The organism is Mediterraneibacter sp. 210702-DFI.5.30, assembly GCF_020560115.1.
GTDB lineage: Bacteria > Bacillota > Clostridia > Lachnospirales > Lachnospiraceae > Mediterraneibacter > Mediterraneibacter faecis.
The window spans coordinates 57672-113253 of the sequence record NZ_JAJCME010000009.1 but is presented as its reverse complement, the minus strand read 5'-3'; the positions used below and the strand labels follow the sequence as shown (position 1 = coordinate 113253).

Here is a 55582-nt window from a genome sequence, read left to right as displayed (position 1 = left end):
GACTAAGGATCTTGTGATCAATGCGATCGTGTGGGTTCAAGTCCCATCTTCCGCATCATTTTCAAAAAAATATTTTAGAAATGCGGAAGTGTCGGAACTGGCAGACGAGCAAGACTAAGGATCTTGTGATCAATGCGATCGTGTGGGTTCAAGTCCCATCTTCCGCAGTAAGATAAGACCAAGAGTACAGAACAAAGTATTCTTGGTTTTTTTTATATATAAAACCGTTCTGCTTGGAAAATAATATTGGAAAAGAAAAAAAGAAGAAAATTAAAAAAATAAAAAGGAAAGAGAAGAGTTTTGTCGAATATATATAATAGAGTATTCTTTAAACATTAAGCGGAGGCATTCATGTACTACTCAGAAGAACTGATAGAAGAAGTAAGATCAAGGAATGATATTGTAGATGTGATTTCCGGATATGTCCGGCTGCAGAAGAAAGGCAGCTCTTATTTTGGATTATGTCCGTTTCATAATGAGAAATCACCGTCTTTTTCTGTGAGCAGACAGAAGCAGATGTATTACTGCTTTGGATGTGGGGCGGGAGGAAATGTTTTTACATTTCTTATGGAATATGAGAATTTTTCTTTTGTAGAAGCAGTGAAGTTTCTTGCGGACAGAGCAGGAATCGAACTTCCGGAGATGGAATACTCGAAAGAAGCGAAGGAAAAAGCAGATTTAAAGTCTACGATTCTTGAGATGAATAAGCTGGCTGCAAAGTATTTCTACGTACAGCTGAAATCAGAGCGTGGAAGTCAGGCCTACAGTTATCTTAAGAACCGTGAACTCTCAGATGAGACGATCACAGCGTTTGGATTGGGATTTTCGAACAAATACAGTGATGATCTGTATAAGTATCTGAGAGAGAAGGGATACAGTGAAGACCTGATTCGACAGGCCGGACTGATCAACACGGATGAACGTCAGGGTGTGTACGACAAGTTTTGGAATCGTGTGATGTTTCCAATTATGGATGTCAATAACCGTGTGATCGGATTTGGTGGCCGTGTGATGGGAGATGGGAAACCGAAATATCTGAATTCACCGGAGACAGTTGTTTTTGATAAGAGCCGGAATCTTTATGGTCTGAACCGTGCCAGAACATCAAGAAAACCATACTTTCTTCTTTGCGAAGGATATATGGACGTGATCTCTCTCCATCAGTCCGGATTTACGAATGCGGTAGCTTCATTGGGGACTGCATTGACAGCAGGGCATGCAGCTCTGATCAAGCGTTATGTCCAGGAAGTTTATCTGACTTATGACAGTGATGAAGCCGGTACAAGAGCAGCACTTCGCGCAGTGCCGATCTTGCGGGAGGCCGGGATTTCTGCTAAAGTTGTAAGGATGGATCCATATAAAGATCCGGATGAATTTATTAAGAACCTTGGAGCAGAAGAATATGAGAAGCGGATCCATGCGGCGCGTAATGGATTCATGTTCAGTCTGGAGATGCTGGAGAAACAATATGATATGAATTCTCCGGAGGGCAAGACAGATTTCTTCAGGGAAGTGTCGAGGAGACTGCTTGAATTCGAAGATGAGCTGGAGCGTAACAACTATATCGAAGCTGTTGCAACAGCATACCGGATCAGCCGGGAAAGCCTGGAGAAGATGGTCGCAAAGATGGCTGTGAATGCCGGAATGGCGAGACCGGTCGCAAGACCGAAACGGGCAGAGGGATCTGAAAAGAAGCAAAAGGAAGACGGAATCCTTACTTCACAGAAAGCATTGTTGACCTGGATGATCGATGATGACAGGCTCTTTGATCAGATCAGTCAGTACATAAGCCCGGGTGATTTTACAGAAAGTCTGTATCGGACGGTTGCAGAACTTTTATATGAGCAGAGAAAGCAGGGAGCCTTGAATCCTGCGAAGATACTGAATCATTTCACAGAGGAAGAAGATCATAGAGAAGCAGCCTCTTTGTTTAACACAAGAATCAAAGAGCTGAAGACAAAGGAAGAGAGAGAACAGGCTTTACAGGAGACGATCCTGCGGGTGAAGAGTTATAGCATTGAGCATCAGACAATGAATCTCGACCCGACAGATATGCGGGGGTTACAGCATTTGATGGAAGAAAAACGGAAGCTGGAGAACCTGAAGAATTTGAATATTACAATTCAATAAGGATAAAATAAAACAAGACAGGCTGCGGATGCGCGCAGCGAAGGAAGGAAGAACACATGGACGATATTACACAGAAATTTCTTGAGAGATTGAAAGACCTGGTTGCACTTGGTAAAAAGAAAAAGAGCATACTGGATGTTCAGGAGATCAATGATTTTTTCAATGATATGGAACTCAATACAGAGCAGATGGAGAAAGTATTTGATTACCTTGAGGCAAATAACATTGATGTGCTGCGCATTAGCGGAGATACACCGGACGAGGTGGACGTAGATCTGGATGACATTATCATATCTGAGGAAGATGAAGTGGATATGGAGAATATCGACCTGTCAGTTCCGGAAGGTGTGAGCATCGAAGATCCGGTCCGTATGTACTTAAAGGAGATCGGTAAGGTACCTCTTCTGAGTGCGGAACGTGAGATCGAGCTTGCACAGAGAATGGAAGAAGGCGATGAGGAAGCCAAGAAAGAGCTTGCAGAAGCGAACTTAAGACTTGTAGTCAGCATCGCAAAGAGATATGTTGGAAGAGGTATGTTATTCCTTGATCTGATCCAGGAGGGTAACCTCGGTCTGATCAAAGCAGTTGAAAAGTTTGATTATCACAAGGGATATAAGTTCAGTACTTATGCTACATGGTGGATCCGTCAGGCAATCACAAGAGCAATCGCGGATCAGGCAAGAACAATTCGTATCCCGGTTCATATGGTTGAGACGATCAACAAGCTGATCCGTGTATCCAGACAGCTTCTTCAGGAACTGGGAAGAGAACCGCTTCCGGAAGAGATTGCCAAGGAGATGGATATGCCGGTAGAACGTGTACGTGAGATCCTGAAGATTTCACAGGAACCGGTTTCTCTTGAGACACCGATCGGTGAAGAGGAAGACAGCCACCTTGGAGACTTTATCCAGGATGATAATGTACCGGTTCCGGCAGAGGCAGCTGCACAGACACTTCTGAAAGAGCAGCTGGATGAAGTACTGGATACATTGACAGAGAGAGAGCAGAAAGTCCTCCGTCTTCGTTTCGGAATGAATGACGGAAGAGCACGTACACTTGAAGAGGTTGGACGAGAGTTTGATGTAACAAGAGAGCGTATCCGTCAGATTGAGGCGAAAGCACTCCGTAAGCTCCGTCACCCAAGCAGAAGCAGAAAACTGAGGGATTATCTGGATTAATGATGGAATTATCGAAAAGATTACAGGCGGTCGCAGATCTTGTGACCGCCCATTATAAATTAGCGGACATTGGAACGGATCATGCATATATTCCGATTTATCTGACACAGCAGAAGAAGATTACAGAAGCAGTTGCACTTGATGTCAATGAAGGACCACTGCAGCGAGCAGAGGAACATATCCGCGAGAATGGACTTGAAGCAGAGATAGAGACGAGACTTTCCAATGGATTTCAGGCATTACAGCCGGGAGAAGTCCAGTCTGCGGTCATCGCAGGAATGGGCGGCGGACTTGTGATCCGGATCCTGACAGAAGGAGAGGAAGTGGTGCGAAAGCTCGAGGAGTGTATCCTTCAGCCACAGTCAGAGATTGAGAAAGTGCGGGCATTTCTTCTTGAGAAGGGATATGAATTTCTGGAAGAAGATATGGTCTGTGAAGATGGAAAATATTATCCTATGATGAAGGTAAGACCACCGGTAGCTGATACAGCAGGCGAAGATACAGAAGTAAAGTGCTGGGATACGGTTCAGTTAAAATATGGAAAGCTTTTGCTGGAGAAACAACATCCGGTACTCAGAGAGTATCTGGAAAGAGAGATACGCATTTATCAAAGTATTTTAGAAGGATTGAAAGCGAAAGATTCTGACCGGATCCGTCAGAGAAAAGAAGAATTGGAACAGGAACTTGTAGAAGCAGAGAAAGGGATGAAATATTATGCAGTGTAAAGAGATTATACAGGTAATAGAGGCAACATTCCCGCGAACAGCAGCTTTGGGATTTGACAATGTAGGACTGCTTGCAGGACGTTCAGAGAAAGAGGTGTCCAGAATTTATCTGGCACTGGATGCAACAGATGTTGTGATCGACCGTGCGATCAAGGAAGGCGCGGACATGCTGATCACACATCACCCACTTTTATTCTCAGCAGTAAAGAAAGTGACGGATGAAGATTTTATTACAAGAAGAATTGTGAAACTGATTCAGAATGACATTTCCTATTATGCAATGCATACGAATTATGATGTGCTTGGTATGGCAGAACTGTCCGGAAAGATCATGGATCTTCAGAATGGGGAAGTGTTAGATGTTACCTATACAGATGAAGAAGGGAATCCGGAAGGAATCGGAAGAATCGGTAATCTGGAGAAAGATATGACATTGGAAGAGTGCTGTGTCTATGTGAAACACAGACTTGAACTTGGAAGTCTGAAAGTATTTGGAGATATGCAGAAGAAAGTACACCGTCTTGCAATTTCTCCGGGATCAGGAAAGAGCTCGATTGCAGTTGCTCTCGAGAAGGGGGCAGATGTTCTTGTAACAGGAGATATCGGTCATCATGATGGAATTGATGCAGTAGAGCAGGGGCTTGCAGTAATTGATGCAGGACATTATGGCACAGAATATATTTTTATTGAAGATATGAAGCAGTTCTTTGAGAAGAAGCTTCCGGTGCTGGATGTACTTACAGATCCAATCGAGCATCCGTTCCAGATCATATAATCAGAAGTGAACGCATAATAATGTTCAGCAGGGCAGTTGTGAGCGAAAAGCAGTTCACAAAGACAGTGGAGGTGGCTGAGGAGTTGGAAAGTCAGAAATGTAAGGTTACGATAAGCGGAAAAGAGTATCTTTATGAGAAGGGGACGTCTTATCAGGAGATCGCGAAGGATTTTCAGGAAGAGTATAAACATCAGATCGCACTTGTGATGCTGGATGGACATCGTCTGCAAGAACTTAGAAAACAGGTTTCCGGAGACTGTACGCTGCAATTTATTACAACACAGGATACGGCGGGGTATGACACGTATCGGAGAAGTGTCTGCTTTCTTTTTATTAAGGCAGTACACGATGTGATTGGTCATGAGTGTCCGCAGCAGGTGCGGGTAAGGATTCATTTTTCATTAGGTGCAGGATTTTACTGTACGGTGGAAGGAATCGATCATGTGGGAATGGAATTCCAATGGAAAGTTGAAGAACGCATGTATGAACTTGTACAGCAGAGACTTCCGATCACAAAAGAGTTGATCCATACAGAAGAGGCAGTGGAATTATTCCATCGATATGGGATGTTTGATAAAGAACGTCTGTTCCAGTATCGGAGAAGTTCCTACGTGAATCTGTATGCCATGAATGAATTCCGTGACTATTATTATGGTTATATGATGCCGGATACAGGAGATTTGAAGTATTTTGCATTGTATCTGTATCAGGGCGGAATCGTACTTCAGATGCCGCTGAAAGACGAACCGGAGAAAGTGCCTTTATTTGTGCCAAAGGATAAGCTGTTTCGTGTACTCAGTGAGTCTGTGAGATGGGGAGACCAGCAGGGGATTGATACCGTCGGCGCGCTCAATGACATGATCACGCAGGATGATATGCGTGAGATTGTTCTTGTGCAGGAGGCATTCCAGGAGCGCAAGATCGGAGAGATCGCAAAGCAGATCGCAGATCGCCCGGGGGTAAAGTTTGTTCTGATCGCAGGACCTTCTTCTTCCGGCAAGACAACATTTTCACATCGCTTATCCATTCAGCTCAGAGTGAACGGGCTTCATCCACATCCGATTTCTGTAGATAATTATTTCGTAGATCGGGAGAAAACACCGAAAGATGAGGATGGAAATTATAACTTCGAATGCATTGAAGCAATCGATGTGGAAAAGTTCAATGAGGACATGAGCAATCTGCTGGCAGGCGAGGAAGTCTATCTTCCGGTTTTTGACTTTAAGACCGGTAAACGGAATTTTGAAACAAAGCCAAAGAAACTCGGTGAAAATGATATCCTTGTAATCGAAGGAATCCATTGCCTGAATCCGAAGCTGACAGAACAGTTATGTGATGACCGGAAATTCAGGATCTATATCAGTGCATTAACACAGCTGAATATTGATGAGCATAACCGGATTCCGTCTACAGACGGACGTTTGATCCGAAGACTTGTCAGGGATGCAAGAACAAGAGGGGCATCGGCGACGAAGACCATCTCAATGTGGCCGTCAGTGAGAAGAGGAGAAGAGAAGAATATTTTCCCATATCAGGAATATGCAGATGTGATGTTTAACTCTTCCCTGATCTATGAACTGGCAGTGTTGAAACAGTATGTGGAGCCGTTGCTTCTTGGCGTAAGCAAAGACTCTCCGGAATATGTTGAAGCAAAGCGGTTGTTGAAATTCCTGGATTATTTCGTAGGGATCGGAAATGACAATGTGCCAACGAATTCACTTTTGAGAGAATTTATTGGCGGTGGATGTTTCCATGTCTAATGCAATAGAAAGATAGAAGAAAGAGGATACATAGAAAACTTGTATGTGACAAGAATTTCTATGTATCCTCTTTGCATTAAGATACCTCTTTGTTAATCATATCCTGCAATAAGCAGAAATATACAATATCTAATCCTAAAATCGAGAGAATCAGATAGAGAATAGAAGAATTCCCCTGTATTCCTCTGATGCGGTCACAGCGTTCTCCCATCTTATAAGCCCAGTAAATACCATAGATTCCACAGGTGATCAAAGAAAATAGGAATACCATGCCTCCGCTTGTTGCCTGTGGCTCTCCGGCCAGCTGATTCACCTCATCATTCAGCTTGATCATCCAGTAGATACTGTAGATGCCGCAGGTGAGAAAAGAAAAAACAATTGCAAGTACAAGATTACGTGGCATAATGCCTGCAGTTGCCCCGTTCCGGTAATAATTGTTCTGATTATAGTTGTTCTGGTATGCATTCTGGTAATATGCATTCTGCTGGAACTGGCTTTCCTGCTGCTTTTGATTCTCCTGTGTATGAGCATTATCATTAGGAGTGGGAAGCGGAGCACCACATTCCTGACAGAAAGAAGCACTGTCTTCGCAGAGTGAATTACATTTTGGACAGATTTTCATAGAAGATTCTCCTTTGCATGAATTAGTTCGAAAAATGTCAGAAGTTGACAAGATCCTTCTGAAAAGTATCGTAGCATAAAAAGATACAAGTTACAAGAAATGTAGCCAAGTTTTAGGATATCTTAAGATATTCGATAGAAATAAACCTGGAATATGCATAATATTCTTCCTTTTTCTTTCAAAAAGTTTGTGGTAGAATAGTAATGTTTCTGAAAACAAAACATGAGGAGATGAAAGTATGCCAGTATTTGACTTTAACAGTGCACCGGAAGATAAGAAAGAAGTTCAGTGTACTTATACAACATTTTGTTCCAACGAAGACCATGCGACACCGGAGTGTCCGATTCTTGTTCTGGATAACCAGAACCGGAAGTGGAATCATCATTCCTGCGGTGTATTTACCAATCAGAATAAGCAGACCGCATTTGAGTTTGATGAAAAGGACGGAACATGCAGCGCGGATATCCTGAAAGTGGATGCACGTTTTGTCAGTCTTTTAAAATGGCTTGGAGAAAATCACATTAACGTACGTCTTTCCGGAGAAAATAAGCCGGATGGTTATGCCGTTTACAGAATCCGTGAGATCGCATTTGGAGGCGGAACAAAATTATCTGCTGAGGACGGCTTCCTTCAGTTTATGATCGAGCGGCTGTTTGCAAGCGATGCGCCAAAAGAAGAGATCAATGAAGACGAGCAGGAAGAGTCCGGAGATGACATGAAGCTTACAAGTATTCAGAGTATTACAGACTTCATGACATGCGCAGGACGTACACTTCCGGATAACATTCGCCTGTGGGCAAGAAGAAATCTTGCAGTTGCACGCTCTCATGAGGTCTCTCAGGAAGAGCGCCGTCACGCACAGAGAGCACTTTCTATTATGATGAATATTCAGTGGAAGAGCAATTACTTTGAAGCAATCGATCCGGATGAAGCGAGAAGAATTCTGGATGAAGAGCTGTATGGAATGGAGAAAGTAAAGCAGAGAATCATAGAGACGATCATTCAGATCAACCGTACACACACACTTCCGGCGTACGGACTTCTGCTTGTCGGACCGGCAGGAACAGGTAAATCCCAGATTGCTTATGCAGTTGCAAGAATCCTTAAACTTCCTTGGACAACACTGGACATGAGTTCCATTAACGATCCGGAACAGCTGACAGGAAGTTCAAGAATCTATTCGAACGCAAAGCCAGGTATTATCATGGAAGCATTCTCCATGGCAGGGGAATCCAATCTGGTATTCATTATTAATGAGCTGGATAAGGCGGCATCCGGAAAGGGAAACGGAAACCCGGCAGATGTTTTACTTACACTGCTGGACAACCTTGGATTTACAGACAATTACATGGAGTGTATGATCCCTACTGTTGGTGTATATCCAATCGCTACAGCGAATGACAAGGATCAGATCAGTGCACCGCTCATGTCCCGTTTCGCTGTCATTGATATCCCGGATTATACACCGGAAGAGAAGAAAGTAATCTTCTCCAAATTCTCACTTCCGAAGGTGCTGAAACGCATGAGCCTGAAGGCAGAAGAGTGCATTATGACAGAAGAGGCACTCAATGAAGTGATTGAACTGTACTCCAATACATCAGGAATCCGAGATCTGGAACAGGCAGCAGAACACATCGCAGCGAATGCACTGTATCAGATTGAGGTGAACCATGTGGAGAAAGTTGAATTTGATGCAGAGATGGTAAGAGAACTGCTTGGATAAAGTTGGGCTTTGCCCTAAAAAAAATGAGCTCTGGAAAGTTTTGGCTTTCCAAAGCTCATTTTTTCAATTTCTACTGTCTATAATACTGCAGGAACTCCCCAATCTTACCAACCGCCTCTTTCAGCACTTCAATACGCGGCAGATAAACCACGCGGAAATGATCCGGCTGATGCCAGTTAAATCCACTTCCCTGAACGATCAGGATCTTCTTGTCACGAAGCAGATCAAGAGCAAATTTCTCATCATTCACAATATTGAACTTCTTCGTATCAATCTTCGGGAACATATAAAATGCAGCCTGCGGTTTTACTGCGCTGATTCCCGGAATATCCGTCAGAGCCTTGTAAACATATTCACGCTGCTCGTAAATACGTCCACCCGGAACAATATAATCATTTACACTCTGGTGTCCGCCAAGAGCTGTCTGTACAATGGACTGTGCCGGAACGTTAGAGCAAAGACGCATGTTGGAAAGCATCTTGATTCCTTCAATATAGTCTCTTGCAATATTTTTATTTCCACTTAAGATCATCCATCCGATACGGAATCCGGCGATCATATGGGACTTGGACAGTCCGCTGAATGTCACGCAGAACAAATCCGGTGCGAGAGAAGCGATAGAAACATGCTCTTTTCCATCCATAACAAGACGGTCATAAATCTCATCAGAGAAAATGATCAGCTGGTGCTCTCTTGCGAGATCTACAATCTGCTGCAGTACTTCCTTCGGATAAAGAGCACCGGTCGGATTGTTTGGATTGATGATAACGATCGCTTTTGTACGGTCATTGATCTTCTTACGCATATCCTCGATATCCGGATACCAGTCAGACTGCTCATCACAGATATAGTGCACAGGCTTTCCACCGGCAAGTGTAGCACAAGCTGTCCAGAGCGGATAATCCGGAGACGGGATAAGAATCTCATCCCCTGTATCCAAAAGAGCAGACATGGTAAGATTGATCAGTTCACTGACACCATTTCCTGTGTAAATATCGCTCATCGTTACATTCGGCAGATGCTTTAACTGGGCATACTGCATGATCGCTTTTCGCGCAGAGAACAGACCGGCAGAAGCAGAGTAGCCTTCGCAGTCAGAAAGCTGACGGCTCATGTCATAGATCACCTCATCCGGTGTACGGAAGCCGAATGGAGCCGGATTTCCGATATTAAGCTTCAGTACATGAGTTCCCATCTCTTCCATTCTGGCAGCCTCATCAACAACCGGACCTCTCACATCATATAATACATTATTTAACTTGGATGATTTCTTGAATTCTCTCACTTTCATACCTCCTGAATTATCTGCGGATGTCTGTATCTTATCAACATCTGACAGTGTGGAATCATTATCATTATTACTGTTTAACCAGTCAGGATCAACCTGCAGGGCATCTGCCAGAAAATGTAAGATGTCGGTACGCGGGATTGTCTTCCCACTGACATACTGGCTGACATGACTTTTCCCAAGCTTGATCCCTTTCTGCTGGGCAAGACGAACAAGATCAACCTGCTTCAGGCCTTGCTCGTTCATAGCGGCTTTTAATCTGTCTGCAAAGGTTTCCATAAAGCTCCTTTCTGGGGTTATCCTTCCATGGGTCAGACCCCATTAATAAAGTATTAACAAAATATAAAGTTCAATTTAAAATCTGTTTCAATACGAAAATCTCTAAAAAGTTCAATTTAAAAGTTCAAAACTTTAGTCAGAGTATACCACGATAAATGAAAAAGTTCAATAAAAAAATTACTGTTATAGAAAATCCGCAAAATCACGGTATCATTAAGAAAATATGATATACTAAAAGTGTTTATTACAGCAAAATACAAAGTACACAGAACGAAGGGAAACAGGAAAATGATTCTTGAAAATGAAAAAATAAAACAGGCATTGGAATATATAAAGGAAGAAGATCCGGCGACGACTCAGGATACGCTCAATATGTGTCAGATCCCGGCACCTTCTTATAAGGAAGAGAAAAAAGCGGAGTATATCCGGGAGCGGTTCCGGGAGATCAGGCTTAGGGATGTCAGGATTGACGCTGTTGGAAATGTTCTTGGGATCTGGCCGGGAACCGGTGAAGGACCAAGTGTAATGCTTGCAGCACACACAGACACAGTATTCCCGGAAGGGACAGATCTGACGATAAGAAAAGAAGGAAATCGTTATTATTGTCCCGGCATTAACGATGACACACATGCAGTGGCGGAGATGATCGCAGTGGCGAAAGCAATGATCCATGCAGATCTTCACACAAAAGGGGACTTGATCTTCTGTGCAAATGTGTGTGAAGAAGGACTTGGAGATCTAAGGGGCGTGAAGTATTTGTTCGGATACGACAACAAAGCTTCAGAAGAATGTCCAGAGGTAGATGCATTTGTCTCGATTGATAACCAGTATACGGGCGGGGTGATCTATACGGCAACAGGAAGTCACCGTTATGAGGTGACATTTACCGGAAGAGGTGGTCACAGTTTCCAGAACTTTGGCATTCCTAATCCAATCCATGCAATGGGACGAGCCATCGCACAGATCGCAGAATTCCAGGTCCCGGATGAGCCGAAGACGACATTTAACGTAGGCGTGATCCAGGGAGGGACTTCTGTAAATACAATTTCAGGTTCTGCATCCATGCTGGTAGACCTCCGTTCGGACAGCGAAGAAGAATTGAACCGACTGGATGAAGAACTTCATAAAGTGATCGAACTGGCAGTGGAAGAAGAAAATGCAAGATGGGATGTTTCAAAGCCGCAGATCAAAGTGCAGATCGAAGGACGCGGTGTGAGACCGGCGGGGGCACAGCCAAAGGACTGTGCGATCGTGAAAGCAGCATTCCGGGCGGCAGAACTGCTGGGGATTGAACCGGAGTATCGGTATGAGAGTAGTACAGATGCGAATATCCCGATCAGTATGGGAATCCCGGCAATCACTGTTGGAAGAGGTGGAGAAGAAGACGGAATCCATACCCTTCAGGAATGGTACGAGCCAAAAGAAGCATGGCTTGGACCACAGAGAGATTTGCTTCTGATGATTCTGCTTGCCGGAGCAGAAGGAGTCTGTGAGCCGGCTATAGAAAAAAGATAAAAAATCTTAAGAAAATATCAATGTCTTTTTAGGCACATTTCCTGTATACTGATGGTATGAGAGAATATTTTGTGCAGATTGTACCGGATGTCCCGGAGATTTTATCTTTTGCACAAAAAGAAGTAAAAATAAAACAAAGCAGGAGGGCAAAAGATGCGGGGAATCAGAAAGCAGTCATCCGACACACAGAGCTCCAGTCAGCCGAAAGAAAAAAGAAGATTGGATACAAAACAGAAAAAAGGAATGTTGATCGGCGGAGGTATCTTCCTTGTGGCAGTGATCGCCCTGATTCTTGTGAAGAATCTGACAGGTGGAGGTGGAGCAGATGGAGAGAATGTTCTCTATGCGGATTCCGTCGGAATGATCACAGGGACAGGACTTGGGACACAGAACCGGTTTACAGGAGTGGTTGAAGCACAGGATACGTTGAAACTGACACTGGCAGACAATCAGAAGGTAAAACAGATCTTTGTTGAAAAAGGGCAGGAAGTAGAGCCTGGAACAAAGCTGTTTGAATACGATACAGAAGAGCTTGCCATGACATTAGATCAGGGAAAACTGGAGCTTGAGAAGATCACGAACAACATCAGCAGCCTGAATTCACAGATCGCGGCACTTACAACGGAGAAGAAGAGTGCACCGGCCAGCGAACAGCTGTCCTATACGACACAGATCCAGGAACTTCAGATGGAGATCAAGCAGGAAGAGTACAATTATAAAGTAAAAGAGCTGGAAGTAAACCGTACACAGAAGAGCCTGGAACAGTCTACAGTAACTTCTACAGTTGCCGGAATTGTACAGGAGATCAACGAACAGCAGGGAACAGACCCTTCTACAGGAGAGTCCCAACCGTTTATGAGTATCCTTTCTACAGGAAAATACAGAATCAAAGGAAAGATCAGCGAGCAGAACGTCGGAGATCTGACACCGGGCACACAGGTGACAATCCGCTCCAGAGTGAATGAAGATGAGATCTGGACAGGTACAGTAGATAACGTAGACACAGAGAAGCCGGAGAACAGTTCCCAGGATTCTATGAGTTACGGTTCTGAGAACAGCGATAATCAGGCAACAAAGTATCCATTCTATGTCACATTGGATACAATGGATGGATTGATGCTCGGACAGCATGTCTATATCGAGACAAGTACTTCACTGGAAGCAGACAAGATGTGGCTGATGCGTGACTACATTGTAGATGTAGATTCAGATCATCCATATGTATGGGTGGCAGGAGATAATGACAAGCTGGAGAAGCGTTCTGTTACACTCGGAGAGACGAACGAAGATATGGGAACCTGTGAGATCGTAGACGGACTGAAAGCTTCTGATTACATTGTATGGCCAAGTGAGGAGTGCAAAAAAGGTGCAGCTGTTGTGAAGAACGATTCAGGTACATCAGGCAGTACTTCAGATATGTCAGGAGCCGAGGGCGGTTACGAAGAACCTGTAGAAGAAAATGCAATGCAGGAAGGAGTTCCGGGAACGGAGGAGAGTGTGGATGAATAAAAAGAAAATAATCAAGATCGGCATTCCTGTGGCAGCAGGCTGTATCGTTCTTGCACTTGGAATCGGTTTCGCAGTGAAGAACAGCGGAAAGGCTGTTAAAGTAGCTCCTGTCAGCAGTATGAATTCCGGTGGCTGGTACGATGATAGCGGGATTGCAAGTTACGGAACCGTCACAACGAACCAGAAGCAGGACATTTACGTGGATGATACTATGCCGATCACACAGGTTTACGTGAAAGCCGGAGATACGGTGAAAGTCGGTGACCGCCTTGTGGCTTACGATACAACACTTTCTTCTCTGGAGCTTGAGATGAAAGAAATGCAGATTCAGGGGATTGACCTGAACATTCAGAACCTGCAGAAAGAGATCACCCAGCTCAAGGGGACAAAGACCGCGAAGGCAGATACAGGGGTATCCGTCGTGCAGACAAGCACAGATGGAGAACAGCAGCCAACTGTACAGAAGATGAGTGCTGTAAAGACAACCATTCTTAATACATCAAAAGAGGATGAGAATAAAAAACCGGATGGCGATACCTCGAAGGATGATACGACAAAAGACGACAACACAAAAGATGATACCTCAAAAGATGATACTTCAAAAGACGATGCTTCGAAAGATGATAATGCGAAGGATGACACATCCAAAGATGATAATAAAAAAGACGATGTACCGTCTTCCGCAATTGAGCGTCCATTCCCTGAAGCATTAAAGGGAAAAGAGGTTTACAGTGAGATTACATTAGATTCTGTTCCTTATAATAAAGAAGACGCAGACGGAACAATGGAAAAACCGTATCGTTATCTTTGTGCACCGGGGGCAGCCGTAAATGCACCGTTTATGCTTAAAGTATTAAAAGAGGGTCAAGTGTGTGCCTTTGATGTAGTAGATAACGCAGAAGCGCCGACCAAATTCATTTCCTGCTGGATCCTCGATGGAAAAACAGGACAGGTAGTCATACCGGATTCACAACCAACTCCAGACCCGGAGCCGACTCCAAATCCAGAGCCAACTCCGGAACCAGAGCCAACTCCGGAACCAGAGCCAACTCCGGAACCGGATATTTCAGAAGATCCGGTTATCCCAGACACCCCGGACCTCCCGTCAAAGGAAGAAGTGGCGAAGCAAATCAAGGAGAAAGAGCAGAAGATCAAAGATCTGGATCTTTCCAAGAGATCCGCTGAACTGGAACTGAAAAAGCTGAAGAAAAAGGTCGGGGACGGCGTGATCAAAAGTACGGTAGAAGGTGTAGTCAAAGAAGCGACTGACGAAGCATCTGCAAAGAATGAGAACAAACCGGTTGTCAGCGTTGTCGGAGAAGAAGGTTTCTATGTGACCGGAAGAGTCGGAGAGACAATGCTTGATCAGATCAAAGAAGGAATGACTGCGACTGTCATGTCCTGGCAGTCGGGAGAATCCTACGAAGCGACAGTTACAGGTGTTGGCAACTCACCGGTAAGCGATTATTCCACAGGAGAGAACCAGAATCAGTCCTTCTATCCGTTCACGCTCGTGATCCACGGAGACGCAAATCTCTCGAATGGTGAGTCTGTGAATCTGTCGATGAATGGAATTGCAGCAGGTAGTGATGGATCAATCTATCTTGAAAAAATGTTTGTCCGCGAGGAAGGAAACCGCTATTATGTCTACAAGCGGGGCGATAACGGCAGATTAACAAAACAGTATGTAGAGGTTGGCAAAAATATGTACAATTCACTGGAGATCACCTCCGGCCTCACAATGGACGACCTGATCGCGTTCCCTTATGGCAGAGATGTCAAAGAAGGCGCAAAGACACAGGAAGCAGATACCCTGTACGACTATTATTAAGAAGACTGAACAGTATCAAAATGAAAGAGAGTGAGGTGCCATTATGTTAGAAGACATCAGACTGGCGTTTCAGGGAATCTGGAATCATAAATTAAGATCTGCGCTCACAATGCTCGGAATCATCATAGGAATCGGTTCCATTATAGCAATTGTGTCCACGATCAAAGGAACGAATGAACAGATTAAGAAGAATCTGGTCGGTGCAGGAAATGACGCGGTAAATGTACAGCTCTATCAGGGTGACTGGCCGATCGATCTGCAGTATCAGTCACTCCCGGACGGTGTGCCGGAGATCTCAGACGAGACATTGCAGGAAGTCGTTGAACTCCCGGAAGTGGAGACAGCGTCTTTATATCATACAAGAAATGAATACGACGCAGTTTACCGCGGCGCAAAGTCATTAAGTAACAGCGTGATCCTTGGAATTGACAGAAATTACCTGGATGTTTACGGATATCAGGTAACCAAAGGAAGAGGATTAACAGACAAAGATTATTCCGAAGGACGAAAAGTAGCCTTGATAGACAAGACAACAGCGGCAAGTTTATTCGACAATGCAGATGTGATCGGAAGAACGATCGAAATTAAAGGAGAACCTTTTGTTGTCGTTGGAATGGTTGCGAAGAAAGCAGAGTCCCAGCCGGTAATCAACTCAATGGAAGATTACTACCGCTACATGTCAGATGACCAGAGTGGAAAGATCATTATTCCGGATAATGTATGGCCGGTCATCTACCAGTATGACGAACCACAGAACCTTGTCGTGCGTGCAAAAAGTACAGATGATATGACAACGGCAGGAGAGAAAGCAGCAGATATTTTAAATGCTATGCTGACAGTTTCAGATGATACCGTGAAATACAAAGGAGAAGATCTGTTAGAACAGGCAACACAGATCCAGGAGATCAGTAACTCGACAAATCAGCAGCTGATCTGGATCGCCAGCATTTCCCTGTTAGTTGGTGGAATCGGAGTTATGAATATCATGCTCGTGTCGGTTACAGAACGTACCGGCGAGATTGGATTAAAGAAGGCACTCGGAGCGAGAAAGCGCAGAATTCTGACACAGTTCCTGACAGAGGCGGCGGTGCTGACACTGCTTGGAGGAATTATAGGTGTTCTTGGAGGAATCGCACTTGCGTACATTATATCCAAAGTCTCAGCAGTTCCGGTAGCGATCAGCGGAGTTTCGATTGTGATCGCAGTGCTGTTCTCTACATTGATCGGCATTATCTTCGGATTGATCCCGTCCGTGAAAGCAGCGAACATGAATCCAATCGAGGCACTTAGACATGAATAAAAAAACAGTGGAAAAAGAAAATACTTGTTTCAATTTCCTTCCATATCTGTTATAGTATGTGTTAATTAAAAGAGTCAGGAGAATCTGAGTGATCGGATTCTCCGTCTTTCTATGCAAAGAGAAAATAGCAATTATTCAAAGGAAAAGAGAAAAGGGGCATGTAAATTTGAGCAGCAGTACATTCGAGGGAAAGAAAAAGACAGAGAACGGAACAAAGAGGCTGATCTTCACAGCAGTATCTATCTTGCTGGAGATTGTATTCCTTCTCTTTCTGTTCACAAAGGTAAGTGAATACGCAACTATTATTGATTGGGCAACAAGAATCGTGGCAATCTTTCTTGTGCTTGGACTTTACAGCATGGATAAGACTTCATCAATGAAAATGCCATGGATCATACTGATGCTTGCATTCCCGATTCTTGGTGTGAGTCTGTATCTTCTCGTAGGTCTGAATGGAAGTACGAAGAAGATGCGGGCAAGATATGAAGAGATTGATAAAAAACTGCTCCCATATCTTCCGGATAACAGACAGATTCTCGAATGGATGAAAAAAGAGAGTCCGCAGGCGGGGGCAATTGCTTCTTATCTGACGAATTACTCTTGTTACCCGGTTTATCAGAACACAGATGTTACATATTATGATGAGGCAATCAAAGGGCTGGATGCACAGCTGGAGGATCTTTCAAAGGCAGAAAAGTTCATCTTTATGGAGTATCATGCCATCGAAGACGAAGAGGCATGGCAGAGGATTCAGACGGTACTTGAAGACCGTGTGAAAGCAGGCGTAGAAGTCCGTATCTTCTATGATGATATGGGATCGATCTGGTTTGTGAACATGGATTTTGCAACAAAACTGAAATCTTTAGGAATCAAATGCCGTGTATTTAACCCGATTCTGCCGGGACTGAATATGTTCCTGAACAATCGCGATCACCGGAAGATTACTGTGATTGACGGAAAGGTTGCTTACACAGGTGGATACAATCTGGCGAATGAGTATTTCAACATCACACATCCGTATGGAATCTGGAAAGATACCGGGATCCGTATGGAAGGAGATGCGGTCAAGTCTATGACAGTAGCATTTCTGGAAATGTGGAATGCAGCCGGAAATGTAAAGTCAAAAGAACTTGTACCGGAGAAATATGTGCTCAACTATGCATACCAGGCACAACAGCGTGGTTATGTCCAGCCATATGCAGACAGTCCTCTGGATGGAGAGCAGGTAGGCGAGGAAGTATATATCAGTATGGCGAACAAAGCGGAGAAATACTGCTGGTTTATCACTCCGTATCTGATCATTACAGACGAGATGACACATGCACTCACACTGGCAGCAAAGCGTGGTGTTGATGTGCGTATCATAACACCGGGAATCCCGGACAAGAAGATGGTTTACAGTGTGACCCGTTCCTTTTATCATAATCTGGTTAAGCATGGAGTCCGTATCTATGAGTGGACACCGGGATTCTGTCATGCGAAGATGAGTGTGGCAGATGATAAAATGGCGACCTGCGGAACGATCAATCTCGATTACCGCAGCCTGTACCATCACTTTGAGAATGGATGCTTCCTGGCAGATTGCGATGCAGTGCTGGAGATCCGGGATGATCTGATCCGCACGATGGGAGAAAGCAGAGAAGTGACCGAGCAGTATAAAGAAGGAAGAAGTGCGGGCTTAAGACTCGGACAGCTGATCTTACGTCTGTTTGCGGAGCTGCTCTGATAATATTACCGGTTATACGATGTGCGAACAGCAATCTGATAATATCGTTTGTGGGTTGAATTTGCACCGGATTGATTGTATAATGAACTTGATTGTTGAGAAATTAACAATAGTTTTTTTATGAAATGGATGGTCTGCCGGTCAGAAGATACTGGACCCGACAGCCGGATATGAACTTTATTTTATGAAGGAGGAATCAACGATGATTACCTGGAACAATTTGGATAAGCTTACTTCTTATCAGGAACTTGAGAAGACAGAAAGTGTAGACCTCGCAGCAGTGATGGCCGGAGAGAACGGAGCAGAGCGTGTGAAGAACTACAGCGTTCCGATGGCAGAAGGATTAGCATACAATTATGCAGCGAAGAAAGTGGATGACACAGTTCTCTCAGCTCTTGAGAAACTGGCAGAAGAAGCACAGCTGACAGAGAAGTTCGAAGCACTTTACAACGGAGAAGTTGTGAACACAGGAGAGAAACGTCTCGTACTTCACCACATGACACGCGGACAGCTCGGAGATGCTGTTGTGGCTGACGGTGTAGACAAGCGTACTTTCTATGTAGAGCAGCAGAAGAAGATTGCTGAGTTCGCGAACAAAGTACATGCAGGTGAGATCACAAACGGTGCCGGAGAGAAGTTTACAACAGTTGTTCAGATCGGTATCGGCGGAAGTGACCTCGGTCCTCGCGCAATGTACCTTGCACTTGAGAACTGGGCAAAGAAGAATGATACATTCAAGATGGAAGCAAAGTTCATCAGCAACGTTGACCCGGATGATGCGGCAGCAGTTCTGAATTCTGTAGATGTTGCTCACTCTATCTTCGTACTTGTATCCAAGTCAGGAACAACACTTGAGACTCTGACAAATGAGTCCTTTGTAAAGGATGCTCTTAAGAACGCAGGACTTGACGCATCCAAGCATATGATCGCAGTAACAAGCGAGACTTCACCACTTGCAAAGAGTGATGATTACCTTGCAGCCTTCTTCATGGATGACTATATCGGAGGACGTTTCTCATCTACATCAGCAGTTGGCGGAGCAGTACTTTCCCTCGCATTCGGACCGGAAGTATTTGCACAGTTCCTTGACGGAGCAGCAGCTGAGGATAAACTGTCCATCAATAAGAATATCAAAGAGAACCCGGAGATGCTCGATGCATTGATCGGTGTATATGAGAGAAATGTACTCGGATACCCAAGCACAGCAGTACTTCCTTACTCTCAGGCACTGAGCCGTTTCCCAGCACATCTGCAGCAGCTGGATATGGAGTCTAACGGAAAATCCGTAAACCGCTTTGGTGAGCCGGTTGATTATGTAACAGGACCGGTTATCTTCGGAGAGCCTGGAACAAACGGACAGCACTCCTTCTATCAGCTTCTTCACCAGGGAACAGATATTGTGCCGCTTCAGTTCGTAGGATTCAAGAACAGCCAGATCGGTACAGATGTTGTGATCCAGGACAGCACAAGCCAGCAGAAACTCTGCGCGAACGTAGCTGCTCAGATCGTAGCATTTGCATGTGGTAAAGAAGACGAGAACCGTAACAAGAACTTCGAAGGAGGACGTCCTTCAAGCATCATTATCGGAGAGCAGTTAACACCAGCATCTCTCGGAGCACTGCTTGCTCACTTCGAGAACAAGATCATGTTCCAGGGATTCCTGTGGAATGTAAACAGCTTCGATCAGGAAGGTGTTCAGCTCGGTAAAGTCCTTGCAAAACGCGTACTTGCACATGAGACAGACGGAGCCCTGAAAGTATTCAGTGATCTTCTGAACATCTAATAGAATCATATAAGTAAAAAGTATAGGAATCGTGCTGTCGGTGGAGAGTTCTGCTGACAGCACGATCTTTTATATATTAGGAAAGTGCTTTCCTAATATATAAAAAACGCTCCGCTTAGGATGCACACTGCGGCGTATAATGTAAGTGTCGCAAGCGACCGCCGCAGGCGCGAGAATGTGCCGAGGCACATTCTTTGTTCAAGCAGGGATTTTGTAAAAGAGAGAGGAAGCAAATGAAAAAGCGAAGGATTAAAGGAATTCAGATGATTCCATATGGACTTCTGGCCGGAGTTATGACAGAAGATTCAATAGAAGAGAGGCAAAGAGAAGTCTGCCTGACAGAGATTTCATCCGAAGGATTCCGCATCCGGATTTGCAGGAGAGGGAAAGCAGAGGAGAACATTTATCCGAAAGCATTCAAGATCTGCTTCTATCAGATGGATCAGGCAGAGTATCGGGAGATTGAAATTCGTCATTTTCAGACAGAGGCCGGGGAACAGACAGAATTCTATCAAGCCTATGATATTTTCACAGTTCAGGAAGATTATAAAGAGGCCTTTCAGAAGCTCTGTGTCGAATACAGCCGATACATTTCACTCAAGCTGGAAGAGGATGATGCACATCTGGCGCAAGAAATGACCGGTTATCCCGCGCAGGAAGAAGAGGAACATTTCAAGAATGAAACAGAACAAAATAAAGCGTGGTTTCAGAATGCGGAGATCTTCCAAAATCTGCCGGCAGAATTAGCGGTAGAACTGGATCATCCGAAACTATACGAACAATATCTGACCAGACCGATTGAACGGTTCATGAAAGAATACTGGCAGCAGCATGGAATCAAAGATGCGCGGATCCTGGGAAGACAACCGGAACGGTTGTATCTCGGCAATCAATTCTGTCCACATTTATTTCCGAAAGAAGAACAGTTCTTTGCACTTCTTGAGAAAGCAGATAAAGAACGGATGGAAGTGACCGTTGTCTTTTCCTTTATTCGGGAAGACAGGCTTGCACAGACAGAACAGCTGTTGACACATCTGGATCAGTGGTGTGAACAACAGAAGACTTCCGGGGCGGAGAAGAAACGACTTGAGGTTGTAGTCAATGATTGGGGACTGGCACATCTTGTGAAGCGGACAGAACATCTGATCCCGTGTCTTGGGACGCTCTTAAATAAGCGGAAGAAAGATCCAAGAATGTCCTACAAGATGGGAGATAAGACGCTGTTGGAACAGAATAATCTGAATGCAGGATTTTATCGCACCTATCTGGAAGAAAGCTTTGGAATCAGCTGTTATGAGTGGGAAAGCTGCGGTTATACACAGGAAATACCGCAAAAGATACAGAACCATCTACACGTGCCGTTCTATCAGACAAATACGTCGAGCTATTGTACACTTTGCGCTATACTGGAACACGGTGAACGTGGAAAACAAAGGGAGAGACAAGAATGTCCGGCACTGTGTCTGGAACATAGCTTCTTCTATCCAAAGCATTTATATATGAAGGGAAAATACAACAGTCTGTTCGCATTGGATAAACATCTGTTAGATGAACCGGAGCAGTTGAAGAGAGAACTCGGAATAAAATGGAACCGCCTTGTGGTCAATCTATTGTGAAATGTGAAAAACAGAAGGATGATGGAAGAATGGAGACACAGAAAAGAAAACAGAATGAAAAAGAAAAAGCAGAGCGAAGGATGAAAATCGTTGCAGGACTTGGCTCTATAGATGAATATATTCCATATGTCCAGGCAGGAGCAGACGAGTTGTTCTGCGGATATGTGCCATATAACTGGACAAAAAAATACGGAACCGTACTTCCACTGAACCGCAGGGAAGTGCTGGCTTATAATGTGCAGCTCGGTTCTTTCAGTGAATTAGAAATCCTCTCAGCAATGATCAGGAAGTACAGAAAGCCGGTGCATATCGCGATGAATTCCCTCTATTATATTCCGGAACAATATGAAGAGATTGCAGACATTGTAAAACAGTGTATGAAAATCGGATTCGACAGCTTCATCCTTGCCGATCCGGCATTGATTTTGTACCTGAGACAGAAAGGCATATTCTGTAAGATCCATCTCAGCGGTGAAGTCGGAGAAATGAACAGGGAGGCAATCAAAGTTTTCCGGGAAATGGGAATCGGCCGGATCATCTTCCACAGGAAAAATACAGTTGCATCGATGCGGCAGATGATAGAAGCTGTAAATGCAGAAAAACTGGAATTTGAGGCCTTTGCATTGAACGAATTGTGTCAGTTCACAGGAGCATTCTGCAATTCCCTTCACTGTGACGAGATGGGTTATCTGTGCAGGACGACCTACTGGGGAGATGCTGAGATGGAAGAGCGTATGGAACGAGTGAGAAAAAGAACATTGGAGATAGAAGAGCAACAAGAACAACAATATCTCTGTGGGAAAAGTGGATGTGCTCTGTGTGCGCTGCCACAGCTGGAGGCAGCAGGGATTACTCATCTGAAACTGGTTGGACGAGGAAATTATGTGGAAGATATGATCCGGGATATTCGGAATCTGAAGTCTGCGCTGGGGGTTCTGGAGGAGAATCGAAGAGAAGAAAAAGAGACAGAGAGATATGTCAATCAATTAAATAAGAAAATCTTTGCTGGTCAGCTGTGTGGAAATAATTGTATTTATAATCCGGGGCAGTTTCTTTGAGCTGTCTGGGGAAAAAAAGAAAAATTCAGAATAGAAAAAGAAAGCGTATTTCGTGGAGTAGATTACTCTACGAAATACGCTTTTTCTTTAAATTGTTCCAAATCTTAGTATAATTATCATGTTTAGTTTACTCTTTTCAAACATTTCTGTCAATGTATATACGTTCATTTCATGAATTTATACAATCTCTTAGCAAAAAAAGTCAAAAAACAGACACTTTCGTCATTTTAATCTCTTTTTTGAATGGATTTTTATCTATTCGCCGTCAAATTTATGGTCAATTGTCAGTCAATTTACAAGCTATCATATCAGAAAATCAAAAATATTTATTTTAAATTATCTAAGTTGTTTCGTGCTTTTACAATCACATGTATTTAAAAATTAATCATAATTACAAATTTCACAGCATTTATTTACCGTCAATTTTTTGGTCAGACACCTGAAAACCATTGATTTCCAAGGCTTTCCGTAAAAAATTCGTAGAGTAATCTACTCTACGAAATTTTTTGCAAAAAGGGTGAAGGCTTATGGGAAGAAGACCGGCAGATCTGTCAGGAAGAAAGTTCGGTATGTTGACAGCCAAGTATGCGACAGAGAAAAGAGATAAACGAGGCTCCGTTTATTGGCATTGTGTCTGTGATTGTGGAAATGAAGTTGACGTGACGGCAGCAGGTCTTGTGCATGGTAATTATCATAGTTGCGGTTGTTTACAAAAGAAGAACCGTCAGGAAATTGCGCAGAGACGACATCTCGTAGACGGAACCTGTGTTGAAGTACTAGAAAAAAGAAAAAGCAGAAAAGATAACATGAGTGGTTTTCGTGGCGTTTTCCAGTTGAAGAATTGTAATCGGTATCGTGTGGATATCGGATTCAAGGGAAAGCGCTATTATGTTGGTCTTTTTGACAATTATGACGAAGCGGTGCAGGCAAGACTCGCAGCGGAGAACCTAATCCACAATGGTTTCATTCAGAAATGGAAGGAATGGAATGAGAAGGAGAAGGAAGATCCAAAGTGGGGGAAGAAGCATCCGCTTGTGTTTGATGTGAAGAAAGAGGATGGGGAGATTCGGGTGAGTGTGTGATAGAGATACAGGTTTTATGAAGATGTGAAATACCATTCTGAAACACACAGGATGATTATATTGAAAAATACCTTGCAGAAAAAGAACTGAATCTGACAGCAACGCTGGATGCTAAGGCTGCATATGCTGATGCGGATTTTGTTGTAATAGTGGCTCCAACCAATGTCTACTTAAGAAAATCAGTTGAGGTCTGATGGTCTATGGTGGAGTTGGATATACATACAGATATAAGCACCTCTGCATAAATATGCGCCGGAGAAATGCGGAAGAAGACGCAACTGATTTTATTGAGTGAACCTGCCTGGATAAAGATATGTAGGAAAATAGACGAAATATCGAGAAAAGTATTGATTGCTGAGGTAATTGGATACGACAGCATAAGAAAACACTTAGCCGAGTGTGTGGTGGACACATGAGGAATTAGAGAGAAACACCATCCATATGGATGTGTACATAGAAAATTAGAGGATATGGCCGATGAGGGCCGGAGGAGTAAGATTATGAGCTACAGAGAAAGATACGAGCAGTGGTTGAAAGATGAATTTTTCGATGAAGCTACTCGTAGAGAACTGAAGTCCCTTACGGACGAAAAGGAAATTGAAGATAGATTTTATCGCGATCTGGAATTTGGTACTGGCGGTCTGCGTGGTGTGATGGGTGCAGGTACGAATCGTATGAACAAGTATACGGTTGGCAAAGCAACTGCTGGTCTTGGAAAATATCTTTTAGATACTTACGGTGCTGAGGCGTGTAAGAATCGTGGTGTGGTAATCGGTTATGATACTCGAAATAACAGCGAGTTCTTTTCCAGAACGGCAGCAAATGTCCTGAGTGGAATGGGAATTCGTGTTTATCTCCATGCCCACGCACGTCCTACGCCTCAGCTGAGTTTTTCTGTGAAGTTCTGGAATGCACTGGCAGGTGTTGTAGTGACAGCCAGCCACAATCCGAAGGAATATAACGGTTATAAAGTGTATGACGAGTTTGGATGCCAGCTGGTTCCTTGGCAGGCAAAACAAGTTATAAGCTATGTGGACGCTATTACGGATTACCATACGATCAACTTCAAATCCGATGATTCTCTGGTTTTCATGGCAGATGTCACAGATAACTTTGTAATGGCAGTTATGAAGCAGAGCCGTTATAAAAATACTGTAGCTAAAAATGATTTGAAAATTGTATACACTCCGTTGCATGGTACTGGCAATGTTCCAGTTCAGAAAGCACTTCGTTTGGACGATTTCACACAGCTGGATGCAGTGGCAGAGCAGGTCGTGCCGGATGGCAGCTTCCCGACCGTAGTTTCTCCGAACCCGGAAGACCGTCGTGCACTGGAAATGGGTATTGCTCAGGCAAAGCGTACCAATGCAGACATTGTACTGGGAACTGATCCTGATAGTGATCGTGTAGGTATTGCCGTGAAGAAAGCTGAGGGCGAATACCAGCTGATGACTGGTAATCAGGTTGGCGCTCTTCTCATGAATTTCGTATTGAGTCATACAGATATGGCACAGTATGCTCATCCGGCGGTAGTTAAAACAGTCGTTACTTCCGAGCTTGGTGCAGATATTGCTCGGAAGCATGGAATCAAAGTTTTCTCTACGTTGACTGGATTCAAATTTATTGGTGAGAAGATTACTCAGTTTGAGCAGGCAAAGAAGAACGGTAAGAAAGAACAGGATTACGATTTTCTCTTTGGTTATGAAGAATCCTATGGTTATCTTGCCGGAACACATGCTCGTGATAAAGATGCCGTTGTAAGCTCTCTGCTGATTTGTGAAATGGCAGCAGAAGCAAAAGCAAATGGTAAGACTCTGCTGGATGAGATGAATGAAATCTATGCGGAGTATGGTTACTATCGTGATGCACTGGATAGTTTCACCTTAAAGGGCAAGGACGGTCTGGAAAAGATTTCTTCCATGATGACGGAACTGCGAGAGGTCGGTTCTCCGTTTGCAGGCACTCTGTCTGTGACAGATTACAGTAAGCCTGTAGATGCAGAAGAAGGTTTCGGAATGTTGCCGACATCTAATGTGTTGAGATATGTCTTGGAAGATGGTTCCTGGATTGCAGTGCGTCCGTCCGGTACAGAGCCGAAGATCAAGATTTACTACAGTATCAAGGGTGCAGATAAAGATGTAGCTGAAAAGAAACTGGAAGAGATTCAGAATACAATTCAGACGAAACTTGGGCTGAAATAAGAGAGGAGAAAAAATTATGAATATTATTTTACTTTCTGGTGGTTCTGGTAAGCGTCTCTGGCCCCTTTCCAACGATGTACGTAGCAAGCAGTTTATCAAACTGTTCAAGAATAATGATGAGTATGAATCTATGGTTCAGCGTGTTTACCGTCAGATCACTACGGTAGATGCTGACGCAAAGATCACCATTGCAACGAGTAAATCACAAGCAAGTGCCATCAAGAACCAGCTGGGTGAGAAGGCTTCTATTTGTGTAGAGCCTTGTCGCCGCGATACATTCCCGGCCATCGCACTTGCCGCGGCTTATCTCCATGATGAACTGGGTGTTGATGAGAATGAAGCAGTTGTTGTCTGCCCGGTTGACCCGTATGTGGATAGTACCTATTACGAAGCTGTAAAGACCCTGCAAGAGTTGGCAGAGCAGGGTGGAGCAAACCTGACTTTGATGGGTATTGAACCGACTTATCCCAGCGAGAAGTATGGCTATATCATCCCGAAAAACGGCGAAAATGTCAGCAAGGTAAAGGAATTCAAGGAAAAGCCAGATGTGGAAACCGCTAAGAAGTATCTGGCTCAGAGTGCACTGTGGAATGCAGGTATCTTTGCATTTAAGCTGGGGTATCTACTGGACAAAGCACATAGCATGATCGACTTTGAGGATTATCGCGATCTGTTTAATAAGTACGATACCCTGACCAAGATCAGCTTTGACTATGCTGTGGTCGAGAAAGAGTCCAGTATCCAGGTTCTGCGTTACAGCGGTGACTGGAAGGATGTTGGCACTTGGAATATGATGGCAGAGGTTATGGCGGATAAGACCAAAGGCAAGGCCATTCTGGATGAAACCTGTGAGAATACCAATGTGGTAAATGAACTGAACATTCCGATTCTTTGTATGGGTTGTAAGGACATGATTGTTGCAGCCAGTGGTGACGGCATTCTGATCGCTGATAAAGAACGCAGCGGTTACATGAAGCCTTATGTGGAAAAAATCGAGACGGAGGCAATGTATGCCGAGAAGTCTTGGGGTACTTATACGGTCATTGATGTGCAACCGGGTTCTATGACTGTCAAGATTTCCATGAGAGCCGGCGAACACATGGCATATCACATGCACAACTACCGTGAGGAAGTATGGACGGTCGTTTCTGGTAAAGGTAAGGCAATCGTTGACGGTATGGAGCAGGTACTCCGCACTGGTGATGTGATTACCATTGCGGCGGGCTGCAAGCATACTGTTGAGGCTATTACTGCACTTGATATGATTGAAGTTCAGCTTGGAGAAGAAATTAGCGTCACAGATAAGATTAAATTTCCGATGGAATAAAAAACAGTGGGAGACAGAGTAATGGAAATCATGAAATTGATTCCGACGGGTAAGGATTATTTGTGGGGTGGTACTCGACTTCGGGAAGAATACGGAAAGAAAATAGATTTAACACCATTAGCAGAAACTTGGGAATGTTCGGTTCATCCGGACGGCCCAAGTTATGTGATGAATGGTACATATAAAGGGAAAACACTGGCTGAAGTGCTGAAAGGTCATCCGGAATACCTTGGTACAAAAGTAGAAAACGGTGAACTTCCGGTTTTAGTCAAGTTTATCGACGCCAAGAAAGATCTCTCCGTACAAGTTCATCCGAGCGATGAATATGCGAGAGAGCACGAAGGGGACAATGGCAAGACCGAAATGTGGTATGTCATTGATGCTGACGAAGGAGCCAATCTTATTTATGGTTTCCGGCATGAGGTGACGGAGAAAATTCTCCGAAAGGCAGTTGAAACAGGAACACTGGATAAGCACTTGCAAAAAGTTCCAGTTCACAAGGGCGATACCTACTTTGTTCCGGCGGGGACTGTGCACGGTATTGGCAAGGGTATTTTGGTAGCAGAAATTCAGGAAAGCTCCAATGTAACCTACCGTGTCTACGACTATAATCGCGTGGACAAGAACGGTAAAAAACGGGAACTGCATTTTGATAAAGCTGTGCAGGTTATGAACATGAAGGTTGCACCGGATGTGAGTCAGAAACCGAGAATGGTGAAATACTATTTTGGCTGCTCTCGTGAACTACTTTGCCGCTGCAAATACTTTGAAACAGAGCGAATTCAGGTCACAAAGGGCTTTGCATTTTCTGTCATGGATGCCTCTTTTCAGGTGCTGATGTGCCTGAACGGATATGGTGAAGTGCAGACGATGGATGCAGAGCAGAAGCCGATGCGGTTCAGCAAAGGTGAAACACTGTTCTTGCCGGCAGGACTGGGCAGATGCTTGGTTGTTGGTGATGCAGAGTTGATTAAGGTTCGGTGTTAAATCAGTCGGTGGTGAGGATGAATAAATGGCAAGAATGAAATTTATGAATACGGAGATTGATAACCTGACAATGCAGGAAACATTGCAGGCCATTGATCAGTTGATTCAGGAAAATAAAAGTGCATATGTGGTGACACCTAATGTGGATCATATTGTGCAGCTCGAAACAAATAAAGAACTGCAGGCTGTATACAAGAATGCATCTTTAATTTTGACAGATGGCAAACCCCTGCTGTGGATAGCCAGCTGGTATGGCACACCGATTAAGGAGAAAATATCTGGATCTGATTTATTCCCACTTCTGTGCAAGATGGCCGCTGAAAAAGGATATAAGATGTTCTTTCTGGGCGCAGCGGAAGGCGTGGCAGCAAAAGCTGCTGAAAATCTTATGAATAGATTTAAGGGATTACAGGTCGTGGATACATACTCTCCACCGTTCGGTTTTGAAAAAGACCCTGTGGAAATGGATAAGATTAAATCTATGATAAAAGAGGCAGCTCCGCACATTTTGATTGTTGGCTTTGGATGCCCCAAACAAGAAAAGTTTATGTACCACCATTGTGCAGAGCTTGGAGTTCCAATTTCCTTTGGGCTGGGGGCTAGTTTCGATTTTGAAGCTGGAAATATTAAGAGGGCTCCACGCTGGATGGCAAATCATGGGTTGGAGTGGCTATTTAGGATTACGCAAGATCCAAAGCGCATGGCAAAGCGTTATTTAGTCGATGATAGAAAAATTCTTGGATTAGCAATTAAGTACAGAAAATAAGATGGAGGAAGAGTAATGGGAGCATTTCAGAATATTGGTGTTAGCGATTACCTAAAACGCTATGGGTGGAAATATGGTATTCAAAGAGGTGCTTTCACTGCATTTCCGTTCCACGTTGTAAATGACTATGAAAATAAGAAAATACTCTATTATAGCAAAGTTGAGAAGAAACTGAAAAAGAAATATCTAAAATCTGCATCAATAGATCCAGAGGGATTAGAATTTGGAACAATAGAAGTTGATAATCCTATATGGGTGTATTGGAAGCAAGGATTAGATCAGGCTCCGGCTATTGTTAAAAGCTGTATCAATTCAATAAAGAAGAATGCTGATACTGAAGTTATTGTTATTACAGATGATAACGCCGAGCAGTATGTGAAATTTCCGCCGTATATTATGGAAAGGCTAGCAAAAGGTACAATGTCAACCGCGGCATTTTCAGATTTGCTGAGATTTTCGTTATTGGAGCATTATGGTGGAACATGGATTGATTCTACAGTGTACTTAACAAACAAATTGCCGGAGTACATTACTAAGAGTGACTTATTTGCTTTTCAGGATTCTTTTGGATTGATAAGAAATCCTGCATTGATGAGTGTTTGGCTTTTACATAGTACTCCCCATAATGAGGTAATACGGAAAACCAGAAATGTGGCATTTAAGTATTGGGAAAATCAAAGCTATGTGGTTGAGTATTTGTTGCCCTATATAATTTTAACAATGATACTTGAACAACATCCGGAAACGTTTTCTAAAATGCCATATGCTAATAGTGATTATACTCATTTGATGCTAGAACATATAAATGAAAAATATGATGAAAACCTAATGAATCACATATTGAGTTTATCTAGTATCCATAAATTATCTTATAAATTAAAGGACGAGGCTTATACAAATAAAGACAATCTTTACCACAGAATAGTAGCCAATATTCTTGGGGGGGGCAGAGCCTAAGTAACACAGAAGTACAAAATCACTAGAAAAATATAGAAGACATTCAGCTTATTTCATCGGCGATTACGAGAATCGAAAGGTACTTTATTATCGAAAATCTATGCAAAATTGAAAAAGAAATACCTGGTATATGCGGAGTGTGATCCAGTCGGTATAGGATTTGGAAATTTTGAAGTAAATAATCCAGTATGGGTTTATTGGAAACAAGGGTTAGAAAATGACAAGGAAAGTCAATAAAAGATGCCGTATGCTAATAGTGATTATTGTCATTTGATGCTTAATAATTTGGATTTACCGTTTGATGAGAATAAATACAAGCATATTACAGAATTGTGCAATGTTCATAAGTTGACATACAAGCTATATAAAGATGTTACGGAAGATAAGAATAATTTTTATAGCAGAATAGTAAGGAAAGAGGAATATGCAAAAAGTAGTAATCAATGGTGACTACCTTGCATTTAATACATTTGCAGGGGTGAGTCGCTTTGCAACAGAAATTCTTGCGGAATTGGATTTAATGGTGAAGGATTTAAAGGTTGAACTGCTTACACCAGAATATGTTGAGAGTTTGCCAAAGTTTAAAAATATCAAAATTGTAAAAATTGGACAGCAACCGATTTTGAAGTGGAAAAATACAGCTCTTCCACAATATGTTAAGAAACAAGATGCTCTTTTAGTCGATTTGACGCAAGCCTTTCCGTTTGGGGTGAAGGGAATTACATGTGTGCATGACTGTATTCCTGAACTGGTTTCCACGGCATATAGTGGTGTGTTTGGAAAACTGGTGAAGAAGCCATTGAAACTAATTCAACGGAGAGCTGTTATTAAAAATAGTGTGGCAGTTATTACGGTAAGTGAGTTTTCAAAAAAAGATATCGCATGTTTATATCATGTAAATCCAGAGAAAATAACAGTTGTGGGAAATGCATGGCAGCACATTGAGAAAACAGCGTATGATGATGCCATAATTAATAAGTATAATCTTGAAACAAAGAAATTTTACTTTTCTTTGGGAAGCAGAGTAGAGCATAAAAATCTGAAGTGGATTGTTTCTGCGGCATTACAAAATCCAGAATCTGTATTTGTGGTTTCTGGAGAAAATAGTTACAGCAAAGGATTTGATGAATCTCAGTTTCCGAAGAATATTATTTTTACTGGCTATATCAGTGATGGAGAAATTAGAAGTCTGATGGCCAATTGCAAAGCATTTATTTTGCCGTCAATTTATGAAGGCTTCGGAATTCCTCCTATGGAAGCCTTGGCTGAGAATGCACAAATTATTGTATCGAATACCTCATGTCTGCCGGAAATTTACAGTAAGTCAGCACATTATATTGATCCTTATCAGTTAGAGAATATAGATTTGGATAAGATTCTTGCGGAGCATGTAGAGGACCCAGAAGCGGTATTGAATAAATATAGCTGGGAAAAATCGGCGAAAACACTGTATTCATTGATTTGCAGATGCATGCGATAGTAGAAGAGAATGCGAGGTATGTTATGAAAATTTTATATCTGATACTTCTTTATAACGGCGAGATTAATGGTGGACATACATACCGTATGGCTACAGCCAAAGCATTAAAAAATCTTATTGGTTATGAAAATTTAGACATTGTCTTATCGGAGCTGGATACATCTGATTGGGGTTGCAATGTTGTAATGCGAATGAAAAGCTATTCATCCGGAAAGGAAAAGCTGAGAAATTTATTAGAAGGTAACATTACACAGAGAAGCAATAAAGATATTGATGAAATCGTTAATCTTATTAATAAGAATCAGTATGATATTGTTTTGTTTGGAAGTTCAGAAACTGGAAAGCTCGTTAGCGAAGTTAAAAGAAGATGTAATGTAAAAACGATGACATGGTATCACGATATTGTTGCTGATGTCATTGAGCGAAAGAAAAAGACAGAGTTTAACTTGAAAATGCTTCCAATTTGGAATACTGAAAAGAAGGCAGAGGGAACGGATGCGAGATTAACAGACGTTCCAATTGTTTTACATAGAAGAGATGCAGATCTTTTGCAAAAATATTGGGGTCGGAAAACGGATGTGTTTATCCCCATTGCATTAGAGGACAAGTTTGTTCCTTATGATTACAGTGCTGAAAGTGAAAAGAATGAAAAGCTACAGTTGCTATTTGTAGGGGCATACAACTGGTCTGTTAATGTGGAAGCTGCAAAATGGTTTTGTGAAAACGTGATGTCGAAGTTAAATGACTATGCTGTGCAATTTAATATCGCGGGATTTCAAATGGAAAACCTCTTAAAAGATGGATGGGTTGGGCAGTATAAAAATGTAAAAGTCTTAGGTACTGTTGACGATTTAGCTGAAACGTATAAAAAAGCTGATGTTGTAGTAGAACCGATTTTGACTGGATCGGGAATGAAGGTAAAAACCGCAGAGGCATTGATGCATGGAAAAGAAGTGATAGGAACACAAGAAGCTCTTGTTGGCTATGATGAGCTTTCCGATAAGGTCTGCGAAACGGCGGAGGACTTTATTAGTACGATAATTCGATATAGCACTAACAGGCCAGCACGGTTTGTTCCTTTAAATAGACTTGCATACGAAGAAAACTATTCTATAAAGGGTATAGAAAATAAACTTAGATATGCAATTAGTAAAGCGGAAAAGTAGGGATAGAGTGGAAATGAAGAAACAACCGTTAGTGTCAATAATAGTGCCAGTATATCATGTGGAAAAGTATTTAGATGACTGTGTTAGAAGCATATTGCAGCAGACCTATTCGAAGTTTGAGCTGATTTTAGTAGATGATGGATCAGATGATATTTGTCCACAAAAATGTGAAGAGTGGAAAGCAAAAGATGCTCGTATTAAAGTAATACATAAAATCAATGGTGGCCTTTCTGATGCAAGAAATGCAGGTCTTGAAATAGCTGGAGGAGAATATATTGCATTTGTTGACTCAGATGATTTTGTTCATGAACGTTATATCGAAGAACTTCTAAAAATAATTGAAGAAAATGACTGTGATATAGCAATTTGTGGATTTCAGAAATTTATGGATGGAAGGCCAATAGAAAATAAAGAGCTTAAACATATGGTTAGATGCTTGCAGCCGGTAGAGTGCTATCGGAGCACAGATGCTTATTATGATGTTGCATGGAACAAGCTGTATAAAAGAAGTGTTATTGGAGATATTCGGTATCCATACAGAAAATTACATGAAGATATTTATACGACATACAAGATCATTTTTTCTGCTGGAAGAATTGGAACAACTGAGGATGAACTGTACTTTTACAGGCAACGTGGAGATAGCATTATAGGAAATCAAATAGGAGCACCAGGAATTGATATTGAGGAAGCTCTTTGGGAGAGAATTAATTTCTTTAAGGAAAGAGATTCTGCTGTATATGCTAATGCGCTAGAAACTTATGTATCTAATGTATATAAAATTTTAAATAACACAACTAAAAAGGTGCAAAGTGGAGATACAAAGATAATACTTCAAAGATTGAAGAAAATAGCAAAAGATGTTTTTAAGCAGAAAACTTTGGGAGTGGTAGATAAGTTGAAAATTTATATAAAAATTTGCAAATGCCAAAGAGTATAAGGCGGAAAGGAAAACTGTGAAGATTAAAGTGGTACGTATAAGATCGCTGTTAGAATACGCAATCATATTTTTATATGTGATTAGTAGTACTATGGCCGTATGGCGATATGTACCTGAGAATAGTAAAACAGCGAATATGATTACTTATATGATATATTTGTTGGTCGCAGTATATGGCATTGCAAATATAGTAATAGGTGGTAGTGGAGAAATCAAAAAAAGAGATATTACTCTAGTTGCATTAGTTCTATCTTATAATATTTTATATTCAATAATAAGTCGAGATACATCATCTATATTTTATATGTGGATGTTGTTACCACTGATAATAATGCTTATTTTGTGTTGTAGTTTAAAAAACTGTGGCCGTCTAAAGCAGTTTGTAATGGAGTTCGAAACAATTATTTTAGTACTTGCGATTATTTCTTGTATTTTATATTTTGGAGGAGAAATATTTCATATATTGCCATATAAAATGATAGCTGTAACACGAGGTGAAATGGCAACATATTCGATAAAATCGTATTTTGGACTTACTTATATAGGACAGTCACAAACTGTATTTGGGATAACATTTGCAAGAAATACAGGCATTTTTTTGGAAGGCCCATCTTGGGGAAGCTTCTTATGGCCGGCATTTTTTGTGGAGTTGTTTGTTAAAGAGAAACCATCAAAATTTAATGTAATAGCTCTTTCAGTGACGGCAATAACAACTTTTTCGGCTAAGGCGATTATTTTTATGATGATCATTGCTGGACTGAAATACATAAGTGATTCTGTTATAAAAACGCATGAAGGAGATACAAAGTTTAATTACAAGGTTCTTATATGGCCGTTTCTTATTTGTGTGATTTCTATAATAGTATTTAATTTGCTGACTTCTAAATCAACATTTGAAGGCGGTTCTATTGTTGCAAGATTGGACGACACAGTCGCAACATTTGCGGCATGGAAGAATAACGTATTATTTGGATGCGGATTCTATAATGAGTCTTATATTAGATCGTTTATGACTGGTAATACGCTGAGAGGAAATACAGCGGGACTATTAAAAGTATTTGCGTTAGGCGGAATTTTTATTGGAATAGAATATTTGGGAGGTATTATTCTTTTTATAAAAAATTCGTTGAATAGTGTCTGTGAAAAAATTGCTTTCGGTGGATTGTTCATCATTAATTTGTTTTTGTCAAGTACATTTAATTCTTTGTTTTCTCTTTTCTTTGTAGCACTTGGGTTGACTTATATTTTAGGTAAAGGGAATGGATGTATAACCGATGAATGATAAAAGAAGCGTATTTTCAGGTTTGTTCTGGAAGTTTAGTGAAAGAATATTAGCACAGGGAGTTTCGTTCGTTGTTTCCATAGTTTTGGCAAGACTTCTTATGCCAGAGGATTATGGAACAGTTGCAATGGTTAATGTTTTTATCACGATTGCAGATGTGTTTGTTGTCAGTGGCTTTAGCACAGCGTTAATTCAAAAAAAGGATGCGGACGATACTGATTTTTCTACGATATTGTATTGTAGTTTGTTGGTAGCGGTTGTAATCTATATTATTTTATTTGTTTCAGCCCCTTTTATTGCTGATTTTTACAACACTCCGATACTTTGCAATGTGATTAGGGTGTTTAGTTTAAGAATGCCACTTGCAGCATATAATTCTGTTCAGCATGCTTATGTGTCCAGGCATATGCTTTATAAAAAATTTTTCTATTCTACCTTATTTGGAACGATATTGTCTGGATTTGTTGGAATTGCAATGGCATATTATGGGCTTGGAGTTTGGGCATTGATTGGTCAGTATTTTACAAACTCTATTGTGGACACAATTGTTCTTTCATTCACTGTTGAATGGAAGCCAAAGTGCCTTTTTTCAATTAGCGCAGCAAAAAAGCTGATGAGTTATGGTTGGAAAATATTGGCGGCTGACTTGGTGGGTACGGTCTATCAGCAGTTGAGATCATTTATAATTGGAAAAGTTTACACATCATCGGATCTTGCATATTACAATCAGGGAAAAAAATTCCCGGATTTAATTACAACGAATGTTGATGGAACAATTTCGACGGTACTGTTTCCCGCAATGTCTAATTATTCTGATGATAAAGAACGAGTTGGAAAAATGGTAAGCCGAGCTATGAGAGTGTCGTCGTTCGTTATTTTTCCACTTATGATTGGTTTGGCAGCTATTTCAAAACCACTTGTTTTAATTATGCTTACAGATAAGTGGCTTCCCGCAGTGCCATTTATGCAGATTATGTGTATTTCAGGTGCAATAAATTCTGTAACTAATGCTAATTTGCAGGCAATGAAAGCAATTGGCAGAAGTGATATTGTATTGAAATTGGAATTTGCAAAAAAGCCTGTTGGTCTATTAATGATAGTTGTAACGATGAATATCAGTGTGACAGCAATCGCATGGACTATGCCTGTTTATGCGATTTATGCAGCCGCCGTAAATATGAAGCCAAATAAAAATTTGATTGGCTATGGATTGAAACGTCAAATTAAAGATCTTATACCGGCAACGGTCTACTCATTAGCTATGTACTTTGCAATTAAAGTGGTTTCCTTGGTTGAATTGCCGATACTTTTATCATTAATCTTACAGGTTATGACGGGAGCAGGTGTATACCTAGCCCTTGCATATTTTACAAAGGCAGATGCTTTCCAATATATTGTTGGATATGGAAAAGATTTAATAAAGAGGAAAATATAATGGAAAGAAGTTATTTGAATCGGTTACATGATGCAGCTTATTATAAAATTGTAGTTCCATTTGAAAATTTCGTTATGGCTGTTTTTCCTGTTAAAAATAATAAAGTTGTATTTGATAATTTTTGCGGTAAAGGATATGGCTGTAATCCCAAATATATAGCGAATGCTTTGTTGAATACTACAGAGTCCCCCAATATTGATATTGTATGGGTTGTTAATGATATGAGCGTTGAAATGCCTAAGGGAATTAGGAAAGTTCAATATGGAACATTAAAGGCAGCTTATGAATGGGCGACGGCAAAAGTTTGGGTTGATAATGTAAGGAATTCAAGAAAAGTTCACAAAAAGAAAAATCAATTCTATATTCAGACTTGGCATGGTTCCATTGGTTTGAAAAAATCAGAGCAGGAGGTTGAGGATTCTCTCCCGGTCAACTATGTTAAAGCCGCAAAGCACGATGGAAAAATCACTAATTTGATGATTTCCAATGGAAAATATAGGACGGATAGGTATCATAATCATTTTTGGTATTCAGGAGATGTTTTGGAATGTGGATTTCCTAGAAACGATATTCTAATAAATCCTACAAAAGAGGTAAGGGATAAAGTCTATAAGACATTAGGAATTGCTCAAAATAAGAAAGTAATTCTGTATGCACCAACATTTAGATTAAATACTGTAGATCCGAAAGATCCAGTTGCACCGTTCAAATTCGACTATGAGAATTGCAGAAAGAAGCTTGGAAAAAAATTTGGTGAAGAATATGTATTTCTTCTTCGGATGCATCCTAATATTGCAAAATATAGTAATTTGTTTTCTTTCTCAGACGATATAAAGAATGCTACAGGTTATCCAGATATGCAGGAGCTTTTGGCAGTTTCAGATGTTCTGATCACCGATTATTCTGCATGTATGTTTGATTCGATGATTGCAAAACACAAAGTGTTTCTTCTGGCTAAAGATATTGATGAATATACGAGTCGAGAACGTGGATTGTTATTTAATTTTAGAGAGCTACCGTGCGCATTAGCAGAATCGCAAGAAGAATTAGAAGATAATATTCAAACATTTGATATGAATGATTATCTGGAAAGGTGCAACAGTTTCTTCAAGAAAATTGGATTCAAAGAGCCTGGTACAGCTTCGGAAACAGTTGCTAATTTAATTATAGGTAAACTGAACAGTTGAATTATGTTCTATGAGGAGGGGCAATATTGATATATAAACAGAGAATTGCTTATATTGATTTAGTTAAAGGTATTGGAATTTTCTGTGTATTGTTTGAGATTCTTGTTCCGAATGGTGGCATGGTGAAACCGGCGATTTATAGCTCCCATATGCCACTTTTCTTTATTGTAACAGGTATTCTATTATAAGGAAAGGAGAACTTTAATGGAAATTTTAAAGGACAGTAAAATCGCTGAGACTGTTGGCAATAGTACTTTTTTAATTACTGGGTCGACGGGCATGATTGGTCAAAATATTGTTAAGTTATTGCTGAGATATAATGACGAATTTGACACCAACATTCGTGTTATAGGACATGCCAGAAATGCAGAAAAATACAAGAAAATTTACGGAGGTATGTTGCATAGGAATGATTTGTGTTCATGCTTTTGTGATGTGACTGCATTGAACATCAGTGAAAAGGTTGATTATATTGTTCACACAGCATCCATTACTGGTGGGAGCAAGCAGCATATTGATTATCCAATGAGAACTATAGGAACATCTATTGACGGAGCACGTGCCGCATTAGAAATGGCGCGTGAACAAAAAGTTAAAGGAATCGTATTTTTGTCATCATTAGAGGTGTATGGAAATACTGGGCAAGACAAAAAGTATATTACTGAAGAGGATGGCGGATACATTGATCCGATGAATGTTAGAAGTAGCTATTCGGAAGGAAAACGTATTTGTGAGTGTATGTTTTCGGCATACGCTAAGCAATATGGGGTTCCTGCAACAGTAGCTAGATTAACCGCTTCATTTGGACACAGTGTATCTTATCGTGATAATAGAGTCTTTGCTCAATTTGCCAAAAGTATTTTGGATCATAAAGATATTATTCTTAAATCGACAGGAGAAACCGTTCGGGATTATTGCGATACGGAAGATGTGGCGAGAGCACTTCTGATTTTGTTGATAAATGGTGTTCCGGGAAATGCTTATAATGTTGCAAATATGAACACAGAAATCTCAATTCGCAAGTTGGCAGAAAGATTTATAGAACTTTATCCGGAAAGCGGGTCTAAACTTGTGTTTGATTTGTCAGAGGATGCTACTAAGTTTGGGTATAACAAGATAATGCGGAATGTGTTAGATTCAAATAAACTGCAAAATCTGGGATGGTATCCGAAGTATAATATTGATGACATGATAATTCATCTTATAGAGTCGATGAAGTCAAGTGAAGAAAGGGAAAAATAATTATGGCAAAGAAGTATAAAAGAGGTTTTACAGTGGGAACATTTGATATGTTTCATATTGGCCATTTAAATCTGGTGAAGCAGGCAAAAGAATACTGTGATTATTTGATTGTGGGTATTCATTCGGATGAGTGGGTAATGCACTGCAAAAATAGACCGACAGTTATTAATTATGAGGATCGCGCAGCTATTGTTGCAGCAATAAGATATGTAGATGAAGTTGTAAAAAATGAAACGCGCAGCAAAATGGAGGCGTGGGAAAAGTATCATTTTGATGTGGCATTTATTGGTGATGATTGGAAGGGAACGGAAGTATGGAATAAGATCGAGGCTGAACTGAAGAGTGTGGGGTGTGATGTTGTTTATATTCCTTACACAAAGGGGATTTCAACCACACAGATTCGTGAAAAACTAAAAGATGCTTCGACTACAAAAATTGAGAATAAATAAAAATTATGGATAAAAATTCTACTCGATCAATATTGAATAAAGATAGAATTATATATTTGGATATTGCTAGAGCACTGACGATTTTTTGTGTAATACTTGGACATGTAGTCGATTCAAACACAAGTACTAAAGAGTTGTTATATGCTTTTCATATGCCGGCATTTTTCATTTTGTCAGGGATATTTTGCAAAGATAGTGTGGAATCGATAGAGGAAATTAAAAGATTTATTAGACGTAGATTTTACCGATTGTTAATTCCGTACATTGTGTGGGGATGTATTTATAGCCAGTTTTCCTTTAAGAACCTATTGTACATTTGCTATGGAACAAGGGAAACCTTAATTCGTGCGGATTCCCTTACGTCGCTTTGGTTTTTACCAACACTATTTGTGGCCGACATAATAGTTGAACTTATGATATATGCAGCATCTTGGCAACAGAAGGAAGCGTTAGAATATGTAGGAACCATTTTGTTTCTTGTGATTGGTTTTATTATGCCACATACGAAATTCGGCGATCCACTGGGGATAGATATCGCATTTGTAGCTGCTTCATTTATGATGGCCGGGCATATATTGAAAAAAGTGATATTCAAAAAGAAAATTCGGTTACAAAAATTTGGAACTGCTTTAATATTCGGATTATTGGGCTGTGTTTGTCTAGGCACAGGAATATATTTTAACAATCCATCCGTTGGATATGTTTTGATGGCTAATGCAATATACGGGAATGCGGGTGTTTTTCTACTAGGTGCTTTAGGTGGTACGGTTATATTACTAAGTCTTTCTATATGTATTGATTGTACCTTAGAGAGAAAAAATGCCTTAATATGGATTGGGCAAAACACAATGGGTATATTTTTAGTGCATAAGCCGTTTGTTGAACTATTTAGAAAATTTATGAGTGGATTGGGTTTTGATTATAATTGTATTCCACTTACAATATTCATTGCATTGATGAGTCTGGCATTGTCATGCATAGTTGTTCAAATAATCACGATGTTTATGCCAACTTTATTTGGAAAAGATTAGTTTCAAGGAGAAAACATATGAATAAAATTTATTTGCTCGATTGTACATTACGTGATGGCGGATATGTAAACAACTGGGAATTTGGAGAAGAGAACATTAAAGAGGTAGCTCGAAAAGTTGTTCAGGCTGGTGTTGAAATTATTGAATGTGGATACCTGAGTACTAAAAATGCTGGGAACAAAAATGTAGCAAGATATACTAATATTCAGGATGTTAGTAGGGCATATGCTCCGGCTAAGAGTACTCATCAGGATTATGCCGTAATGGTAAACTATGGAGAGTATCCAGAAAGCCTACTTGAAATGGTTTCGGAAGCCAGTCCGATTATTCGAGTTGCATTCCATAAAAAGGATCTTGAGGGTGCTTTTGAGTATTTTGAAAGTCTAAAGAAAAAGGGTCATCGTTTTTATGTGCAACCAATGGGGGCGCTTAATTATAGCGATGAAGAATATGTCCAACTCATTAGAAAAACTAATGAGTTGGAACCGGAAGCATTCTATATTGTAGATAGTTTTGGCGTTATGGAATTAAAGGATTTTCGCAGACTGCTGTTCTTGACTGATAACAATCTGAAAAGTGACATTAAATTGGGATATCATTCACATAATAACTTGCAGCAGGCTTATAGCAATTCGAAATATATGGTTGAGCAGAATTTGGATCATGATTTGATTATTGATGCAAGCGTTTTTGGAATAGGACGTGGTGCAGGTAACTTAAACATAGAGTTATTTGCAAAATACTTAAATCAAAACTTTGGAAAGACATATAATATTGAACCTATTTTAGAAGTGTTTGATGAATGCTTAAAGCCGATATTTGCGAAGAACTTTTGGGGATACTCTTTGCCGTTTTATCTTTCTGCAATTCACAACTGTCATCCTAACTATGCAGCATATTTTGCAGAGAAGAATACGCTTACAGTTCGTTCGATGCATGAAATTTTGACGATGATTTCTGAGACAGATTGTAATTCTTTTTCCATTGAAAAGGCGAGCAACTATTATACAAAATATCAAGAGAGATATGTGGATGATCATGAAGCAGTAAATAGACTTAAGGAAAAAATCACAGGACGTTCCATACTTATTTTGGCACCAGGATCATCTTTGGTAAAAGAACAAGATAAAATTAAAGCGTACATTAGAACAAATAATCCAATCGTTTTTGGTGTAAATAAAATTTCACAAGAATATGACTATGACTACTTATATTTAGCAAATGAAAAACGTGTATCTAGTTTGCCAACGGAAAAGGTAAAGGAGTACATAACAACTTCCAATCTGGACTTTAGCGAAGGAATTCGTGTTAACTATGCTTCTTATCTGTGTGATGATGCAGATATTTCTGATGATCCTACCTTGATGTTGATTAATTTGCTTATGTCAATTGGCATCAGAACGATTACAATTGCAGGTTATGATGGATTTAGTGCAAACCCGGATGAAAATTATTTTGACACTAGAATGTCTCTTGGAAGCAATATTGAATCGAAAATGAAAAAGAATGATTTGATTCATAAACAGGTTCTCAAATTAAAGCAGCAAATTGATCTTGATTTTTTGACTGATACATTATATTTGTAATGCATAAGAGGAACGGTAGGGTATGATAAAAACAAAGTAAGATTTAAAGTATTATATTGAGCAAGATAGAATTGCAAATAAGGTGAAGAAGGCATCAGCTTATCGGATAACATTTTATAATTACTATAAAAAGATTTGGAATTTCCTTTTTTACATGAGAAAATATGAATATCACACAAATGCACGGGGGGACACAAACTCCTTGTCAAATACTATGAGATAAAGAAAGATGCTATTGGTTGAAAATTAGGATTTTCGATCCCAGTAAATACTTTTGAAGAAGGACTTTGCATACACCATTATGGAAGTATTGTAGTTAGTACTGAAGCTAGGATTGGGAAAAATTGCTATTTGATAGGTGATGTTTTTATTGGTCAGACAAGGAAACTTGGAGCTCCGATTATTGGTGATAATGTTGGCTTTGGAGCAGGCGCAAAAGTAATTGGACCAGTTCGTACGGGATCTAATGTGAGGATTGGAGCCAATGCAGTGGTGACAAAAGATATTGAAGACAATGTTAAGATTGCAAGTGTTTCGGCAAAGGTAATCGGTAGATTGTATTAATACTTCTTTTTTGCCAAAAAAAGGGAGGAGAGATGCTATGAGTGCTGATATTGTATTGAAACCGTATCGTCGTATGCAAGCAAGATTACATGAACGGTGGTGCAATGTTCAACGCAGAAGATTAAGAAACTATAGTCCAACAATTATTTCGAATAATTGTTGTGCAGGATTTATTTATCATGACCTTGGTTTAAAGTTTAATTCGCCGACGATTAATTTGACAGTGAAAAATTTTCCGTTTTTTATTCAACATCTGAAACACTACTTGGGGTGTAATCTAGTTGAAACAGATTATAGCAACAAATATGGATTTCCAACTGGTAAGTTAGTATCCGAGGTATATCCAGATATTGATATTTTATTTAACCATTATGAGAGCTTTGAGGAAGCAAGAAAAAAATGGTTTGAACGTGTGAAGAGAGTTGATTATTCAAATATTTTTTATATCATGGAAACGTATGATAATTTCTTTCCACAAGAACTTGAAGAATATCAGAAGCTACCATATTCAACAAATAAAGTAGTGTTGACGCATAAAAGACATCCAGAGATGGCTGATGCGCATTATATTGGAATAGGTAATGGAATGAAAAAATTCAAGGGAGGGGATACATTCAAATTGAGACCCTTTTCCGGAAAAAGATATCTTGATGATTTTGATTATGTATCTTTCTTGAATGGGAAGGAAATTAAGGAATAATGAGTGATAAGGAATTGTCAAATAAAGGCATACAGATGAGTAAAGGCTATGCCGTAGTTAGCATGCTCATGCTTCATCTATTTTGTCTGCGGGGGGGGAGTGATAGGAACGCCCTTGATTTGGTTAAATGAGGAAACCCCGTTGATATATTACCTGGGTTGGCTTTGTGCAATTTGTGCGCCGACATATTGTCTTTGTAGTGGTTATGCACATTTTCGACAGGGACAGAAGAATGGGCTAACGTTTAAAAAGAGGATAAAACGATGCCTGAAGTTTTTAATCTGCTATTGGCTTGTTGTTTTACTTGTATCCATAATTGGGATAGTATTTAGTTCTGATGCAATACCTGGAAGCCTATGGAATTGCTTAGCTAATGTTTTTTTACTAAGCTGGTCTTATACTGGAATATGGTGGTATGCGTTTGTTTATTTGATTTACGTTTTACTTTCTCGGAAGATATTTGGTGCAGTGGAGAAAAGAAATGGCCGAGTAGTGCTGGTTCTACTGATAGCTCAATTCTTTATAGTTGAAGCCGCAAATAAAATTATTCCGCAATACATTTCTTCACATTGGCTTTTAGTGTGGATATGGGAAAGAATATATTATCTTCTAGGAGCTCGTTTACTCTGCTATATGGGCGGAATGTATATTGCACAGAAGAATATTATTAGCGCTGTGAAGAGAAGATTAGATAGAATTAAACACAGTAATTTAATGATTCTTGGAATACTGCTGATGTTGGCTTTGGTTCTTGTTGTTTTGGATAAGGGAATTTTGATTGTGTTTTATACTTTTCCTGTTTTTGTAGGATTTAATTGCCTAAAAATGAATGACAAATTTTCAAGAATTTTTCTTTTACTAGGAAAGTATTCAACGTATGTTTGGCTGATACATCCTTTTATATATCGTAATGCGTTCCCTCAAATCACACAAATATGGATTAAATTGCGTTTCCCCGTAGTGTTGCTAGGAGAACTTCTGATTATGTCTATGTTAGTATCCTGGCCGTTAAATAAGATGTCATCAGAAGTAATAAAGAAGTTGAAAATATAAGCTGAATTCGATTCTAGTGAGGAGAAAATAATGTGTCGCGATGATTTTAAGTTGAAAATACAAATGCTAAGTACATACAGAAATTTATTGATGGGATTGGCTGCAATAGGCGTCTTTGTAATGCATTTTATTGTTCAAGGTGTTTTAGCTTTTCCATCTCCACTTAAAAAATTGAAACAGTACTGCTTTTATGGGGATCTTCTGGTGTGGATGTGTTTTGTTTATTGTCTGGTTTCGGGTTGTTTTACTCGTTAGAGAAAAATCCGAAACTTAGTCAATATTATAAGAAGAGGGTTATTAGAGTATATATTCCATTTCTTTTAATAACTATCCCTGGATATTTATTCTTCCTAAAAATATCTATAAAAAAGTGCTTGATAAAGTGGACAACATTGTATCTTTGGGTTTCAGGAAATGACGGAACATGGTTTGTCTCATTTATTATAGTCATGTATTTACTGTCGCCTATTATATACAAATTCTATAAGTCCTCCTCAACGAAAAAACTTATAGTTAAACATTGCATAGCGGTAGCATTGGAATGCTGGTGGTCTGACCCTATTAAATTATCACAAACAAATAAATTCGTATTTACAAATCACATATAAAGTGATAGACTTATGAAAATAAGAAAGGCAATTAAGTGTCCAGTATCTGCTATATATGTAGGTACTGGTAAGAAAAAAGAGGCGGAAAAGAAGGAATGAAAACAATCAGTGATAAGATTTTTGAATTATTAAAAGAAAAGGGAATGAGTCAGAAAGAATTTGCCCAAAGAACAGGAATTGCAGAGAGTTCAATAAGTGACTGGAAGAAAAAAAGAACAAATCCGGTAAGTGATAAGATTTTGATCATTTGTGAAGTATTGGATGTGACACCATATGAGCTGTTATCAGGAGCAGAGCATGCAGGAAACAGAAGCAGGGATAATAATACTTATGTGATTAGTAAAGAGACAGAAATTGGAATGCTAGTAGAAACATATCAAAAATTAGATACAAATGCACAGAAAAGATTGATTGGATATTTGGAAGCACTCAAAGAACTTTCATAAAAAATTTACCTATATAATACGTATAAACGAAGAAATGCTAAAATAAGATGTGAAAGCGGCGGACTATCTATATGTGGAAACCAGGTAACAATTGATAGTTAGTCTTGTTGTTTAAAGTGGATGGGAAGCATAAGATTTTAGTCATGTGAAATTCACATAAAAATCTAGATAAATAATTAGGAAGGAATGACTTGATTATATTACATATAAGTAATATAATTAACAAATCAGAATATTTATATGAATAAGAAACAGGTATTAGCGGAACTGGTTAAAAATTTGGAAGAATGTTCGGAAAGGGGATATGTTTTTCATCCCAAGTTTATGTATGAGTTTCAAGTACTGCTTAAAAATGCTACGGGTAATGAAAAAGAAATTTTTACATTATTAGTAAAACAATTAAATTTTTTAAAGGAATTGGGAACAAATGTATGTAAAGCAGATAGTAATGAAATAATAAAGAATCAAGATAGAGATTATTATTCATTGCATTTATCGGGAAAAAATTTTAACTTTAGATTATTGATGGCATTTGACGAAAAAGATACACCTAAATTTTTAGTAGCATTCTATGAACGTGCAGGAAAGAAAAAAACAGATTATACTCAATATAAGAAGGTTTTGGACAGTAGATTTGAGGAAGTCTAGAAAAGGAGAACTTTATAGTATGGAGAAAAAAAATAAGGAAAATAGCACTTCATTAGAGGATTTATTAGCTATGTTTGAGGATAATATTTCAATTGCTGATATTAATGCATCGAGATATTTGGGTAAGATTTCAGCATCTATTGTTAAGCGTAGAATGGAATTGAAAATGTCGCAGAAAGAATTTGCAGGATATCTTGGAGTTAGTCAGGGAATGGTATCAAGATGGGAAGGTGGAGATTATAATTTCTCAATTAAGGCACTTTCAGAAATTGCAGAGAAATTAGAGTTAGAATTATATATTAATTTGAAACCTCCAGTTAAGAAATCAAAGGAATGCTATATAGAGAAGAAGGAATATATATTTGCTAGGGATGATGATAAAAAATTTAGTAAAAGTAATATTCTTCAATTTAATTCTAAAAGAAATCATCTAGATAATAATACAATAAAGATAATAAATAATTTTGAGTTGCAAGAAATGTAAAGAGAGGTAAATAAGATGTTACAATATGTAAACGGATTTTCATGTGCTATGGATTCTGAAAAAGATGAGTTGATAATTAAATTGTTACAACGTAGTCCTGATTTTACTGATGATAATGATGGTGTAATAATGGATGAAGTGGCAACAATTGTTATGGGAAAGGTGACAGCACAACGTTTATTGGAAGGATTAAAAGAAATGCTAGAAGATGAGGTCGTTTAATAGTTACTATTTATTAAGAAACATGACTCCAAGGCTGACCACATTGTGGTCTGACCTCATTATATTTTCATCCCTAGATATCCGTATAAACGAAGAAAATAAGTAACAAAAGAGTACGAAGTAAAAGTGAATGCATATTGCTGCGGGATGAGTGAAAATTAGATATGATCTTAGAAAGAAATTTGAACAGATTGATTATCTACTTACATTGCATTCCATGATACGAAGACAGGAATACATAACATTGGTGTCAGGCACTTAAATTATTACGAAATATTGTGGACGAACTTTCGCTGGCATTGGCATTGAGAGAAGATGCGGATGAACGGCATGTGACAAGGAGCGTGAGAAAAATGAATTTATCAAAAATACATCATATTGCAATCATTGTATCTGACTACGAAGCCGCTAAGGATTTTTATGTGAACAAGCTGGGTTTTTCTGTCATCAGAGAAAACTATCGCCCGGAGCGCAAGGACTGGAAGCTGGATCTGCGTGTCGATGAGCAAACAGAGCTGGAGATTTTCGCTGAGGAAAATCCTCCGAAGCGTGTAAACCGGCCGGAGGCCTGTGGTCTGCGTCATCTTGCGTTCTGCGTTGATAGCGTGGAGCAGACGGTGAATGAGTTGGCAGAAGTCGGCATTGAATGTGAGCCGATTCGGGTTGACGATTATACAGGAAAGAAGATGACTTTCTTCCATGACCCGGACGGGCTGCCGTTGGAACTGCATGAGTAAAAAGGAGAACTATAAGTTACCATGATTACGGAGAAGACTTCTACCATGCATTGCATTCTATAAAAAGCGTTGCCTGGTAAAGAAAAAATAATAAGATAAATAAAAAACAGGAGTCGCTGCGTACAACACGGGTAACGCAAACCGACTCCTGTTTCCTTTCATCCATTTCCTTCATATCCTGATCGAAGAAATGAACTTTATCCGGGTAGGTCTCGCCAGGTTCTTTTCGTCCTTCCGGTGAATGGTACTGCATTTATTGAGTTCGGAATTGATAATTTGAGTATACCGTATCGTTAAGGGGATGTCCACTTTATTATTTTTCTAAAAATGATTGGAAGAGTCAGATTTATAGTGTATGATAAGAATGCAGGGTTAAGCTGTCAGAATTTACAACAGGAGGTTTACATCATGGAAAAAGCAAAGGTATATTATACTGATTTCCGGGCGAAGCTTGGCGAAGGTCTTCCAACGAAGCTGAAACGTCTGATGAAGAAAGCAGGAATCAGTGAGATTGATATGGAAAATAAATTTGTGGCGATTAAGATGCATTTTGGAGAGATGGGGAATATCAGTTATCTCCGTCCGAATTATGCCAAGGCGGTTGTTGATGTCGTGAAGGAGCTTGGAGGAAAGCCATTTCTTACAGATTGTAATACACTATATCCGGGCAGTAGAAAGAACGCACTGGAGCATCTTTACTGTGCATGGGAGAATGGATTTACACCGTTGAGTGTCGGATGTCCGGTGATTATCGGAGACGGCCTGAAGGGAACGGATGATATTGAAGTTCCGGTACAGGGAGGAGAGTACATAGAGAAAGCGAAGATCGGACGTGCCGTGATGGATGCGGATGTATTTATCAGTCTGACGCATTTTAAAGGGCATGAGACGACAGGTTTCGGTGGTACGATCAAGAATATCGGAATGGGATGTGGTTCCAGAGCCGGTAAGAAGGATCAGCATTCTGTTGGTAAGCCGACGATCGATCAGGAAGCCTGCAGAGGATGTAAGAGCTGTCTGAAAGAGTGTGCGAATGATGGCCTGATTTATGATGCTGATGCAAGAAAGATGTCGATTGATCTTGAACATTGTGTTGGTTGTGGAAGATGTATCGGAGCATGTAACTTTGATGCCATTTCATTTATGGACAGTGCGGCAACCAAGGTATTGAACTGCAAGATGGCAGAGTATACAAAGGCGGTTGTGGATGGAAGACCGAACTTCCATATTTCACTGATCGTTGACGTATCACCGAACTGTGACTGTCATCCGGAGAATGATGCACCGATCCTTCCGAATATCGGTATGTTTGCCTCTTTTGATCCGCTGGCACTGGATCAGGCGTGTGCAGATGTCTGTCTTAGCGCAACACCGTTGCCGCACAGCCAGCTTGCAGATCGTATGGAAGAAGAGAGTTTCTGCGATCATCATGATCATTTTGAGAATACAACACCGAATTCAGAGTACAAGACTTGTCTGGCACATGCAGAGAAGATCGGTCTTGGAACAAGAGAGTATGAATTGATCTATATGAAATAAATGTCAGATAAAAGACGTATTGTAGCAAATAAGCTTTACAATAAAAATGTTTTAGGAGGAATTGAAGATGAGTGAATTAAGAGTTGAGAGAAAAGAAAACATGGCTGGTGGAAAGGGACACGTTATCATCAAGCACATTCTGGAAGATAAGGAACTGAACGGAAAGTGCAAGATGTATGCAGAAGTCACACTGGAACCGGGATGTTCTCTTGGATATCATGAGCATCACAACGAGAGTGAGACATATTATATCCTTCGCGGGGAAGGAAATTATGATGACAATGGACGTATCCGCCCGGTAAAGGCAGGAGATATGACATTTACACCGGATGGAATGGGACACGGACTGACGAATACAGGGGATACAGATCTTGTGTTTATGGCACTGATCATTTTGGATTAATGCATCGTATTTTTTGAGACTGGCCCATAAATTTTAAAAGTGCATCCGGCAATGATTTCGTAATTGATTTCATTGTCGGGTGCACTTTTTGTAAAGAGAATATTGTATTCTAATTGGAACTTTTGTATTTTCTGATCAGGCAGGAGATGACTCCGGCTGCACACAGTCCAAACAATACATTGTGGAGGGAACCGTATACATCAAGAGCTCCTTTCACTCCGTAGATCACTTCCGGTGAATCAGGGAGCAACGGACTGAAGAGGAACGCAGCATAGGAAACCGCGAATACAAGGATAAAAGACCACAGGCCTCTTCCGGTATCTTCTCTCCAGCTGGAGACTCCGTCACGTACGCGGACGCGTGTCATTGACCAGAGAAGGGAGATGAATTCGAAGAACAGGAAGAGGGCAGCTACACATAAGTAAGCGGCCAGAGTCTGGGAAATCTTCTGCGTCTGGATTGCCTCCTGGATATCTCCGTACGGTGTGCTTGCACGGTAAAAGTTGTAGAGTACAAATGCTGTTGTGGCCAGAATTAACACAATAGAAAGCTGCTGAAGCAATGTGCTTGTGAGCCTGGATAATGCCTTTCCGCCTTTTTTGATCGGTGCGGCAAGTTTTACTCCGCCACCGGAACGTTTCCTGCCGGAGGAACGTCTGTCGTAGTCGCGATCATTATATGGATTATTATATGAATCATTATAAGGATTGTTGCGATTTGATCTTCTGTTGGAAGTGTTATAATCGTCCTCATAATAATCATCCTCATAATCTGCATCATCATCGTCATAATCATCGTCATATTCAGGAAGTACTTCTTCGAACTGGCTGTCATCGGAATCGTTAAAGTTATCTCGGTAATCGTCTGCGTTCATAACGATTGTCTCCGTGTTAGAATCAGGTCTGTTTATTTGTTTTGTATCTTCAGAAGTATGAAAATTGATTTCCGGATCTTCTTCATATGTAACTTCAAAATCGTCATCGAAAATGTCTGAGAAATCATTCTTCGGGCTCATATCATTTACCTCACTTTCCATTTAAAACCATGCTACTGCATATATCACACTATGTTATAATGTTTTCTGTGTTTTCTCAACCCTTTCAAATATGAATTTAAAAATTTTTAAGATTTTCAGTGTCTGAAATATCTGTTATACTGGAATGGCGATGTGATTGATAAAAATGCATGAAAAAACAGAAAGCAGGGAAAAGAATGAACTTAATTAATATAGAACATATTTCTAAAATATATGGGGAGAAAGTGATTTTTGATGATGCATCGTTTGGTGTTCAGCAGGGGGATAAGATCGGGATCGTTGGAATTAACGGAACCGGAAAGTCAACTCTTTTGAAGGTGGTTGCGGGAGAGGAAGTGCCGGATGAGGGGCAGGTTGTTCGTCAGAATGGTCTGAAGATTGCTTTTGTTCCGCAGAATCCGACATTTCCGGAGGGAATGGATATCCGTTCCTATGCACTTCAGGATGCAGATGCGGAGAGCTGGCAGGTGGAAAGTAATCTGACGGAGCTTGGAATCACGCAGTGGGATCAGAAGATCGACACTTTATCCGGGGGACAGAAGAGACGTGTGGTTCTTGCGAAGATCCTGGCAGGAGATTTTGACGTACTTCTTCTGGATGAGCCGACGAATCATCTGGATCAGGAGATGATTTCCTGGCTGGAAGATTATCTGAGATCTTACCGTGGAACTGTTCTTATGGTAACACATGACCGCTATTTCCTTGATCGTGTGACGAACCGTATCCTAGAGCTAAGCCATGGAAAGATGTATGGATATGATGCGGATTATTCCGGATTCCTTGAATTGAAGGCGCAGAGGGAAGAGATGGAGCTTGCAAGTCAGAGAAAGCGTCAGAGTATCCTTCGGATGGAACTGGAATGGGCGAAGCGTGGTTGTCGTGCGAGAACGACAAAGCAGAAGGCAAGACTGGAACGTCTGGAAGCGTTGAAAGCAGGAAAAGCACCTGTGACGGATCAGACGGTGGAGCTTGATTCTGTAGAGACAAGAATGGGCAAGAAGACGATCGAACTTCATCATGTCAGCAAGCGTTTTGGGGAGAAGAAGATTCTGGATGATTTCAGTTATATTGTGCTTCGCAATCAGCGGCTTGGAATTATCGGACCGAACGGCTGTGGGAAATCAACAATTCTTAAGATGATCGCAGGTGTACTCAAGCCGGATGCAGGAGAGATTGAGATCGGTGAGACGATCAAGATCGGATATTTTGCACAGGAAGAACAGCATATGGATGATTCCCAGCGTGTGATCGATTATGTGAAGGATATTGCGGAGTATGTGACGACAAAGGACGGACAGATCAGTGCGAGTCAATTGTTGGAGAGGTTCTTATTTACACCGGATATGCAGTATGCACCGATCGGTAAGCTTTCCGGAGGGGAGAAGAGAAGGCTTTATCTTCTTGGTGTTCTTGCGGAGAATGCGAATGTCCTGTTGTTTGACGAGGCCGGAAATAATCTGGATATCCCAACACTTACGATCCTTGAGGACTATCTGAATTCATTTACAGGAATCGTGATCACCGTATCACATGACAGATATTTTCTGGACAATGTAGTTGACCGTATCTTTGAACTGGATGGAAACGGCGGGATCCGACAGTTTGAGGGAGGATACACGGATTATGTAGAGGCGAAGAAACGCAGATTCGGAGAGGAAAGCAAAGCTATCACAGGAAAGTCTGAACTTAAGCCGGCAGAAAAGTCCACGGAAGAAGAGACGCAGGAGAAGAAGACGGGAAAGAACTGGAAGGATGGACAGCGTCAGAAGGTGAAGTTTTCGTTCAAGGAGCAGCGAGAGTATGAGACGATCGATGAGGAGATCGCAAAGCTGGAAGAAAAGATAGCCTCTCTTGATCGTCAGATTGCCGCAAATGCAACGAATTCAGTGAAACTGCGTGAGCTGATGGAAGAGCAGGAGAAAGTAAGAGAGCAGCTCGAAGAGAAGGAAGAGCGCTGGATGTATTTGAATGAACTGGCAGAGGAATTTGGTTTGTGATGAAAAATCTCAAAAAGAGGGTTGACAAAGCCGGTTCTAGTTGTTAATATTAAGTAAGTAAAAAACAGAACGCACTCTGTTTTATACAAATCATGGAAGGAGCGAACCAGTCATCTTAGTCAGTCATAATATTTTCGCTTCCTGAAGTGAGAAAGAGAGGATACATATGAGAAGTCAGGTATTTTCACTGCTCGTAGATAACAATTCAGGTGTTTTGAGCAGAATTTCAGGACTCTTCAGCCGTCGTGGATACAGCATTGACAGTATTACGGCAGGTATGACAGCAGATCCTAGATTTACAAGGATTACAATTGTTTCATCCGGTGATGAGCAGATCCTATCACAGATTGAGAAGCAACTTCGTAAGTTGGAGGACGTTGTGGATATCAAGGCTTTGAAAGCAGAAGAATCCGTTTGCAGAGAGTTGATCATGGTGAAGCTTCGTGCGAATGCCGCACAGCGTGGGGAGATCATCTCAGTTGCAGATATTTTCAGAGCAAAGATCGTAGATGTGGAAGAAGATTGTCTGATCATTGAATTGACAGGTACACAGAATAAGTTGGAAGCTTTCTTGAATCTTCTGAAGGATTACGAGATACTCGAACTGGCAAGAACCGGAATTACCGGACTTTCCAGAGGCAGCAAGGATGTTGCATTTTTCTGATTCATTAAGAGTCAGAGAACCGCGGAAAAACCGGCGGAACAGATAAAGCTAGTAAAGGACAAGACCTTTCACTATATAGGATACCCCCGCAGAGATCGGGAGCATTCTACTCTATATTTTAAATTCATTTAGGAGGAATGCAAAATGGCAGCAAAAATTTATTATCAGGAAGATTGTAACCTTTCTCTTCTCGAAGGACAGAAGATCGCTATCATTGGATACGGAAGCCAGGGACATGCACATGCATTGAACTTAAGAGAGTCAGGATGTGATGTTATCATCGGTCTGTACGAGGGAAGCCGTTCTTGGAAGAAAGCAGAAGAGCAGGGATTCAAAGTATATACAGCAGCTGAAGCTGCAAAGCAGGCTGACATCATCATGATTCTGATCAACGATGAGAAACAGGCTAAACTTTACAAAGAAGACATCGAGCCAAACCTTGAAGAGGGTAACATGCTTATGTTCGCTCACGGATTCAATATCCATTTCGGAACAATCGTACCGCCGAAGAATGTTGATGTTACAATGATCGCACCTAAGGCACCAGGACATACAGTAAGAAGCGAGTATCAGGCTGGAAAAGGAACACCTTGTCTGGTAGCTGTAGAGCAGGATTACACAGGAAAGGCTCTTGACAGAGCACTTGCTTATGGTCTTGGAATCGGTGGAGCAAGAGCCGGAGTTCTTGAGACAACATTCAGAACAGAGACAGAGACAGACCTCTTCGGAGAGCAGGCTGTACTTTGTGGTGGTGTTTGCGCACTTATGCAGGCTGGATTCGAGACTCTTTGTGAGGCTGGATATGATCCGAGAAATGCATACTTTGAGTGTATCCATGAGATGAAGCTGATCGTTGACCTGATTTACCAGTCAGGATTCGCTGGAATGAGATATTCTATCTCTAACACAGCTGAGTACGGTGATTATATCACAGGACCTAAGATCGTTACAGCTGAGACAAAGAAAGCTATGAAGAAAATTCTTTCTGATATCCAGGATGGTACATTTGCAAAAGACTTCCTGCTTGATATGTCTGATGCAGGTGGACAGGTTCACTTCAAGGCTATGAGAAAACTTGCTGCTGAGCACCAGTCAGAGAAGGTTGGAGCTGAGATCAGAAAGCTTTACAGCTGGAGTGATGAGGACAAACTGATCAACAACTAATCAGTTGTCTGAGATTATAGAATAAGATAATAGAAGACCGGTACTTTCAGGTTAAGACTTGGAAGTGCCGGTCTTTTTGACTGAGGCGTCGTGCAGCAGCCAGGCATCTCCAAAATGCTACGCATTTTATCGATGTGGCGTATCCGCCACATAGTTCTAAGAATACAGAATCTCGCTCATGCGAGCATGGCTCGTATCTGTATCTTTAGAACTGCCTGGCTCTGAACGTATAACAAAAGGCACATCTGCCATGACGGTAGCAAATGCGCCTGAAAATTCTATTCTCTATTTATAATTAAGCGATAGAGTCAACAGCTTTGGAAAGACGAGCAATCTTTCTGGAAACTGTTTTCTTGTGATAAACACCCTTGCTTCCAGCTTTGGAAATCTCAACGATTGCTGTGTGAAGAGCAGCTTTAGCAGCCTCTACATTCTTCTCAGCTACAGCTGTCTCTACTTTCTTTACAGCTGTTTTAACCTTAGATTTGATTGCTTTGTTTCTAGCAGCTTTTGTCTCTGTTACTAAAATTCTTTTCTTTGCAGATTTAATATTAGCCAATGTGTGCACCTCCAAAATATTCTATCATATGATTTTCAAATGTGATTCATGTGTTCAATAGACTCGGACACGGACGTTCTATCGAAACATACTCATTTATTCTAGTCCAACAAACGTGTTCTGTCAATACATATTTTACAAAAAAATGCTAAAAATAGGCTGTAATAAGACAAATTATGGTTACTGTTCACTCCCGTGTCAATCACTCCGCTGATTGACACGGAGAAAAGGGAGGCTATGATGAAAAATTACAGTGTGCGTACGGATCTTGCACTTGAGGAGAAGGAACGGTTTGCATCTGACAATGTAGAAGTGCAGGGAGTTGTTCTGGAGGAAGAGTATGACGAGGAGAATGAGATCCGGCTGACCCGTGTGGTGATCGAGACGGAGAATGGAGCGAAGATCATGGGAAAACCGACAGGCATTTATCTGACACTGGAATCTCCGGATCTGGCATTGGAGGTGGAAGAAAATAGCAGGGTATTACAGGAACGGATCTGTGATTGCATCCGGGAATTGATTTTTCATAAAATTTCCTGTGAAGATGGAAAAGAATTAAAGATTCTTTTTGTCGGGCTCGGTAACAGAGCGGTGACACCGGATGCGCTTGGTCCTTATGTTGCAGATCATCTGGAGGTAAACCGGCATATAGTAAAAGAATACGGAAAATATGCGATGCGTACGGAGCAATTGATTGTTCTTAGTGCAATTGTTCCCGGCGTGATGGGACAGACGGGGATGGAAACGGCGGAGATTGTCCGTGGAATTGTCCATGAGACGAAGCCGGATCTGATCCTTGCAGTGGATGCACTTGCTGCGCGA

Annotated in this window: 51 protein-coding genes, 1 tRNA gene and 1 pseudogene (1 of these 53 running past the window's edge); 49 read left to right on the top strand and 4 right to left on the bottom strand. The window is 40.8% G+C overall.

Annotated features, from left to right (window positions below; translation table 11 throughout):
• Positions 1-82: 82 nt before the first annotated feature.
• From LI126_RS10765 to LI126_RS10740, 6 genes are all read left to right on the top strand, one after another.
• A tRNA-Leu gene (locus LI126_RS10765) sits at positions 83-167 on the top strand.
• Between the two features lie 184 nt (positions 168-351).
• A complete protein-coding gene (gene dnaG, locus LI126_RS10760) occupies positions 352-2130 on the top strand; it encodes a DNA primase (protein ID WP_055172726.1) in 1779 nt (592 codons plus the stop codon).
• Positions 2131-2186: 56 nt separating this feature from the next.
• On the top strand, positions 2187-3308 hold the full coding sequence (gene rpoD / locus LI126_RS10755) for an RNA polymerase sigma factor RpoD (protein WP_054751114.1): 1122 nt from the start codon (positions 2187-2189) through the stop codon (positions 3306-3308).
• Between the two features lie 2 nt (positions 3309-3310).
• The gene (locus LI126_RS10750; RefSeq protein ID WP_054751337.1) at positions 3311-4033 is read left to right on the top strand and encodes a tRNA (adenine(22)-N(1))-methyltransferase; all 723 of its coding nucleotides are present in this window, start codon (positions 3311-3313) and stop codon (positions 4031-4033) included.
• Positions 4023-4808, top strand: coding sequence for a Nif3-like dinuclear metal center hexameric protein (locus tag LI126_RS10745; RefSeq protein WP_015529030.1), 786 nt, complete (start codon positions 4023-4025; stop codon positions 4806-4808). The genes LI126_RS10750 and LI126_RS10745 overlap by 11 nt, the downstream gene beginning before the upstream one ends.
• 20 nt (positions 4809-4828) lie before the next feature.
• Positions 4829-6568, top strand: a complete 1740-nt coding sequence (locus LI126_RS10740; protein ID WP_227165368.1) for a nucleoside kinase — start codon at positions 4829-4831, stop codon at positions 6566-6568.
• Between the two features lie 76 nt (positions 6569-6644).
• On the opposite strand, the gene LI126_RS10735 is transcribed toward LI126_RS10740, so the two are convergent.
• Positions 6645-7190 carry a DUF4234 domain-containing protein gene (locus tag LI126_RS10735; RefSeq protein ID WP_227165367.1) on the bottom strand — a complete coding sequence of 182 codons (546 nt, stop codon included), beginning with the start codon at positions 7188-7190 and terminating at the stop codon, positions 6645-6647.
• A 238-nt stretch (positions 7191-7428) separates the two neighbouring features.
• Between LI126_RS10735 and LI126_RS10730 the strand changes: the two genes are divergently transcribed.
• A complete protein-coding gene (locus LI126_RS10730) occupies positions 7429-8913 on the top strand; it encodes an AAA family ATPase (RefSeq protein WP_227165366.1) in 1485 nt (494 codons plus the stop codon).
• A 70-nt stretch (positions 8914-8983) separates the two neighbouring features.
• Here LI126_RS10730 and LI126_RS10725 read toward each other — a convergent pair whose 3' ends face one another.
• A complete protein-coding gene (locus LI126_RS10725) occupies positions 8984-10480 on the bottom strand; it encodes an aminotransferase class I/II-fold pyridoxal phosphate-dependent enzyme (protein ID WP_227165365.1) in 1497 nt (498 codons plus the stop codon).
• Positions 10481-10768: 288 nt separating this feature from the next.
• On the opposite strand from LI126_RS10725, the gene LI126_RS10720 reads away from it, so the two are divergent.
• The 38 genes and pseudogenes from LI126_RS10720 to LI126_RS10535 all read left to right on the top strand — a co-directional run bounded on the left by LI126_RS10720 (position 10769) and on the right by LI126_RS10535 (position 49340).
• Positions 10769-11995, top strand: a complete 1227-nt coding sequence (locus tag LI126_RS10720; protein ID WP_227165364.1) for a M20/M25/M40 family metallo-hydrolase — start codon at positions 10769-10771, stop codon at positions 11993-11995.
• A 153-nt stretch (positions 11996-12148) separates the two neighbouring features.
• Positions 12149-13504, top strand: coding sequence for an efflux RND transporter periplasmic adaptor subunit (locus LI126_RS10715; RefSeq protein WP_227165363.1), 1356 nt, complete (start codon positions 12149-12151; stop codon positions 13502-13504).
• Positions 13497-15335 (top strand): HlyD family secretion protein, encoded by a 1839-nt coding sequence (locus tag LI126_RS10710; RefSeq protein WP_227165362.1) that lies wholly within the window; start codon positions 13497-13499, stop codon positions 15333-15335. Before LI126_RS10715 ends, LI126_RS10710 begins: the two co-directional genes overlap by 8 nt.
• 43 nt (positions 15336-15378) lie before the next feature.
• Complete coding sequence (locus LI126_RS10705) at positions 15379-16635, top strand: ABC transporter permease (protein WP_055145772.1); 1257 nt, start codon at positions 15379-15381, stop codon at positions 16633-16635.
• Positions 16636-16801: 166 nt separating this feature from the next.
• Positions 16802-18361, top strand: a complete 1560-nt coding sequence (cls, locus tag LI126_RS10700; protein WP_227165361.1) for a cardiolipin synthase — start codon at positions 16802-16804, stop codon at positions 18359-18361.
• Positions 18362-18563: 202 nt separating this feature from the next.
• Positions 18564-20144 carry a glucose-6-phosphate isomerase gene (locus tag LI126_RS10695; protein WP_227165360.1) on the top strand — a complete coding sequence of 527 codons (1581 nt, stop codon included), beginning with the start codon at positions 18564-18566 and terminating at the stop codon, positions 20142-20144.
• 233 nt (positions 20145-20377) lie between these two features.
• Positions 20378-21760: a hypothetical protein gene (locus tag LI126_RS10690; RefSeq protein WP_227165359.1), complete on the top strand. Its 1383-nt coding sequence runs from the start codon at positions 20378-20380 to the stop codon at positions 21758-21760.
• A 29-nt stretch (positions 21761-21789) separates the two neighbouring features.
• On the top strand, positions 21790-22818 hold the full coding sequence (locus tag LI126_RS10685; protein WP_227165358.1) for a peptidase U32 family protein: 1029 nt from the start codon (positions 21790-21792) through the stop codon (positions 22816-22818).
• A gap of 527 nt (positions 22819-23345) precedes the next feature.
• Complete coding sequence (locus tag LI126_RS10680; protein ID WP_227165357.1) at positions 23346-23900, top strand: hypothetical protein; 555 nt, start codon at positions 23346-23348, stop codon at positions 23898-23900.
• Between the two features lie 47 nt (positions 23901-23947).
• A pseudogene (locus LI126_RS16325) lies at positions 23948-24082 on the top strand (UDP-glucose 6-dehydrogenase); the annotation flags it as partial.
• A gap of 318 nt (positions 24083-24400) precedes the next feature.
• The gene (locus tag LI126_RS10670) at positions 24401-26101 is read left to right on the top strand and encodes a phospho-sugar mutase (RefSeq protein WP_227165356.1); all 1701 of its coding nucleotides are present in this window, start codon (positions 24401-24403) and stop codon (positions 26099-26101) included.
• 16 nt (positions 26102-26117) lie between these two features.
• Positions 26118-27428 (top strand): sugar phosphate nucleotidyltransferase, encoded by a 1311-nt coding sequence (locus LI126_RS10665; RefSeq protein ID WP_227165355.1) that lies wholly within the window; start codon positions 26118-26120, stop codon positions 27426-27428.
• A gap of 21 nt (positions 27429-27449) precedes the next feature.
• On the top strand, positions 27450-28415 hold the full coding sequence (locus LI126_RS10660) for a type I phosphomannose isomerase catalytic subunit (protein WP_227165354.1): 966 nt from the start codon (positions 27450-27452) through the stop codon (positions 28413-28415).
• 25 nt (positions 28416-28440) lie between these two features.
• Positions 28441-29181, top strand: a complete 741-nt coding sequence (locus LI126_RS10655; protein WP_227165353.1) for a WecB/TagA/CpsF family glycosyltransferase — start codon at positions 28441-28443, stop codon at positions 29179-29181.
• A gap of 15 nt (positions 29182-29196) precedes the next feature.
• The gene (locus LI126_RS10650) at positions 29197-30138 is read left to right on the top strand and encodes a capsular polysaccharide synthesis protein (RefSeq protein WP_227165352.1); all 942 of its coding nucleotides are present in this window, start codon (positions 29197-29199) and stop codon (positions 30136-30138) included.
• A 240-nt stretch (positions 30139-30378) separates the two neighbouring features.
• The gene (locus LI126_RS16320; protein WP_227165351.1) at positions 30379-30588 is read left to right on the top strand and encodes a capsular polysaccharide synthesis protein; all 210 of its coding nucleotides are present in this window, start codon (positions 30379-30381) and stop codon (positions 30586-30588) included.
• Positions 30563-31618, top strand: coding sequence for a glycosyltransferase family 4 protein (locus LI126_RS10640; protein WP_227165350.1), 1056 nt, complete (start codon positions 30563-30565; stop codon positions 31616-31618). Before LI126_RS16320 ends, LI126_RS10640 begins: the two co-directional genes overlap by 26 nt.
• Before the next feature lie 23 nt (positions 31619-31641).
• On the top strand, positions 31642-32784 hold the full coding sequence (locus LI126_RS10635; protein ID WP_227165349.1) for a glycosyltransferase: 1143 nt from the start codon (positions 31642-31644) through the stop codon (positions 32782-32784).
• Positions 32785-32797: 13 nt separating this feature from the next.
• Positions 32798-33724: a glycosyltransferase family 2 protein gene (locus LI126_RS10630; protein WP_227165348.1), complete on the top strand. Its 927-nt coding sequence runs from the start codon at positions 32798-32800 to the stop codon at positions 33722-33724.
• 16 nt (positions 33725-33740) lie between these two features.
• Positions 33741-35006: a hypothetical protein gene (locus LI126_RS10625; RefSeq protein ID WP_227165347.1), complete on the top strand. Its 1266-nt coding sequence runs from the start codon at positions 33741-33743 to the stop codon at positions 35004-35006.
• Entirely contained in the window at positions 34999-36441 is a 1443-nt protein-coding gene (locus tag LI126_RS10620; RefSeq protein WP_227165346.1) for a lipopolysaccharide biosynthesis protein, read from the top strand. Before LI126_RS10625 ends, LI126_RS10620 begins: the two co-directional genes overlap by 8 nt.
• Positions 36441-37628 (top strand): CDP-glycerol glycerophosphotransferase family protein, encoded by a 1188-nt coding sequence (locus tag LI126_RS10615; protein WP_227165345.1) that lies wholly within the window; start codon positions 36441-36443, stop codon positions 37626-37628. The genes LI126_RS10620 and LI126_RS10615 overlap by 1 nt, the downstream gene beginning before the upstream one ends.
• Before the next feature lie 26 nt (positions 37629-37654).
• On the top strand, positions 37655-37816 hold the full coding sequence (locus LI126_RS10610; protein ID WP_227165344.1) for a hypothetical protein: 162 nt from the start codon (positions 37655-37657) through the stop codon (positions 37814-37816).
• 16 nt (positions 37817-37832) lie between these two features.
• Positions 37833-38870 (top strand): NAD-dependent epimerase/dehydratase family protein, encoded by a 1038-nt coding sequence (locus tag LI126_RS10605; protein WP_227165343.1) that lies wholly within the window; start codon positions 37833-37835, stop codon positions 38868-38870.
• Between the two features lie 2 nt (positions 38871-38872).
• The gene (locus LI126_RS10600) at positions 38873-39319 is read left to right on the top strand and encodes an adenylyltransferase/cytidyltransferase family protein (RefSeq protein ID WP_227165342.1); all 447 of its coding nucleotides are present in this window, start codon (positions 38873-38875) and stop codon (positions 39317-39319) included.
• Positions 39320-39324: 5 nt separating this feature from the next.
• The gene (locus tag LI126_RS10595; RefSeq protein ID WP_227165341.1) at positions 39325-40350 is read left to right on the top strand and encodes an acyltransferase family protein; all 1026 of its coding nucleotides are present in this window, start codon (positions 39325-39327) and stop codon (positions 40348-40350) included.
• Positions 40351-40367: 17 nt separating this feature from the next.
• Positions 40368-41936, top strand: coding sequence for an aldolase catalytic domain-containing protein (locus LI126_RS10590; RefSeq protein WP_227165340.1), 1569 nt, complete (start codon positions 40368-40370; stop codon positions 41934-41936).
• 351 nt (positions 41937-42287) lie between these two features.
• Positions 42288-42500, top strand: a complete 213-nt coding sequence (locus LI126_RS10585; RefSeq protein ID WP_227165339.1) for a DapH/DapD/GlmU-related protein — start codon at positions 42288-42290, stop codon at positions 42498-42500.
• A gap of 37 nt (positions 42501-42537) precedes the next feature.
• On the top strand, positions 42538-43200 hold the full coding sequence (locus LI126_RS10580; protein WP_227165338.1) for a DUF1919 domain-containing protein: 663 nt from the start codon (positions 42538-42540) through the stop codon (positions 43198-43200).
• A gap of 99 nt (positions 43201-43299) precedes the next feature.
• Complete coding sequence (locus tag LI126_RS10575; RefSeq protein ID WP_227165337.1) at positions 43300-44253, top strand: acyltransferase family protein; 954 nt, start codon at positions 43300-43302, stop codon at positions 44251-44253.
• Positions 44254-44423: 170 nt separating this feature from the next.
• A complete protein-coding gene (locus tag LI126_RS16315) occupies positions 44424-44861 on the top strand; it encodes an acyltransferase family protein (RefSeq protein ID WP_442919973.1) in 438 nt (145 codons plus the stop codon).
• 95 nt (positions 44862-44956) lie between these two features.
• A complete protein-coding gene (locus LI126_RS10565; RefSeq protein WP_117909415.1) occupies positions 44957-45307 on the top strand; it encodes a helix-turn-helix domain-containing protein in 351 nt (116 codons plus the stop codon).
• Positions 45308-45547: 240 nt separating this feature from the next.
• On the top strand, positions 45548-45955 hold the full coding sequence (locus LI126_RS10560) for a hypothetical protein (RefSeq protein ID WP_055157648.1): 408 nt from the start codon (positions 45548-45550) through the stop codon (positions 45953-45955).
• A gap of 19 nt (positions 45956-45974) precedes the next feature.
• Positions 45975-46439, top strand: coding sequence for a helix-turn-helix domain-containing protein (locus LI126_RS10555; protein WP_227165336.1), 465 nt, complete (start codon positions 45975-45977; stop codon positions 46437-46439).
• 15 nt (positions 46440-46454) lie between these two features.
• Positions 46455-46661 carry a hypothetical protein gene (locus LI126_RS10550; RefSeq protein ID WP_055157644.1) on the top strand — a complete coding sequence of 69 codons (207 nt, stop codon included), beginning with the start codon at positions 46455-46457 and terminating at the stop codon, positions 46659-46661.
• 353 nt (positions 46662-47014) lie between these two features.
• Positions 47015-47398 carry an SMU1112c/YaeR family gloxylase I-like metalloprotein gene (gloA2, locus tag LI126_RS10545; protein WP_227165335.1) on the top strand — a complete coding sequence of 128 codons (384 nt, stop codon included), beginning with the start codon at positions 47015-47017 and terminating at the stop codon, positions 47396-47398.
• A gap of 408 nt (positions 47399-47806) precedes the next feature.
• Positions 47807-48937, top strand: coding sequence for a DUF362 domain-containing protein (locus LI126_RS10540; RefSeq protein WP_227165334.1), 1131 nt, complete (start codon positions 47807-47809; stop codon positions 48935-48937).
• Positions 48938-49004: 67 nt separating this feature from the next.
• Positions 49005-49340, top strand: coding sequence for a cupin domain-containing protein (locus LI126_RS10535; protein WP_055145691.1), 336 nt, complete (start codon positions 49005-49007; stop codon positions 49338-49340).
• A gap of 109 nt (positions 49341-49449) precedes the next feature.
• Here LI126_RS10535 and LI126_RS10530 read toward each other — a convergent pair whose 3' ends face one another.
• The gene (locus tag LI126_RS10530; RefSeq protein WP_227165333.1) at positions 49450-50355 is read right to left on the bottom strand and encodes a hypothetical protein; all 906 of its coding nucleotides are present in this window, start codon (positions 50353-50355) and stop codon (positions 49450-49452) included.
• Between the two features lie 197 nt (positions 50356-50552).
• Between LI126_RS10530 and LI126_RS10525 the strand changes: the two genes are divergently transcribed.
• The 3 genes from LI126_RS10525 (at position 50553) to ilvC (ending at position 54201) form a co-directional block, all read left to right on the top strand.
• Positions 50553-52373 carry an ABC-F family ATP-binding cassette domain-containing protein gene (locus tag LI126_RS10525; protein ID WP_227165332.1) on the top strand — a complete coding sequence of 607 codons (1821 nt, stop codon included), beginning with the start codon at positions 50553-50555 and terminating at the stop codon, positions 52371-52373.
• A gap of 166 nt (positions 52374-52539) precedes the next feature.
• Positions 52540-53037 (top strand): acetolactate synthase small subunit, encoded by a 498-nt coding sequence (gene ilvN, locus LI126_RS10520; protein ID WP_015529074.1) that lies wholly within the window; start codon positions 52540-52542, stop codon positions 53035-53037.
• Positions 53038-53181: 144 nt separating this feature from the next.
• The gene (gene ilvC, locus LI126_RS10515) at positions 53182-54201 is read left to right on the top strand and encodes a ketol-acid reductoisomerase (protein WP_015529076.1); all 1020 of its coding nucleotides are present in this window, start codon (positions 53182-53184) and stop codon (positions 54199-54201) included.
• 295 nt (positions 54202-54496) lie between these two features.
• On the opposite strand, the gene rpsT is transcribed toward ilvC, so the two are convergent.
• On the bottom strand, positions 54497-54760 hold the full coding sequence (gene rpsT, locus LI126_RS10510; RefSeq protein ID WP_020436247.1) for a 30S ribosomal protein S20: 264 nt from the start codon (positions 54758-54760) through the stop codon (positions 54497-54499).
• Positions 54761-54997: 237 nt separating this feature from the next.
• Here rpsT and gpr point away from each other — a divergent pair, with 237 nt between their 5' ends.
• Positions 54998-55582, top strand: the 5' portion of a protein-coding gene (gpr, locus tag LI126_RS10505) for a GPR endopeptidase (RefSeq protein WP_055145685.1). The gene runs 408 nt beyond the window's last position; the window shows 585 of its 993 coding nt (coding positions 1-585); it begins with the start codon at positions 54998-55000; its stop codon lies beyond the right edge, outside the window.

Excerpts from the sequence above, each read along its gene's own strand:
- LI126_RS10745 (WP_015529030.1), top strand. The coding sequence starts at position 4,023 with ATGCAGTGTAAAGAGATTATACAGGTAATAGAGGCAACATTCCCGCGA.
- LI126_RS10735 (WP_227165367.1), bottom strand. The coding sequence starts at position 7,190 with ATGAAAATCTGTCCAAAATGTAATTCACTCTGCGAAGACAGTGCTTCT.
- LI126_RS10620 (WP_227165346.1), top strand. The coding sequence starts at position 34,999 with ATGAATGATAAAAGAAGCGTATTTTCAGGTTTGTTCTGGAAGTTTAGT.
- LI126_RS10750 (WP_054751337.1), top strand. The coding sequence starts at position 3,311 with ATGGAATTATCGAAAAGATTACAGGCGGTCGCAGATCTTGTGACCGCC.
- LI126_RS10660 (WP_227165354.1), top strand. The coding sequence starts at position 27,450 with ATGGAAATCATGAAATTGATTCCGACGGGTAAGGATTATTTGTGGGGT.
- LI126_RS10685 (WP_227165358.1), top strand. The coding sequence starts at position 21,790 with ATGGAGACACAGAAAAGAAAACAGAATGAAAAAGAAAAAGCAGAGCGA.
- LI126_RS10590 (WP_227165340.1), top strand. The coding sequence starts at position 40,368 with ATGAATAAAATTTATTTGCTCGATTGTACATTACGTGATGGCGGATAT.
- ilvN (WP_015529074.1), top strand. The coding sequence starts at position 52,540 with ATGAGAAGTCAGGTATTTTCACTGCTCGTAGATAACAATTCAGGTGTT.
- LI126_RS10630 (WP_227165348.1), top strand. The coding sequence starts at position 32,798 with ATGAAGAAACAACCGTTAGTGTCAATAATAGTGCCAGTATATCATGTG.
- LI126_RS10550 (WP_055157644.1), top strand. The coding sequence starts at position 46,455 with ATGTTACAATATGTAAACGGATTTTCATGTGCTATGGATTCTGAAAAA.
- LI126_RS10580 (WP_227165338.1), top strand. The coding sequence starts at position 42,538 with ATGAGTGCTGATATTGTATTGAAACCGTATCGTCGTATGCAAGCAAGA.
- LI126_RS10640 (WP_227165350.1), top strand. The coding sequence starts at position 30,563 with ATGCAAAAAGTAGTAATCAATGGTGACTACCTTGCATTTAATACATTT.
- gloA2 (WP_227165335.1), top strand. The coding sequence starts at position 47,015 with ATGAATTTATCAAAAATACATCATATTGCAATCATTGTATCTGACTAC.
- LI126_RS10725 (WP_227165365.1), bottom strand. The coding sequence starts at position 10,480 with ATGGAAACCTTTGCAGACAGATTAAAAGCCGCTATGAACGAGCAAGGC.
- LI126_RS10540 (WP_227165334.1), top strand. The coding sequence starts at position 47,807 with ATGGAAAAAGCAAAGGTATATTATACTGATTTCCGGGCGAAGCTTGGC.
- LI126_RS10555 (WP_227165336.1), top strand. The coding sequence starts at position 45,975 with ATGGAGAAAAAAAATAAGGAAAATAGCACTTCATTAGAGGATTTATTA.
- LI126_RS10595 (WP_227165341.1), top strand. The coding sequence starts at position 39,325 with ATGGATAAAAATTCTACTCGATCAATATTGAATAAAGATAGAATTATA.
- LI126_RS10565 (WP_117909415.1), top strand. The coding sequence starts at position 44,957 with ATGAAAACAATCAGTGATAAGATTTTTGAATTATTAAAAGAAAAGGGA.
- LI126_RS10605 (WP_227165343.1), top strand. The coding sequence starts at position 37,833 with ATGGAAATTTTAAAGGACAGTAAAATCGCTGAGACTGTTGGCAATAGT.
- LI126_RS10615 (WP_227165345.1), top strand. The coding sequence starts at position 36,441 with ATGGAAAGAAGTTATTTGAATCGGTTACATGATGCAGCTTATTATAAA.
- LI126_RS10690 (WP_227165359.1), top strand. The coding sequence starts at position 20,378 with ATGAAAAAGCGAAGGATTAAAGGAATTCAGATGATTCCATATGGACTT.
- LI126_RS10635 (WP_227165349.1), top strand. The coding sequence starts at position 31,642 with ATGAAAATTTTATATCTGATACTTCTTTATAACGGCGAGATTAATGGT.
- LI126_RS10530 (WP_227165333.1), bottom strand. The coding sequence starts at position 50,355 with ATGAGCCCGAAGAATGATTTCTCAGACATTTTCGATGACGATTTTGAA.
- LI126_RS10560 (WP_055157648.1), top strand. The coding sequence starts at position 45,548 with ATGAATAAGAAACAGGTATTAGCGGAACTGGTTAAAAATTTGGAAGAA.
- LI126_RS10705 (WP_055145772.1), top strand. The coding sequence starts at position 15,379 with ATGTTAGAAGACATCAGACTGGCGTTTCAGGGAATCTGGAATCATAAA.
- dnaG (WP_055172726.1), top strand. The coding sequence starts at position 352 with ATGTACTACTCAGAAGAACTGATAGAAGAAGTAAGATCAAGGAATGAT.
- LI126_RS10715 (WP_227165363.1), top strand. The coding sequence starts at position 12,149 with ATGCGGGGAATCAGAAAGCAGTCATCCGACACACAGAGCTCCAGTCAG.
- LI126_RS10665 (WP_227165355.1), top strand. The coding sequence starts at position 26,118 with ATGAATATTATTTTACTTTCTGGTGGTTCTGGTAAGCGTCTCTGGCCC.
- LI126_RS10720 (WP_227165364.1), top strand. The coding sequence starts at position 10,769 with ATGATTCTTGAAAATGAAAAAATAAAACAGGCATTGGAATATATAAAG.
- LI126_RS16320 (WP_227165351.1), top strand. The coding sequence starts at position 30,379 with ATGCCGTATGCTAATAGTGATTATTGTCATTTGATGCTTAATAATTTG.
- LI126_RS10680 (WP_227165357.1), top strand. The coding sequence starts at position 23,346 with ATGGGAAGAAGACCGGCAGATCTGTCAGGAAGAAAGTTCGGTATGTTG.
- LI126_RS10670 (WP_227165356.1), top strand. The coding sequence starts at position 24,401 with ATGAGCTACAGAGAAAGATACGAGCAGTGGTTGAAAGATGAATTTTTC.
- LI126_RS10600 (WP_227165342.1), top strand. The coding sequence starts at position 38,873 with ATGGCAAAGAAGTATAAAAGAGGTTTTACAGTGGGAACATTTGATATG.
- LI126_RS10695 (WP_227165360.1), top strand. The coding sequence starts at position 18,564 with ATGATTACCTGGAACAATTTGGATAAGCTTACTTCTTATCAGGAACTT.
- LI126_RS10710 (WP_227165362.1), top strand. The coding sequence starts at position 13,497 with ATGAATAAAAAGAAAATAATCAAGATCGGCATTCCTGTGGCAGCAGGC.
- ilvC (WP_015529076.1), top strand. The coding sequence starts at position 53,182 with ATGGCAGCAAAAATTTATTATCAGGAAGATTGTAACCTTTCTCTTCTC.
- LI126_RS10535 (WP_055145691.1), top strand. The coding sequence starts at position 49,005 with ATGAGTGAATTAAGAGTTGAGAGAAAAGAAAACATGGCTGGTGGAAAG.
- rpoD (WP_054751114.1), top strand. The coding sequence starts at position 2,187 with ATGGACGATATTACACAGAAATTTCTTGAGAGATTGAAAGACCTGGTT.
- LI126_RS10525 (WP_227165332.1), top strand. The coding sequence starts at position 50,553 with ATGAACTTAATTAATATAGAACATATTTCTAAAATATATGGGGAGAAA.
- LI126_RS10740 (WP_227165368.1), top strand. The coding sequence starts at position 4,829 with ATGTTCAGCAGGGCAGTTGTGAGCGAAAAGCAGTTCACAAAGACAGTG.
- LI126_RS10650 (WP_227165352.1), top strand. The coding sequence starts at position 29,197 with ATGGGAGCATTTCAGAATATTGGTGTTAGCGATTACCTAAAACGCTAT.
- LI126_RS10655 (WP_227165353.1), top strand. The coding sequence starts at position 28,441 with ATGGCAAGAATGAAATTTATGAATACGGAGATTGATAACCTGACAATG.
- LI126_RS10730 (WP_227165366.1), top strand. The coding sequence starts at position 7,429 with ATGCCAGTATTTGACTTTAACAGTGCACCGGAAGATAAGAAAGAAGTT.